This is a genomic window from Terribacillus aidingensis, from assembly GCF_900215625.1.
In the GTDB taxonomy this organism is placed as follows: Bacteria; Bacillota; Bacilli; order Bacillales; family Amphibacillaceae; genus Terribacillus; species Terribacillus aidingensis.
In genome coordinates this window covers 1-56,683 of record NZ_OBEK01000005.1, presented here as the reverse complement: position 1 = coordinate 56,683, position 56,683 = coordinate 1, and the positions used below count along the sequence as shown (strand labels likewise).

Annotated in this window: 60 protein-coding genes, 11 tRNA genes, 1 rRNA gene, 1 pseudogene and 1 other annotated feature; of the genes and pseudogenes, 58 read left to right on the top strand and 15 right to left on the bottom strand. The window is 43.7% G+C overall.

Features of this window, described 5'->3' with window-relative positions:
* Positions 1-360 precede the first annotated feature (360 nt).
* Genes CRO17_RS14680 through CRO17_RS14670 form a run of 3 tightly spaced genes read left to right on the top strand, consistent with a single transcriptional unit; the run spans position 361 to position 1,759 of the window.
* The gene (locus CRO17_RS14680) at positions 361-684 is read left to right on the top strand and encodes a PadR family transcriptional regulator (protein WP_256855841.1); all 324 of its coding nucleotides are present in this window, start codon (positions 361-363) and stop codon (positions 682-684) included.
* Positions 684-1,133, top strand: a complete 450-nt coding sequence (locus CRO17_RS14675) for a permease prefix domain 1-containing protein (RefSeq protein WP_097043233.1) — start codon at positions 684-686, stop codon at positions 1,131-1,133. The genes CRO17_RS14680 and CRO17_RS14675 overlap by 1 nt, the downstream gene beginning before the upstream one ends.
* Complete coding sequence (locus CRO17_RS14670; RefSeq protein ID WP_097043232.1) at positions 1,130-1,759, top strand: hypothetical protein; 630 nt, start codon at positions 1,130-1,132, stop codon at positions 1,757-1,759. The genes CRO17_RS14675 and CRO17_RS14670 overlap by 4 nt, the downstream gene beginning before the upstream one ends.
* 31 nt (positions 1,760-1,790) lie before the next feature.
* Here the strand turns inward: CRO17_RS14670 and CRO17_RS14665 are convergent, their stop codons facing one another.
* On the bottom strand, positions 1,791-2,561 hold the full coding sequence (locus tag CRO17_RS14665; RefSeq protein WP_097043231.1) for an SDR family NAD(P)-dependent oxidoreductase: 771 nt from the start codon (positions 2,559-2,561) through the stop codon (positions 1,791-1,793).
* A gap of 178 nt (positions 2,562-2,739) precedes the next feature.
* Here CRO17_RS14665 and CRO17_RS14660 point away from each other — a divergent pair, with 178 nt between their 5' ends.
* Positions 2,740-2,943, top strand: a complete 204-nt coding sequence (locus tag CRO17_RS14660; protein WP_097043230.1) for a hypothetical protein — start codon at positions 2,740-2,742, stop codon at positions 2,941-2,943.
* 59 nt (positions 2,944-3,002) lie between these two features.
* On the opposite strand, the gene CRO17_RS14655 is transcribed toward CRO17_RS14660, so the two are convergent.
* Positions 3,003-3,476 (bottom strand): glutathione peroxidase, encoded by a 474-nt coding sequence (locus CRO17_RS14655; protein ID WP_097043229.1) that lies wholly within the window; start codon positions 3,474-3,476, stop codon positions 3,003-3,005.
* Positions 3,477-3,582: 106 nt separating this feature from the next.
* On the opposite strand from CRO17_RS14655, the gene CRO17_RS14650 reads away from it, so the two are divergent.
* Entirely contained in the window at positions 3,583-3,951 is a 369-nt protein-coding gene (locus CRO17_RS14650; RefSeq protein WP_097043228.1) for a VOC family protein, read from the top strand.
* A gap of 24 nt (positions 3,952-3,975) precedes the next feature.
* Here CRO17_RS14650 and trhO read toward each other — a convergent pair whose 3' ends face one another.
* Together trhO and CRO17_RS14640 are read right to left on the bottom strand one after the other, a co-directional pair.
* Positions 3,976-4,935 (bottom strand): oxygen-dependent tRNA uridine(34) hydroxylase TrhO, encoded by a 960-nt coding sequence (gene trhO / locus CRO17_RS14645; RefSeq protein WP_097043227.1) that lies wholly within the window; start codon positions 4,933-4,935, stop codon positions 3,976-3,978.
* Between the two features lie 115 nt (positions 4,936-5,050).
* Positions 5,051-6,019 (bottom strand): annotated as a pseudogene (locus CRO17_RS14640) (magnesium transporter CorA family protein).
* A 453-nt stretch (positions 6,020-6,472) separates the two neighbouring features.
* Here CRO17_RS14640 and CRO17_RS14635 point away from each other — a divergent pair.
* The 4 genes from CRO17_RS14635 (at position 6,473) to CRO17_RS14620 (ending at position 8,564) form a co-directional block, all read left to right on the top strand.
* Positions 6,473-6,670 (top strand): cold shock domain-containing protein, encoded by a 198-nt coding sequence (locus CRO17_RS14635; protein ID WP_077305238.1) that lies wholly within the window; start codon positions 6,473-6,475, stop codon positions 6,668-6,670.
* Between the two features lie 86 nt (positions 6,671-6,756).
* Positions 6,757-7,062, top strand: a complete 306-nt coding sequence (locus CRO17_RS14630) for a hypothetical protein (RefSeq protein WP_097043226.1) — start codon at positions 6,757-6,759, stop codon at positions 7,060-7,062.
* Between the two features lies 1 nt (position 7,063).
* Positions 7,064-7,639 carry a xanthine phosphoribosyltransferase gene (locus CRO17_RS14625; RefSeq protein ID WP_097043225.1) on the top strand — a complete coding sequence of 192 codons (576 nt, stop codon included), beginning with the start codon at positions 7,064-7,066 and terminating at the stop codon, positions 7,637-7,639.
* A gap of 22 nt (positions 7,640-7,661) precedes the next feature.
* Positions 7,662-8,564 carry an AEC family transporter gene (locus CRO17_RS14620; RefSeq protein ID WP_097043224.1) on the top strand — a complete coding sequence of 301 codons (903 nt, stop codon included), beginning with the start codon at positions 7,662-7,664 and terminating at the stop codon, positions 8,562-8,564.
* A 28-nt stretch (positions 8,565-8,592) separates the two neighbouring features.
* On the opposite strand, the gene CRO17_RS14615 is transcribed toward CRO17_RS14620, so the two are convergent.
* Entirely contained in the window at positions 8,593-9,471 is an 879-nt protein-coding gene (locus tag CRO17_RS14615; RefSeq protein WP_179637113.1) for an NAD(P)-dependent oxidoreductase, read from the bottom strand.
* Positions 9,472-9,957: 486 nt separating this feature from the next.
* Here CRO17_RS14615 and CRO17_RS14610 point away from each other — a divergent pair, with 486 nt between their 5' ends.
* On the top strand, positions 9,958-12,174 hold the full coding sequence (locus CRO17_RS14610) for a ribonucleoside-diphosphate reductase subunit alpha (RefSeq protein ID WP_097043223.1): 2,217 nt from the start codon (positions 9,958-9,960) through the stop codon (positions 12,172-12,174).
* Positions 12,175-12,192: 18 nt separating this feature from the next.
* On the opposite strand, the gene CRO17_RS14605 is transcribed toward CRO17_RS14610, so the two are convergent.
* On the bottom strand, positions 12,193-12,858 hold the full coding sequence (locus tag CRO17_RS14605; protein ID WP_097043222.1) for a Type 1 glutamine amidotransferase-like domain-containing protein: 666 nt from the start codon (positions 12,856-12,858) through the stop codon (positions 12,193-12,195).
* A 107-nt stretch (positions 12,859-12,965) separates the two neighbouring features.
* Between CRO17_RS14605 and CRO17_RS14600 the strand changes: the two genes are divergently transcribed.
* A complete protein-coding gene (locus CRO17_RS14600; RefSeq protein WP_097043221.1) occupies positions 12,966-13,679 on the top strand; it encodes a TraR/DksA C4-type zinc finger protein in 714 nt (237 codons plus the stop codon).
* 127 nt (positions 13,680-13,806) lie between these two features.
* Positions 13,807-14,475 carry a class I SAM-dependent methyltransferase gene (locus CRO17_RS14595; protein ID WP_097043220.1) on the top strand — a complete coding sequence of 223 codons (669 nt, stop codon included), beginning with the start codon at positions 13,807-13,809 and terminating at the stop codon, positions 14,473-14,475.
* Here CRO17_RS14595 and CRO17_RS14590 read toward each other — a convergent pair.
* Together CRO17_RS14590 and CRO17_RS14585 are read right to left on the bottom strand one after the other, a co-directional pair.
* A complete protein-coding gene (locus CRO17_RS14590; protein ID WP_097043219.1) occupies positions 14,441-15,991 on the bottom strand; it encodes a glycosyltransferase family 2 protein in 1,551 nt (516 codons plus the stop codon). The genes CRO17_RS14595 and CRO17_RS14590 overlap by 35 nt on opposite strands.
* Positions 15,992-16,664: 673 nt before the next feature.
* Complete coding sequence (locus tag CRO17_RS14585) at positions 16,665-18,050, bottom strand: S1C family serine protease (protein WP_097043218.1); 1,386 nt, start codon at positions 18,048-18,050, stop codon at positions 16,665-16,667.
* Positions 18,051-18,228: 178 nt separating this feature from the next.
* Between CRO17_RS14585 and CRO17_RS14580 the strand changes: the two genes are divergently transcribed.
* From CRO17_RS14580 to CRO17_RS14565, 4 genes are all read left to right on the top strand, one after another.
* Positions 18,229-18,924 (top strand): response regulator transcription factor, encoded by a 696-nt coding sequence (locus CRO17_RS14580; RefSeq protein WP_097043217.1) that lies wholly within the window; start codon positions 18,229-18,231, stop codon positions 18,922-18,924.
* Complete coding sequence (locus tag CRO17_RS14575) at positions 18,921-20,237, top strand: sensor histidine kinase (RefSeq protein WP_097043216.1); 1,317 nt, start codon at positions 18,921-18,923, stop codon at positions 20,235-20,237. Before CRO17_RS14580 ends, CRO17_RS14575 begins: the two co-directional genes overlap by 4 nt.
* 100 nt (positions 20,238-20,337) lie before the next feature.
* On the top strand, positions 20,338-22,164 hold the full coding sequence (gene typA / locus CRO17_RS14570) for a translational GTPase TypA (RefSeq protein ID WP_097043215.1): 1,827 nt from the start codon (positions 20,338-20,340) through the stop codon (positions 22,162-22,164).
* A gap of 114 nt (positions 22,165-22,278) precedes the next feature.
* On the top strand, positions 22,279-22,581 hold the full coding sequence (locus CRO17_RS14565; protein ID WP_097043214.1) for a YkvA family protein: 303 nt from the start codon (positions 22,279-22,281) through the stop codon (positions 22,579-22,581).
* Positions 22,582-22,780: 199 nt separating this feature from the next.
* On the opposite strand, the gene CRO17_RS14560 is transcribed toward CRO17_RS14565, so the two are convergent.
* The 3 genes from CRO17_RS14560 to CRO17_RS17380 all read right to left on the bottom strand — a co-directional run bounded on the left by CRO17_RS14560 (position 22,781) and on the right by CRO17_RS17380 (position 25,032).
* A complete protein-coding gene (locus tag CRO17_RS14560; protein ID WP_097043213.1) occupies positions 22,781-24,097 on the bottom strand; it encodes an ABC transporter permease in 1,317 nt (438 codons plus the stop codon).
* Positions 24,094-24,792 carry an ABC transporter ATP-binding protein gene (locus CRO17_RS14555; RefSeq protein ID WP_097043212.1) on the bottom strand — a complete coding sequence of 233 codons (699 nt, stop codon included), beginning with the start codon at positions 24,790-24,792 and terminating at the stop codon, positions 24,094-24,096. Before CRO17_RS14555 ends, CRO17_RS14560 begins: the two co-directional genes overlap by 4 nt.
* A gap of 102 nt (positions 24,793-24,894) precedes the next feature.
* The gene (locus CRO17_RS17380; RefSeq protein ID WP_143596030.1) at positions 24,895-25,032 is read right to left on the bottom strand and encodes a YfhE family protein; all 138 of its coding nucleotides are present in this window, start codon (positions 25,030-25,032) and stop codon (positions 24,895-24,897) included.
* Positions 25,033-25,137: 105 nt separating this feature from the next.
* Positions 25,138-25,355 (top strand) — a binding site (T-box leader).
* Between the two features lie 44 nt (positions 25,356-25,399).
* Between CRO17_RS17380 and argS the strand changes: the two genes are divergently transcribed.
* Positions 25,400-27,082, top strand: a complete 1,683-nt coding sequence (gene argS, locus CRO17_RS14550; protein WP_097043211.1) for an arginine--tRNA ligase — start codon at positions 25,400-25,402, stop codon at positions 27,080-27,082.
* Here the strand turns inward: argS and CRO17_RS14545 are convergent, their stop codons facing one another.
* Entirely contained in the window at positions 27,083-27,544 is a 462-nt protein-coding gene (locus CRO17_RS14545) for a cupin domain-containing protein (protein WP_097043210.1), read from the bottom strand. It lies immediately after the preceding gene.
* A 129-nt stretch (positions 27,545-27,673) separates the two neighbouring features.
* Between CRO17_RS14545 and CRO17_RS14540 the strand changes: the two genes are divergently transcribed.
* The 6 genes from CRO17_RS14540 to abc-f all read left to right on the top strand — a co-directional run bounded on the left by CRO17_RS14540 (position 27,674) and on the right by abc-f (position 33,600).
* On the top strand, positions 27,674-28,813 hold the full coding sequence (locus CRO17_RS14540) for a CapA family protein (RefSeq protein ID WP_097043209.1): 1,140 nt from the start codon (positions 27,674-27,676) through the stop codon (positions 28,811-28,813).
* A gap of 65 nt (positions 28,814-28,878) precedes the next feature.
* Positions 28,879-29,199, top strand: coding sequence for a thioredoxin family protein (locus CRO17_RS14535; protein ID WP_097043208.1), 321 nt, complete (start codon positions 28,879-28,881; stop codon positions 29,197-29,199).
* A gap of 127 nt (positions 29,200-29,326) precedes the next feature.
* Positions 29,327-30,667 (top strand): Nramp family divalent metal transporter, encoded by a 1,341-nt coding sequence (locus CRO17_RS14530; protein WP_097043207.1) that lies wholly within the window; start codon positions 29,327-29,329, stop codon positions 30,665-30,667.
* A gap of 86 nt (positions 30,668-30,753) precedes the next feature.
* Complete coding sequence (locus tag CRO17_RS14525) at positions 30,754-31,647, top strand: diacylglycerol/lipid kinase family protein (protein WP_097043206.1); 894 nt, start codon at positions 30,754-30,756, stop codon at positions 31,645-31,647.
* Between the two features lie 63 nt (positions 31,648-31,710).
* Positions 31,711-31,818, top strand: a complete 108-nt coding sequence (locus tag CRO17_RS18085) for an RAxF-45 family protein (protein ID WP_306278107.1) — start codon at positions 31,711-31,713, stop codon at positions 31,816-31,818.
* A 159-nt stretch (positions 31,819-31,977) separates the two neighbouring features.
* Positions 31,978-33,600 carry a ribosomal protection-like ABC-F family protein gene (abc-f, locus tag CRO17_RS14520; protein ID WP_097043205.1) on the top strand — a complete coding sequence of 541 codons (1,623 nt, stop codon included), beginning with the start codon at positions 31,978-31,980 and terminating at the stop codon, positions 33,598-33,600.
* Between the two features lie 34 nt (positions 33,601-33,634).
* On the opposite strand, the gene CRO17_RS14515 is transcribed toward abc-f, so the two are convergent.
* Positions 33,635-34,522 carry an SDR family oxidoreductase gene (locus CRO17_RS14515; RefSeq protein WP_097043204.1) on the bottom strand — a complete coding sequence of 296 codons (888 nt, stop codon included), beginning with the start codon at positions 34,520-34,522 and terminating at the stop codon, positions 33,635-33,637.
* A 191-nt stretch (positions 34,523-34,713) separates the two neighbouring features.
* On the opposite strand from CRO17_RS14515, the gene CRO17_RS14510 reads away from it, so the two are divergent.
* The 7 genes from CRO17_RS14510 (at position 34,714) to CRO17_RS14480 (ending at position 40,874) form a co-directional block, all read left to right on the top strand.
* Positions 34,714-34,989, top strand: coding sequence for a glutaredoxin family protein (locus CRO17_RS14510; protein ID WP_179637109.1), 276 nt, complete (start codon positions 34,714-34,716; stop codon positions 34,987-34,989).
* A gap of 109 nt (positions 34,990-35,098) precedes the next feature.
* On the top strand, positions 35,099-35,611 hold the full coding sequence (locus CRO17_RS14505; RefSeq protein ID WP_097043202.1) for a YppG family protein: 513 nt from the start codon (positions 35,099-35,101) through the stop codon (positions 35,609-35,611).
* A 23-nt stretch (positions 35,612-35,634) separates the two neighbouring features.
* A complete protein-coding gene (locus CRO17_RS14500; protein WP_097043201.1) occupies positions 35,635-36,330 on the top strand; it encodes an alpha/beta hydrolase in 696 nt (231 codons plus the stop codon).
* Positions 36,331-36,656: 326 nt separating this feature from the next.
* The gene (gene cshA, locus CRO17_RS14495; RefSeq protein ID WP_097043200.1) at positions 36,657-38,141 is read left to right on the top strand and encodes a degradosome RNA helicase CshA; all 1,485 of its coding nucleotides are present in this window, start codon (positions 36,657-36,659) and stop codon (positions 38,139-38,141) included.
* 99 nt (positions 38,142-38,240) lie between these two features.
* Positions 38,241-38,720, top strand: coding sequence for a PH domain-containing protein (locus CRO17_RS14490; RefSeq protein WP_097043199.1), 480 nt, complete (start codon positions 38,241-38,243; stop codon positions 38,718-38,720).
* Positions 38,713-40,155 carry a PH domain-containing protein gene (locus CRO17_RS14485; RefSeq protein WP_179637107.1) on the top strand — a complete coding sequence of 481 codons (1,443 nt, stop codon included), beginning with the start codon at positions 38,713-38,715 and terminating at the stop codon, positions 40,153-40,155. Before CRO17_RS14490 ends, CRO17_RS14485 begins: the two co-directional genes overlap by 8 nt.
* A gap of 14 nt (positions 40,156-40,169) precedes the next feature.
* Positions 40,170-40,874 carry a YqeB family protein gene (locus tag CRO17_RS14480; protein ID WP_097043197.1) on the top strand — a complete coding sequence of 235 codons (705 nt, stop codon included), beginning with the start codon at positions 40,170-40,172 and terminating at the stop codon, positions 40,872-40,874.
* A 41-nt stretch (positions 40,875-40,915) separates the two neighbouring features.
* On the opposite strand, the gene CRO17_RS14475 is transcribed toward CRO17_RS14480, so the two are convergent.
* Positions 40,916-41,692 carry a rhomboid family intramembrane serine protease gene (locus tag CRO17_RS14475; protein WP_425444464.1) on the bottom strand — a complete coding sequence of 259 codons (777 nt, stop codon included), beginning with the start codon at positions 41,690-41,692 and terminating at the stop codon, positions 40,916-40,918.
* A gap of 147 nt (positions 41,693-41,839) precedes the next feature.
* Here CRO17_RS14475 and acpS point away from each other — a divergent pair, with 147 nt between their 5' ends.
* The 15 genes from acpS (at position 41,840) to CRO17_RS14400 (ending at position 54,232) form a co-directional block, all read left to right on the top strand.
* The gene (acpS, locus tag CRO17_RS14470; RefSeq protein ID WP_097043195.1) at positions 41,840-42,205 is read left to right on the top strand and encodes a holo-ACP synthase; all 366 of its coding nucleotides are present in this window, start codon (positions 41,840-41,842) and stop codon (positions 42,203-42,205) included.
* 61 nt (positions 42,206-42,266) lie between these two features.
* A complete protein-coding gene (locus CRO17_RS14465) occupies positions 42,267-43,778 on the top strand; it encodes an NAD(P)H-hydrate dehydratase (protein ID WP_097043194.1) in 1,512 nt (503 codons plus the stop codon).
* A gap of 50 nt (positions 43,779-43,828) precedes the next feature.
* The gene (locus tag CRO17_RS14460) at positions 43,829-44,845 is read left to right on the top strand and encodes a LolA family protein (RefSeq protein ID WP_097043193.1); all 1,017 of its coding nucleotides are present in this window, start codon (positions 43,829-43,831) and stop codon (positions 44,843-44,845) included.
* Between the two features lie 92 nt (positions 44,846-44,937).
* On the top strand, positions 44,938-46,110 hold the full coding sequence (alr, locus tag CRO17_RS14455; RefSeq protein WP_097043192.1) for an alanine racemase: 1,173 nt from the start codon (positions 44,938-44,940) through the stop codon (positions 46,108-46,110).
* A 156-nt stretch (positions 46,111-46,266) separates the two neighbouring features.
* Positions 46,267-46,542, top strand: a complete 276-nt coding sequence (locus CRO17_RS14450; protein ID WP_077305198.1) for an antitoxin — start codon at positions 46,267-46,269, stop codon at positions 46,540-46,542.
* 4 nt (positions 46,543-46,546) lie between these two features.
* The gene (locus CRO17_RS14445) at positions 46,547-46,897 is read left to right on the top strand and encodes a type II toxin-antitoxin system PemK/MazF family toxin (protein ID WP_077305197.1); all 351 of its coding nucleotides are present in this window, start codon (positions 46,547-46,549) and stop codon (positions 46,895-46,897) included.
* 207 nt (positions 46,898-47,104) lie between these two features.
* A complete protein-coding gene (locus tag CRO17_RS14440) occupies positions 47,105-47,977 on the top strand; it encodes an STAS domain-containing protein (protein WP_097043191.1) in 873 nt (290 codons plus the stop codon).
* Positions 47,974-48,330, top strand: a complete 357-nt coding sequence (locus tag CRO17_RS14435) for an STAS domain-containing protein (protein ID WP_038558142.1) — start codon at positions 47,974-47,976, stop codon at positions 48,328-48,330. The genes CRO17_RS14440 and CRO17_RS14435 overlap by 4 nt, the downstream gene beginning before the upstream one ends.
* Positions 48,331-48,332: 2 nt before the next feature.
* On the top strand, positions 48,333-48,734 hold the full coding sequence (locus tag CRO17_RS14430; RefSeq protein ID WP_077305194.1) for an anti-sigma regulatory factor: 402 nt from the start codon (positions 48,333-48,335) through the stop codon (positions 48,732-48,734).
* Between the two features lie 16 nt (positions 48,735-48,750).
* Positions 48,751-49,761: a PP2C family protein-serine/threonine phosphatase gene (locus tag CRO17_RS14425; RefSeq protein WP_097043190.1), complete on the top strand. Its 1,011-nt coding sequence runs from the start codon at positions 48,751-48,753 to the stop codon at positions 49,759-49,761.
* Positions 49,762-49,817: 56 nt separating this feature from the next.
* Positions 49,818-50,147 carry an anti-sigma factor antagonist gene (locus tag CRO17_RS14420; RefSeq protein ID WP_097043189.1) on the top strand — a complete coding sequence of 110 codons (330 nt, stop codon included), beginning with the start codon at positions 49,818-49,820 and terminating at the stop codon, positions 50,145-50,147.
* Between the two features lie 2 nt (positions 50,148-50,149).
* A complete protein-coding gene (gene rsbW, locus CRO17_RS14415) occupies positions 50,150-50,626 on the top strand; it encodes an anti-sigma B factor RsbW (protein ID WP_077305188.1) in 477 nt (158 codons plus the stop codon).
* A complete protein-coding gene (gene sigB / locus CRO17_RS14410; protein WP_097043188.1) occupies positions 50,598-51,389 on the top strand; it encodes an RNA polymerase sigma factor SigB in 792 nt (263 codons plus the stop codon). The genes rsbW and sigB overlap by 29 nt, the downstream gene beginning before the upstream one ends.
* On the top strand, positions 51,382-51,978 hold the full coding sequence (locus CRO17_RS14405; protein WP_342748989.1) for a SpoIIE family protein phosphatase: 597 nt from the start codon (positions 51,382-51,384) through the stop codon (positions 51,976-51,978). The genes sigB and CRO17_RS14405 overlap by 8 nt, the downstream gene beginning before the upstream one ends.
* A 91-nt stretch (positions 51,979-52,069) precedes the next feature.
* A complete protein-coding gene (locus CRO17_RS14400) occupies positions 52,070-54,232 on the top strand; it encodes a Tex family protein (RefSeq protein WP_097043187.1) in 2,163 nt (720 codons plus the stop codon).
* A 43-nt stretch (positions 54,233-54,275) separates the two neighbouring features.
* Here CRO17_RS14400 and cmpA read toward each other — a convergent pair whose 3' ends face one another.
* Positions 54,276-54,398 carry a cortex morphogenetic protein CmpA gene (cmpA, locus tag CRO17_RS14395; protein ID WP_097043186.1) on the bottom strand — a complete coding sequence of 41 codons (123 nt, stop codon included), beginning with the start codon at positions 54,396-54,398 and terminating at the stop codon, positions 54,276-54,278.
* A gap of 87 nt (positions 54,399-54,485) precedes the next feature.
* On the opposite strand from cmpA, the gene CRO17_RS14390 reads away from it, so the two are divergent.
* The 13 genes from CRO17_RS14390 to CRO17_RS14330 all read left to right on the top strand — a co-directional run.
* Entirely contained in the window at positions 54,486-54,962 is a 477-nt protein-coding gene (locus CRO17_RS14390; protein WP_425444462.1) for a SprT family protein, read from the top strand.
* A gap of 191 nt (positions 54,963-55,153) precedes the next feature.
* Positions 55,154-55,228: transfer RNA gene (locus CRO17_RS14385), tRNA-Asn, on the top strand.
* A 2-nt stretch (positions 55,229-55,230) separates the two neighbouring features.
* Positions 55,231-55,321, top strand: a tRNA-Ser gene (locus tag CRO17_RS14380).
* Positions 55,322-55,329: 8 nt separating this feature from the next.
* A tRNA-Glu gene (locus CRO17_RS14375) sits at positions 55,330-55,401 on the top strand.
* Between the two features lie 31 nt (positions 55,402-55,432).
* Positions 55,433-55,509 (top strand) — tRNA-Asp (locus CRO17_RS14370).
* Positions 55,510-55,524: 15 nt separating this feature from the next.
* Positions 55,525-55,595: transfer RNA gene (locus tag CRO17_RS14365), tRNA-Gln, on the top strand.
* Positions 55,596-55,609: 14 nt separating this feature from the next.
* Positions 55,610-55,682 (top strand) — tRNA-Lys (locus CRO17_RS14360).
* 76 nt (positions 55,683-55,758) lie between these two features.
* A tRNA-Leu gene (locus tag CRO17_RS14355) sits at positions 55,759-55,845 on the top strand.
* Between the two features lie 73 nt (positions 55,846-55,918).
* Positions 55,919-55,995, top strand: a tRNA-Arg gene (locus CRO17_RS14350).
* Between the two features lie 9 nt (positions 55,996-56,004).
* Positions 56,005-56,081: transfer RNA gene (locus CRO17_RS14345), tRNA-Pro, on the top strand.
* 35 nt (positions 56,082-56,116) lie between these two features.
* A tRNA-Gly gene (locus CRO17_RS14340) sits at positions 56,117-56,190 on the top strand.
* Between the two features lie 6 nt (positions 56,191-56,196).
* Positions 56,197-56,273 (top strand) — tRNA-Ile (locus CRO17_RS14335).
* Positions 56,274-56,374: 101 nt separating this feature from the next.
* Positions 56,375-56,683 (top strand): 16S ribosomal RNA (locus CRO17_RS14330); the annotation flags it as partial.

Below are 56,683 nucleotides of genomic sequence, written 5' to 3'. Positions count from 1 at the left end.
CGAGCTTCCAGGGTACGAAATATCAGGATCACGAAGCGGTATTTAAGACAGATAGCGGGTCTGGAGGAGGGCAATTATACGCCTTCTTTTCGAATGTTTTTGAGGATGTTCAAATGGAACCGTTATTTTGAAAAGACGAGCAAACCTTATATAGCTGATGCGTTCTCCAAGTATGGAGATAAAGTTATTCTTGTGGGAAATAAAGCAGATGTTGAAGCTTTTATTAGAAACCTTTCAGAAGCAGGCTGAGTGCCTGCTTTTTATTTGTGGAAAAAAAGTGCAATAATTACTTTGACAGGCAGAGTAATTTGTTTTATGATTACTTTATCAGGTAGAGTAATTTGAAAGAAGGGATGCCACATTCGGAGTGATACAATTCGGGGTCATCTGGATTCCATTATTCTTCGTCTGCTGATGGACGGTGATAAGTATGGATACCAGATCTCGAAAGACATAGCAGCTTGGACAGACGATGCATTCCAGATTAAAGAGGCAACACTTTATGCCGTATTTCAGCGGCTGGAGCGCCGGGAGCTTATTGAATCTTATCAAGGTGAGAAATCACATGGCGGCAAGCGGAAGTATTATACGATTACCACGCTTGGAAAGGCTTATTGGCAGGAAGCGGCGAAAGAATGGCAGGAAGCAAAGCAATTAATTGATATTTTTATGGAGGGTGTCTGATGCAGAAAATCAGAGCGTATGTAGAAGAACAATTTGCAGATTTACCAGAAACGGAGCAAATCGCAACACTGAAAGAAGAGATAATGGATTCAATGGAGGAAAAAGCAGCTGATTTCATGCTGGGTGGGAAAGCGGAAGAAGACGCAATAAATAAAGCGATTGTTGACTTTGGAAATCTGGCGGAGATCAAAAAGGAATTCCAGCTGCAGCAGGAACCGAAGCAAAAAGACGGTAAACTGAAGAAACAGAAAGAGGATATGAGTACGCTTAATCTTGGTTTTTCAATATGCGGCAGTGTTTTGATTATTGGATTGCTTATATTTGTAAATATATATTATACACCTCATGAGATATGGTTTGTTTTCCCGACATTCGCTATTCTCTGGTGGCCTGTGAGCATGGCTTTTGTTTGGATGAAAGCTAGAAGAAGAAAGGTGATGCACAGATGAAACCGTGGCGGTTGTTTATTGCCTTTATGCTCGTTAGTTTAGGGGGGTATACGGTATATATAAACATGAAGACGACCCCGCAGGAGATTTGGTACACGTATAGTTTAGGAGTTTGTCTGCTTTTAGCGCTGCAAATTCTGCTTCCAAAACAGCAAACAGTCGTTTCCTGTTTGTCGGCAATATTTGTGGGAGCTGTACTTGTCCACGAAAATTTGAAGGATACCCCAGAAGTGCTTTGGTATTTATATACAATTGGTGCCTTAGCGTTATGGCCGACATTGGTTATGTTCCGAAGATCACTAGCTAGCTTGAAAACAGCGGTTGTCATTAGCTTTGTTGTCTGCCTCTATTACGTAGGTCTGCACCAGTATTTCAATCATGAAACGCCTTGGTATGGATTCATTATCTTTGCGATGAGCTGGTGGCCGCTGTCTCTTATCGGAAAGCGGCTGAACTCCAGTTTATTCTTTTCTGTACTTGGCTTTGGTGCCCTTAGCTTGTTCTTCCTGTTCGTGAATATTGCTTATTCACCATCGGTAATCTGGGCAGTGTACCCAATCTTTGCAGCAGCGTGGTGGCCATTGGCAGCTTACTTTTACAGCTACCGGCGCCGCTATGTGAGATAAGCAAAAAAGACACCTGCGGTGTCTTTTTTGCTTATCTTGTGTACATGTTTTTCGCTATTTTGGCGAGTGTTTTGCTAGGAAGCAGCTTCATGAAGATAACAGCTGCTTGGATGTTCATAGACGGAAATACAACGCGTTTACCCTTTATGAATCCGAGGAAGCCTTCGCGTGCCACATCTTCTGGAGCATCGCGGAAAGAAGACATAATCTTGTCATTACCGGCACGTTTGAAAAACTCAGTCTGCGTAGGACCTGGACAAAGTGCGGTAACTGTGACGCCGCTCGGATCCAATTCTTCAGCCAATGCTTCTGAATACCATTGAACGTATGCCTTTGATGCATGATAGGCCGCCATGTGCGGACCGGGCAAAAAAGCAGCCATACTTGAAATGTTTAAAATCCCATTCGGCACAGTTTTGAATGGAGAGTGAATAATATCATCGATAAACAATCGAGTCAGATTCGATAACGAAACCATGTTCAAATGCAGCAGTTTCTGCTGTGTCTCAAAGCTTGTTTCCTCGAACTTGCCGCTAAGTCCAAAGCCGGCATTGTTAATCAGCACTTCGACTGTTTTTCCTTCATCACGGATTTTTTCATAAAGCTTGTAAGCGCTGTTTGGTAGAGACAAATCATGAGGAATGACAGTCACATTCGAATCATGCAATTCTGTTTGCAGGGATAGGAGTTTATCCTTCGATCTCGCTACGATAATCAAATCATAGCCTGCCTTGGCGAACCATTTGGCCAGATGGTAGCCGATTCCGCTGGACGCTCCTGTAATTAGAGCTGTTGGTTTCATTGTGTGATTCACCTCATTTGACAATCTTTTAAAGCATTTACCCTGTTGCCAGGCGTAAAAAACGTATCTGCTTCTAGTATACCCGTTGTGTTAACCGGTTACCAACGCTAAGGAAGGTTTTTACATCGTTAAAAAGGGGAAAGGGCTTACATATAGGAAAAATACGAGGAGGGTGACTATGGTAGAAAAGAACGGAGCAAAAGGTGACAAGAATAAGCACGGCTATTCCAAAGCAGAGAGTGAGAACCGGGAGAAACAACTGGAGAATAAACAGGATATGCTGACAGACGATGTGCCGGTGGATGAAGTGGAGAGAGATTTAGAGGATGATCGGCATAAACACCGCACAAAGCAGGCGTCTAACTCGGATCTAGAAGAATGAAAACCTGCACCTAGTTGGTGCGGGTTTTTTATATGTTTTTTTGTTTGCTGTGATTATGGTTAAAGCAGCTTTTCAATAGAAGGTTTCATATCAACTGGGCTTGTTTTCGGCGCAAATCGCTCAACCACATTTCCTTCTGCGTCAACTAGGAATTTTGTAAAGTTCCATTTTATTTTCTTAGAAAACAGACCGCCTGCCTCATTTGTCAGATGATTATATAGCGGGTGTGCATCTGGTCCATTCACCTTTATCTTCTCAAACATTGGAAAACTAACACCGTAATTGCGCTGACATACTTCCGCAATTTCTTCACTGCTTCCCGGTTCTTGATTCATGAATTGGTTACTCGGAAAACCGAGAATAACAAGGCCCCTGTCATGATAGTCCTTATATAACGCTTGCAGCTGTTCAAGCTGTGGTGCAAAGCCGCATTTACTCGCCGTGTTCACGATAACGAGAACCTTTCCGGCATAATCCCTTAGACTGACTTCTTTTCCATCCAAGGTAACAGCAGCATAATCGTATACTGTCATGTTATATCCTCCTCTTGTTTACACGTACAATGTAGCACATCTGAAAACGAAGTGATAACAATCCAAACTGCCAAGTGGTAGAATATAGAAAAAGGGGGTTGTTCAGATGGAGTTTTTCCTAAAGCAGCTGGATTATGTACAGCTTGCTTGCCCAAAAGGCAGTGAGGAGCAGGCGAGAGAGTTTTTTGTAGATGTGCTAGGTTTTGAAGAAATCGAAAAGCCAGCTAACTTGCGAGCGAGAGGCGGTGTATGGTTCAGCTGCAATAGCATTACGGTACACATGGGAATAGAGGAACCTTTTTCGCCAGCGCGAAAAACTCATCCGGCTTTTGAAGTAGAAGGATTATCTTCCTTGCGGCAGCATCTAGATCAACACAGTGTCGACTTTTCAGATGATGCTGATTTGCCGGGTGCAGACCGTATCTATGTGCATGACCCCTTTGGCAACAGGCTGGAATTTTTAGAATGGCATTAAAAAAAGAACCCAAGAGGGTTCTTTTTAGTTTGCTACTGTTTCGTTTTCCAATTTGGCAAGACGTTCTTCGACTTCTTCTGGTGTTAAGCCGTGTTCTTCCACGTACATGTTACGCGGGGAACGGCGGCAGCTGTCGGAGCAGCCGCGAAGATACTTGTGCTCGTTTTCTTCAGAGCAAATGATCTGGCGGTTGCAAGAAGGGTCTGCGCAATTTACATATCGTTCACAAGGCTCGTTATCAAAATAATCTCTCGCCACGATGACATGTTCTTTTTGGTTGATTGGTACAGAGATACGGCTGTCAAAAACATACATGCGGCCATCCCAAAGCTGTCCTTGTACTTCTGGATCTTTACCGTATGTGGCGATACCGCCATGCAATTGACCAACATCTTCAAAACCTTCGCGAACAAGCCAGCCGGAGAATTTCTCGCAGCGGATACCGCCTGTGCAATAGGTAAGAACGCGTTTTCCTTCTAGTATATCTTTGTTCTCGCGGACCCAGTTTGGCAAATCGCGGAATGTTTCGATTTCAGGGCGGATAGCGCCGCGGAAGTGACCGAGATCATACTCATAATCATTCCGAGCATCAAGAACAACTGTGTTCTCATCCTGCATTGCTTCGTAAAATTCCTTCGGAGATAGGTAGTTACCTGTTGTCTCGCGAGGGTCTATATCATCTTCCAGACGCAGCGTTACCAATTCAGGACGCGCACGTACATGCATTTTCTTAAAAGCATGTTCATCCGCTTCGTCAATTTTGAAGACCATATCTTCAAAACCTGGTTTCGCATGCATCATGTCCATATAAGCTTGTGTTTGTTCTACTGTTCCGGAGCAGGTACCATTCATACCTTCCTTCGCTACAAGGATACGGCCTTTTAATCCGAGTTCCTTGCAAGCCTTCAAATGTTCGCTGGCGAAAGTTTCCGGATCCTCAATATCTACATAGTTATAATACAACAATACGCGATAATCACTCATGTTATTTTCCACCTGTCATTTATATTTGCAAGATACAAATTTAGGCGATATGTCGTTATTTATACTCTTGCAATCAAATATTTTAGCACGAAAGGCTTTGCAGTACAATTGGAAATTAAAATAGCTTGTTTTTGAAATAATGCCACAGCGCAAAAGTGACCAGTACCAAGAACACGCTGACACCGGCTGTTGTCCACGGACTGTCGGAAAATGGTATGGGTAGATTCATCCCAAAGAAACCAGTTACGAATGTCAGCGGAAGCATAACTGTCGAGATGATTGTCAGCACATTTAATTTCTCGGTAGACTTGGCGCTAATAATGGAATAATACGTGTCCAAGGCGCTGTTTACCAAATCGCGAAAAGTTTCTGTTGAATCCACAATGCGCTCTAAATGATCGAGCAGGTCGGTAAAGAAAGGCACATTCTCTTCGCTGATATCGAATTTCCATTTACCATTTACGTTAAGGAAAATACGCCGCTGCGGCAGAATGACCCGTCTGATTAAGATAATCGTACGCTTTAAAGAAAGAAATTCCTCGGTTACTTCTTTTACGCCTTCGCTGTACATCTCATCTTCTATCTCTTCAATTCTAATGCCAATTCTGTCCAGAACAGGAAAATATTCATCCGTAATACCGTCGGCTAGTGCATAGAGAAGGAAGTCTGCTCCTTGGTTCATATAACGGGAAGAACGAGAACAGATTGCATCCATCTGACCGAGCCAGCGCAGCTTGTGTTTATGAATTGTTACAACATAGTTCGGCCCTAGAAATACATTCAATTCAAGCGTTGTGATTTCGTTGTCACTTTCTTCGTTGTAACGCAGGGCATGGAAGACGAAAAATTTTTATGCATCGTAGTCATCAACTTTTGCGCGCGGACTATCATGCAGACAATCTTCAATCGCAAGCGGGTGAAAATCAAATATGCTGGCAAGTTCATGCAGCTCATGAGATTGCACATCATACGCATCTATCCACAGAAGGTTATCTGGGTCCTCCAAATGGAGATTGCTGTCCTGCAAGGTAATATTTGTTTGCATGGTGTCTGTTTGGTGATGATACAGATACGTCTTAATCATGCTTCCACCCCTTTCGTTACGGTTATTCTTTCATAAGCTATAGTCAATATAAGGAAAGGGGTAAGAGCTGTCAATAAAATAGTTCTTTTTCGAAGCAAGGTATGAAAAAGGGGGCGGAGGAACAAACTGTTCTTATAAATACAAGTAAGTGTTGCAATACATCAAAAAACAGGGTCCAATGACACAGGACAGAATGCGTTGTCGTGAAAGCGATTTCTGTCATATGCAGCAGTATTGAAAGCGTTTTATTAGGGCGTATGTCTCATTCTTAACATATTTTGAAGAAAAAGTTAGAATACACTTGCAATCTTATATAAAAAACGTTACTCTTAAGAGGCAAAAGAAACGGTTGAATAATCTTTACGATCTCTTTCACAATAAGTGGTGTAGGTGTAAAGGTATAACGATTCAATACCTGTACTTTTGTACTTCTATTGTAAGGAGGTCATTTAAATGACTGGAAAAGTAAAATGGTTTAACGCAGACAAAGGTTTTGGTTTCATCGAAAGAGAAGACGGGGACGATGTTTTCGTACATTTCTCTGCTATCCAAGCTGACGGCTTCAAAACTCTTGACGAAGGTCAAGAAGTTGAATTCGAAATCGTTGAAGGCAACCGCGGCCCACAAGCTGCTAACGTAACTCGTCTGTAATATATCCTTATATAACGACGACAAAGGCGCATTCTGGATTAGTCCAGGGTGCGTCTTTTATCATTTTAAGGAGAGGTGTGCTGCAAATGAGTCAAGAAGAGCTTTCGAAAAAGATCATTGAAAGATATCAAGAGGACGAGCGAATGATGATTCGAATCTTCGCGCAATGGTGTACGAATCATGATTTGGATGCTGTGGCCTTATATGAGCAGGCCTATCCAAAACAAGGAAAAAATACAGCGCTGCAAGAAGCGTTAGACGAGATGCTGCCAAAAGAGGGGGCATCGGATATCTCGGATGAGCTGGTGCTGGAGGTATTACAATTCTTTGGGAATGATGATTTAGCATTTGTTGTCGCTACAGCTGCTGAGGAAAAAAAGGAGGCCCATTAACGTGGAATTACTTCATCAAGCAATTCGCGAAAGAGGGACCATTATTGGAGACTCCATTGTAAAGGTCGACAGCTTTTTAAACCATGAAATGGATACAGCCCTTCTTTATGAAATCGGTAAAGTGTTTTATCAGAAGTTTCAGCACCAGCCCGTGTCAAAAATTGTCACAATTGAAGCAGGCGGAATTGCCCCGGCTCTTATGGCAGGCCTTGCTTTTGGTGTTCCTGTCGTGTATGCCAAAAAGCAGAAATCCCTTACGATGAAAGGTGACGTCTATTGTGAATCTGTCTTTTCCTTCACGAAGCAAGTGTATTCAGATGTGACAATCTCAAAAGATCGACTATCACCGGATGATCATGTCTTAATTGTTGATGATTTTCTAGCAAACGGAGAAGCAGCCGCAGGGTTGATAAATATTATAAAACAAGCTGATGCATCAGTTGCCGGTATAGGAATTGTTATCGAGAAAAGTTTCCAAAAAGGGAGAGCCCGCCTGGAGGAATTAGGGATAGAAGTAGAATCTTTAGCGCGTATTGCCCGTATTGGAGATGGGAAGATTGAATTTTTGCAATCATAAATTTTTGATAGGATGATCATTTGTGGGTTACATATTGACGTTATTGCCGATTTTCGGCATTTTTTTACTTGGCTTCATTGGTCAGAAGTTATTAAAGTTTGATATCCGCAGTATTTCGAAGATGTCCGTTTATTTGCTTTCCCCGGTTTTGGCTTTCCAGACATTTTATGAAAACCGGTTAAGCAAGGATTATATGTATCTCGCCATCTTCGTCGTCGGTCTTTGTCTGGCACTGCTGCTGCTCTGTTATATCATAAGCTGGGTGCGAAGGTATGATCGTCAAGACACGTATAGCTTAATGCTGGGTGCATCATTTATGAATAATGGCAACTATGGTACGCCGCTCGTTTTATTCGTATTTGGTGCAGCCGGGTTTCATTATGCAGTTATTCTGCTTGTTTTGCAGCAGCTTGTGATGGCAACTATAGGGGTCTTTATCGCTGCCAAGGGCGGAGGGGCGAATCGTTCCCTGCGTGCGACCTTGATATCTGTTTTGAAGATACCAATCATTTATGGAGCGTTGCTCGGAATTCTTTTTCAGCTCTTGAGAGTGCCGCTTAGCGGACCGATTTCCCAAGCTGTGCAGCTCGTAGCTGATGCGGCAATACCTACCGTTATGATTGTTCTCGGTATGCAGCTGGCGAATATCTCGTTAAAAGCCTTGGAATATGAACGCCTTTCGTATGCACTAATACTTAAGCTGCTCATTTCCCCTGTTGTTGCTTACCTGTTTACATTAATCCTGCCAGTTGACGATTTGGTAAAGCAGATTATGATCCTGGTAGCCGCAATGCCTACAGCAGCTAACACGACTATATACGCGCTTGAATTTGGTGCCAAGCCTTCTTATGTATCAAGTACAACCATGGTCAGCACAGTTCTTAGTCTCGTTACGCTGCCGATATTGTTGTTTATCCTCGTATAAAAAGGCCGATGATACTCGGCCTCTTTTTTTATGCTTTCTTCGTAAATAGTTTAATTAATGCTTGGGTGCCAAGATTCTCATCACCATTTGCTGCCAGTCGTTCGTATAGGGAGAGGCTTAGTTCTAGTCCCGGTGTCATCATATCCATTTCTTTTGCAGCCTCGAGAGCCAGTTTCATGTCCTTAATGAAATGTTTCACATAGAACCCAGGATCATAATCTCCTTTAATCATTCGAGGAGCCAGGTTGCTTAAGCTGAAACTTCCAGCGGCTCCTGTTGTAATAGATCGAAGCACTTTAGACGGATCCATTCCTGCGTGCTCTGCATACGCAATTGCCTCGCAAACACCAACCATATTACTGGCGATGGTCACTTGGTTAATTAGTTTTGTATGCTGCCCGAAACCAGCAGGCCCTTGCAGGATAATATTCTCTCCCATCGTTTCGAATACAGGCAATACAGCTTGAAATGCTTCTTCGTCACCACCGGCCATGATGGCAAGCTTTCCGTTTCTGGCGCCAACATCACCGCCGGAAACTGGTGCATCCAATGCGAAAATACCTTTTTTCTTAGCTTCTGCATAAATTTCTTCGGCTAATGCTGGTTTAGAAGTGGTCATATCAATTACATATGTTCCAGGTTTTGCGTGCTGGAGGATTCCATTGTCACCAAAGTAGACTTCCTGCACATCACTAGGATAGCCAACCATTGTAATCACGACATCCGCCGATTGTGCCAGGCTAGCTGGTGTATCATGCCAGACAGCACCTGTGTCTATTAAATCCTGTGCTTTTGCTTTTGTTCTCGTATAGACGTCCAGTTCAAATCCTGCTTGCATCAAATTACGGCTCATACTCTTACCCATAACACCAATTCCGATAAAACCTACTCGTTTCATATTTTTCATATATTCCCTCCTGTCGAATGCATTTTCATCGTACCGCTAAGCGGTTTGATTGTCGAGGCGTGCAGAGTGTTTTTGGCTGAAAATCACAAACAATTTTTCGCCTGCAAAAAACCTCGAAAGACGGCAGTTTTCTTTACGAGATAGATTGTGAAATAAGTCTTGCAGATAAAGTAGAGATTGAAAGAGACAAGATTGTATGGTAAAGTCATTTGTACAACATCTTGTTAGTGTAAACATAATGCAATACTATATATAGTTTCGAAGGCGAGCAAGCCGGGTATCGACGAGAGGATGAAGAAATCGCTTCATTCGCTTGATAGACAGTGTTTTTTAACACTTTTTATTTGTCGTTTCTGATTCATGTTACTACTGTATCTAGTAGTACAGACAGAGCAGACAGTTTCCTGGTAGTTGCTCACTTTGTGCGTTTAGGGGTAAGAAAGTACTTACTAATACACCTGTATTCTTAGAGGAGGAAGTTTCAACATGTTAGATACGACACAAACAGTCAATTGGAAAGAGCATGTAGCAGCCGTGCTCAAATCACGCTTCGCAGCATCTGACGCAAAACACCTGATTCAATATGGTGAGCGGTTATCACAGCAAAAATCCTGGTCATCCGATAAGGAATGGCTGAATCAGTTAATTCTGGAAGGATTGGCGCAGCTTGATGAAGAAGAGACGCAATGGACATATATTGCAGCGAGTCTGTATTTGGAACAGCTTTATTTCGAAGCTGCTAATAATCGCGGTTACAAATTTGAAGAAAAGTACGGATCTTTCTACAGCTTAATCCAGCAATTGACTGAGATTGGTATCTATAGCACATCCCTTCTCGACACATACAGTGAAAATGATATCAACTACTTCCATAGCTTGATCGATTACAAGAAAGACGGATTGTTCACATATATTGGTCTGCGTACGCTTGCGGACCGCTACTTGGCAACAGACCATAAAGGCGGCACTTATGAACTTCCGCAGGAACGTTTCATGATTATTGCCATGACAATTATGAGCAAGGAACCAGCAGACAAGCGCAAAGAGCTTGTCACAGAGGCATATTGGGCGCTGAGCAATCTTTACATGACAGTGGCTACGCCGACTTTGTCTAACTCTGGTAAGAGCTACGGACAGCTTTCCAGCTGCTTCATCGACACAGTGGATGACAGCTTGCAAGGAATTTTCGACAGCAACACAGATATTGCCAACTTGTCTAAAAATGGCGGCGGTATTGGTGTGTATCTTGGTAAAATTCGCAGCCGCGGCAGTGCCATCAAAGGTTTTGAAGGTGCGTCTTCTGGTGTGCTACCGTGGATGAAACAGCTTAATAATACAGCAGTAAGCGTCGATCAATTAGGTCAGCGTAAAGGTGCGATTGCTACGTATCTTGATATATGGCATAAAGATATTTTCCCATTCCTGGATGCGAAATTGAATAATGGGGATGAGCGCCAGCGTACACATGACTTATTCACGGGTGTCTGTCTGCCGGATATCTTCATGGAACAGGTTCAAGGGCGCGGAAACTGGTATCTATTCGACCCGCACGAAGTTCGCCGTGTGATGGGCTTCTCTTTGGAAGACTTCTACGATGAAACTAGAGGAGAAGGATCTTTCCGCGAAAAATACTGGGCATGTGTCGAAAATCCGGACTTGCATAAGGAAGAAATTCCAGCTATCAATGTGATGAAACGTATTCTTCGCAGTCAGCTGGAAACGGGCGGTCCGTTCATGTTTTATCGTGATGAAGTAAACCGTCAGAATGCGAACAAACATGCAGGTATGATTTATTCCAGCAACCTTTGCACAGAAATTATGCAAAACCAAAGCCCAACGTTAATGACAGAACAAACGACAAAAGACGGCAAAATCATTATTACAAAAGAACCTGGTGATTTTGTTGTCTGTAACCTTTCTTCCATTTCTTTAGCGAAAGCTGTTACAGAGGATGTCTTGGAGCGTTTAGTTCCAATCCAAGTTCGGATGCTGGATAATGTTATTGATTTGAACACAATTCCTGTGCTGCAAGCGCAAATTACAAATCAGAAGTACCGTGCCATCGGTCTTGGAACCTTCGGCTGGCATCACTTGCTTGCTTTGAAACATATTGATTGGGAAAGTGATGAAGCAGTAGCTTACGCTGATGAACTGTACGAGAAAATTGCTTACTTGACGATTCAATCCAGCATGCAGATTGCCAAAGAGAAAGGTGCTTACCCGATCTTCGAAGGCTCTGACTGGGCAGATGGCAGCTACTTTGATAATAAAGGCTATACAACAGGCGAGTCTGAACTTGACTGGAAAGGTCTGCAAGAACAAGTGAAGGAAAACGGAATGCGTAACGCTTATTTGATGGCAGTCGCGCCGAACTCTTCCACAGCTTTAATTGCAGGAAGTACAGCAACAACAGACCCGATTTTCAGCAAATTCTATTCTGAAGAGAAGAAGGATTACAAGATTCCGGTAACAGCTCCGGACCTGAATGCAGAAACAGATCGTTATTACAAATCTGCTTATGAAATTGATCAGCAGTGGAGCGTGAAGCAAAATGCAGCACGCCAAAAGCATATTGACCAAGCAATTTCGTTCAATATGTACGTACCGAACTCCATTAAAGCAAAAGAACTGCTTGATTTGCATATCGCAGTTTGGGATTCTGGTATTAAGACGTCTTATTACTTGCGTTCTACATCTAACTAATACAAAAGGGACCCTATTTTACAGGGTCCCTTTTTCTATGCGTTTTACTTGTTCCGTACCAAATACCGCAGTGGGCTGCTCGTTCTCGAAATAAAGGCAGGCATCTTCATCAATGCCGTATCCGTAAGGCACTTGATTCCGCTGTAAACCAGTTATAAGATGGTTTTCATCTTGCCATTGTGAGAAATGGACGCTGTTCAGCTGGTTATGCAGCAAGCCGAGTCCTGGTCCGCTCCATGCTTGTTGATTATCCGTATCATGAGGAGAGAGAAGAACGGTGTCCGGCATCAGAAGCGCTCCTGCACTATTGCCGGCGACAGGAACACCAGCTGCATATTTGTCTTTTATAAGCTGCTTGAACGGCTGCTTTGTATAATGTGTATAGTATGTTTCAGAATGACCGCCTCCGATAAAAATGCCAGTAGCAGCTGCTAGTTGCTGCGCCGCTGCATTAGCGTCTAACGTGCCTTTCTCATTTGGAATAATAACCGAGATATTGCGCTCGAGCACACCTTGATCCAACCAGTGTTTTGTATAGTGCTGCAGAAAGTTTTCCCAACCTTCTCGGTAGACTAGCAACAGTGTGATTTTGGCATTTCTTCCGCCGGCTGCTCTGCTAAAATGGACATTCGCTTCTCTTTGAGAAGTATTTCCTCCAAGTAAGTACAGTCTTCGCTTCAGCATGCATCATCCCTCCATTTTCTTGATTATACAATAACTGCATATTTAATAGAGATATGTTTTCTGTCACATACTAACACACAGTTAAGAAAGAAACTGGAGGGAAAAACATGGTCAGACCAGAAACACTTAATGCTTGTAAAGAGATGCTGGAAAAGCGGCTGCAAGAATTAAAACAAACATTGAAGGACCACTTTGGTGTCGAAATGTCGTATAACAAGGATGCAGTAGGTGAACTGAGCAATTATGATAATCATCCAGGAGATACAGCAACGGAATTATTCGAAAGAGAGAAAGACATTGCGTTAAATGACCACTTGGAGCAAGAACAGCAGGATATAGAAGCAGCGCTGGAAAGAATGGAGAAGGGCACCTACGGCATCTGTCAAAAGTCAGGGAAGCCAATACCTGATGAACGTCTGCTTGCCATGCCGACAGCGGAAACGCTTGTAGAGTTCAAGCCGCAGCAAATGACGTTGCATGACCGGCCGGCAGAAGAAGCGGTCATTCATCCGCGTTTGGAGGATTTAGAAGGAAAAGATGACGAGGAAGACTCGGAGCATAATTTTTACGATGGAGAAGATACGCTGCAGGAATTGCAAGCATACGGCTCGTCTGAAACACCTTCTGATTTTGTTAACTCAGAGAAGGACTATGAGTATATGGCAGTGAATTCCGGTGAAGAAGTAGGCGGAGCGGAGGATATAGAAAATTTCCTAATTGCCGATATGCATGGAAAATATGATGGTGTTAACGAAGATCATGAAAACTATGAAGACTATTTGGATGATGCAGATGTAAAATCTATTTTATATGATGAATAAATAGACAGCAAAAGCCGGGCGGAAGTTGCCCGGCTTTTGCTGTCTATTAGAAAGCGGGCATACATGCTTATCCAGCGGAATACGTTGTACTAAATGTACTGTATTCTAAATTTAAAGGGGATGAAGCATGTTGACAGAAGCATGGACTTCGAGATTTTTCACACGTGAGGATCGTGCAGCGCGCGATTTTGTGCTGAAATTACCGGATGCTTGGTGGAGTCGCGGTTATGAATATAAATGGGCAGCTTCGTTCGCAGAGGCAGGGGATACTGTACTGGATGCTGCCTCGGGAATTAGTCATCCATTTAAATTTCACTTGGCGACCACCGCCCAGGCAGTCTATGCATGCGATATAGATGCAAGAATTATGGATGATCAGGCCATTCTGGAAGACATAAGCAGGGATTTTGGAAAAGAAGAAGCAACGCGATTACCAGCAGAACTGCTTCAAAAAATTCACCGCTCCGCAGCAGATCTGACCGCGTTGCCATACGAAGATGCCCTTTTTGATAAGATATTCTGTATTTCGGTAATAGAACATTTGGACGTGAGTGTACAGAAGCGTGCGTGGGAGCAATTTAGCCGTACCTTAAAGCCGGGAGGTCTAGTTATATTAACGTTCGATTATCCAACAGTTGATTTAAAAGTTTTGGAAACATTAGCCGAACTTGCCGGCTTGGAATACGCTGGCGATATTCAGACCGAACTGCCGGCAAATGCCCTGTTTGATGATCAATGGGGACGACTTTATTGTTTTCGTGCTATTTTTCGAAAGAAGAAACCTCCGTCCATCTGATTAAAGTGGGATTAGCATCTAAGATGCTTTCATATTGTGCCTCCTGACCATACACAGCATGCGGATCCTGCTGCTGATAGCGTTCATATTTTCGTTTTCGATCCATCTCGTTTGCCCAGCCAAAATGCTTTACCCGTAAATCACTAATACCATTGGGCAGATTAAAAATGTTTGCTGGAAACCGGCCGCAATGAACGGGTGTTTCCAGCCATTCATATGGAAAGGCAGGCTGATAGCGAAGCAGGAAAGGGCGATAAAAACGGTGAGCCTGCCAATAAGTATCCTCGCGGTAATGATTTTCATCCCAAAAATCGAATAGACGAAATGAATAAAGATCCAGATCGGCTTGGTTTAAGAGCCGGTCTTTTTCTGTTAAAAAGGCATTTTCCAGCACTTCGTCCGCATCTAAATTTAGAATCCAGTCAGGCTCTTCAGCAATTGTTTCCAGCCATTGCTGTTTGCGAAGTTCGATTTCATTCGAGAAGCTGGACGTGGTGTTTTCAATCAGCTTAAGCGGGACATTATAGGCTGCGCAAAGTGTTTGGCAAATCTCTCTTGTGTTATCCGTACTGTGATCATCAATGATGACTGCTTGATCCACAGCAGGTAAACAACTTTGCAAAACAGACTCCAGATAGCGTCCTGCTTCATTCTTAACAATCATGGATAAGGTAAGTGTATTATCGCGTGCTTTTGAGTTGCGTTGGGCAAAACCAGGCCAATTTTTTTCCCAATTATAAGCAGGAAGCTTTGCTAAATCTGTTTTCCGATAAAGGTGAAATGCTGGATAATGGGTATCAACAAAGAGAGAGAGGCCGAGTGCAGCAGCGCGAATACAAAAATGCCGATCTTCTCCCCAGAACGAAAGATTGGGGATTTCGCCGAAATGGACTCCTTTTTCTAAAGCATTTCTGCTGATTAATGTGCAAGCCCCTAAGCCGCCCACTTCATATACACCGGGTTCTTGCATTTGACGGAGGAAAGCTTGATGTCTTTCTGCCCGTTCTTCAACCGACAGCGATTCTCCGCGAGTATGAGCGAATTGATCATATTCATCTTTCAGCCAGACTTGCGGCAGCGCTTGTGTTCCAGGCTGCCATTGGGTCCAAAAGACACACGAGATAATTTCTTTTTCACTAGCAAGCAGCTGATTCAATGTGGCAGGGTGCAAAATAAGATCTGAGTCAACGAAAAATACATAATCATATTGCTGCTCTAATGCAAACAAGATAATTTGATTTTTCCATGCAGCTACTTTCCAGATAAGTGATTCTGTCCAATAATGTGTATGTTCATCTTTCAAGTAGGTGTCAGTTCCTTCGGATGGAAGAATGGCAGCCGTCTTTTCCTTGGCAAAATTAGCGAGCAGCATGCTTGATTCATGGTTATCGTTATCGTCTACGAAACAATAAGCAATTGACATGTCATTTGTTTGAAGGTCACGGAGAGAATCTAGGTAGGCAGACAATATGTCAGGGTCTTGCTTTACTGTAGTACCAATTAATACGTTCGTCATCGACCATGCTCCTTTATGTAATGTCTGTTTATAATGTATTGGGCGGGAGCATGATCTGTGACAGATATTGCATAGAATCAGGTTAATAATTTTTTATAAGAGGGAAGAGCTTCATCCTGTGAAGCGGCTAACGATGGGACTGCATGAAGATCGTACTATGTATAGCAAAATACTAATCCGCAATCTAATCCATTTCTAACTACTCGATGTTTCCATACAGCAGGGAGCTGCTGTTTTGTTTCTAGCAAGAAAAAGTGCCGCACCTGCAGCTCTTGTTTGTCTGGATGCAGATAAGGTTTACTGGTGATTAACCGCTCTGAAGATAGGTGTGGTAATCCAGACTCTTGCTCTATCTCCCGATGCGAAGCATTGGCAGTCTTCTCCAGGGTCTACGGTACTACCGGGGACTTGTAAACCTGCTTGAGGTATATCTTAATACATATGCACGAGCGGCTGGTAACGACCTTGTTTATATCGAATGATATATGCAAGTACTTTTCAACCACTTTATCCCACCTCCATGTTAGATATAATAAAAAGCGATCATCCAGGATGATCGCTTTTTATTGGAAAGGTGGGGCAAAGCCCAGGGCCGCTAGTATGACATTTTGGGGATATCATGTTTTTAACTTTGTAGGATACGGCCGTAATTTATTTAATCAATAAGCTGTGCTTATTGTTGTTGTTGATCGGCAGAATTAGTGACTTCTGTCGCTTGCTCTTTTGTTAGTGTAAGTTTCGCTGTTTCTTTGCTGCCATCTCGATAATAAGTCACGTTCACTTCATCACCGATTTGTTTGTCAGAATAAAGGTACGAACGCAAATCAACCATGCTAGTAATATTTTGGTCGTCAATTTTCGTGATAACATCATATTGCTCAAGTCCTGCGTCTGCAGCTGCTGAACCTTCTACTACTTGTGCAAGCACGACACCTGCTGTTACATCGTCTGGTAAGTTCAATGTTCGCTGCTTGCTAGCCTGCGGTACTTGATCCAAGCTGACAGCGCCAATACCGATATAAGGACGCTCCACTTTACCGGATGTTTCTAACTGGTTAATGAGTGGCTTTGCTGCATCAATTGGAATGGCAAAACCAATACCCTCTACTTCTTCTTGCGCAATCTTCATAGAGTTAATACCAATCACCTCGCCATTGGCATTTATTAGTGCTCCGCCACTGTTACCAGGGTTGATTGCCGCATCTGTTTGCAGTACTTCCGAGACCCAGTCTTCTGTTCCGTCATTATTAGAATCAACAGCAACAGAACGATCTAGACCGCTGATGATACCTTGGGTTACGGAACCAGCAAATTCCGATCCGAGCGGATTACCAATTGCGATAGCTTGCTGACCAACAGTTAAATCATCTGAAGTACCAAATGTAGCCACTGTATCAACATTTGTTCCATCAATTTCGAGTACAGCTAAATCACTAATTTCATCTGTGCCAAGCAATGTGGCTTTCTCTGTTTGTCCGCTAGCTAATGTTACTTCCAAGCTGGAAGCACCTTCGACAACGTGGTTGTTCGTTACAACGTACGCTTTTCCGTCTTCTTTTTTATAAATAACACCTGAGCCAGAACCTGCTTCCTGTGATTCAGAGAATAAATCTGCTTGCTGCAAGTTCTCTACGCCCACTACTGCTGCAGAAGCACTTTGAATGGCGGAAGTTAGATTTTTTGTGCTAGTTTCTGTTGCTAATGTTTTATTAGTGGATGTAGTGGTTGATATATTGTCTGTCCCCATCGTTGAAGGACTTGCTGCGTCAGAATTAAACGAAATAACATTTGTGAATACAAGGACAGCGACAATTGCAAGTACTAAAATACCACCAGCAATACCACTGATAAAACTGGTCCAGCCCTTGCCATTCTGTTTAGGCTGCTGGGGCTGTTTCACTGGCTCATCTATTTGAATGGCATGTCCGTAAGCTGGCGTTTCTTCTTTTTGTTCAGATCTTCTGTTTTCATCTGTATACGAAGGACCCTGTTCGTTATAAGCATCATACCGCGGCTCCTCTGGATATTCATCGTATTGCTTGTCGTTATCTCTATTCATATAAGACACCTCTTTCATGTTGTTTGCGTTTTTCTATACTACCTATTCTACTGCCATGCTTTGGGATTTATTTGGAGCAATTATGTAAAATATGTGGAATAGATAAATCAAAGAGAAAGGCTTTTCTTTTCGCAGATTTATGGGAAAATAACGATAGAGAAGAAAGGAGTACGAGCATTTGTTAAATCATATTATCGTTGTAGAAGACGATCCTAATATACGAAATATAGTAGAAGCGTACTTAAAAAAGGAGGGCTACCGAATCAGTGTAGCCGAGACAGCTGAACTGGCTTTGGAGCTGGCAGAAAAGGAAGTTCCGGATATGTGGATCATGGACATCATGCTGCCAGGTATGGACGGATATGCACTATGCAATAAAATACGCCAGACAAGCGAGGTACCAATCATTATCATTTCGGCAAAAGATGAAGAAATTGACAGAATCCTTGGTTTGGAACTAGGCGGCGATGATTATCTGACTAAACCTTTCAGCCCGCGCGAATTAGTTGCACGTGTGAAGAGACTTTTCAAAAGATGGAACCCGCAAACCCAGCCTGACATGCAGGCAGCAGTGAAACAGATGGATTTAGAAGCAGGCGATTTGCAGCTTCATTTAGGGGAACGCCGTGTTTACTGGCATGAAGAAGAAGTGGAAGTAACTGCAAAAGAATTTGAGATGATCGTAATTCTTGTTCAAAATCCTAACCGTGCTTTCTCGCGCGACGAGCTGCTGACACAAGTGTGGGGAGAAGATTATTTCGGCAGCGACCGTGCTGTTGATGACTTGGTAAAACGGCTTCGCAAAAAGATGGAGGGAATTCCTATTGAAACGGTATGGGGCTTTGGCTACCGGTTCAGGATGGATGAAGAATGAGGCTGAAAACACAACTAAATCTAGCTTTCACAACTTTGCTTATCATTGTGATGGGGTTCACAGCGATAACTTTGTATTCGCAATTGAAAAGTTTACTCGTGACCAATGAGACGAGACAACTGGAGGAAAGCGGACAGATTTTACTCACGACAATAAGCGGCATAGACGAAATCCCTGTTCCTGCACTTGATTCCATGCTAAATAATTTGGATCTTAGTATGTTTCTTTATGACGAACAAGCAGAGGAAGTAACCTATACCAACTTAGTAAAGTCAGATGCGGAGAGGCTTGCAGAAAACCACGATACGGCTCCTACGCGTGAAAACACCATTTGGAAGGATAAGCAAAATAGTTTTGTTGTTAAATCAATTAAGGTTGGACCAGAACAACATATGGTTATTCTTCGTCCTATCAGAGAACTGGAAGAAGTACAGCAAAGTTTCTTCCAGCGCATTCTGCTTGTCTTCTTAATCGGTGTCATGATAGCAATCTTAATCAGCACCTACTTAACACAGCGTTTAGTGCGGCCTTTAACTGAATTAAAATATCAGCTTAAAAAGATTCAGCGGCGTGAATTTGATAAGATTAAATCGGTTAAAGCGAGCGGTGAAATTAAGGAAGTAGAACAAAGCGCAATTGAGATGGCGAAGGAATTGAACCGCTACATTACGTCACAGCGCCAATTTTTCCAAAATGCCAGCCATGAATTAAAAACACCGCTCATGACGATTCAAGGCTATGCCGAGGGAATTAAAGACGGCGTCTTCACCGGCAAGGATAAGGAGCACGGATTGGAAGTTGTTGTATCCGAGATCAGTCGTTTAAAACAGCTTATAAACGAGATGATTTTGCTGGCCAAGCTGGACAGTGAAGAAGGAATTTATAAAGAGGAACGAGTAGAGATCAAAGAGCTTATCAACCAGACAATTGACCGGGCACTGCCCCTTGTAAGCGACAAAAATATTAAAATGACGTACAATAAACCTTCTGACATTGTAATTAGTGGGGATAAAGAGAAGCTGCTTCGGGCAATGATGAATATAACGTCTAATGCCATCCGCCACGCCAATAGTCAGGTTCATCTATCCGTACAGCCAAGCGGTATCAGAAGTGTGGAGATTACTATTTCAGATGATGGTCCAGGGATTTCAGATGAGTTATTGCCGAATATGTTCCAGCGTTTTGTAAAAGGGGACGGCGGTGAAACTGGACTTGGCTTGGCGATTTCCCGTGCAATCGTGGAAAGGCATAATGGTACCATTCAAGCGGGTAAATCTAAGTTAGGCGGGGCAAGCTTTACCATAATATTATAATGTAAATGTTTGCCTGTCCTATTGTACCAAGCATGAACTATGGTATAATTAACAGGTTGTAGTCGGTTAGGATTACATGAAGAAGAGGAGACATGTATACATGCAATTAAGAGAAGATATTCGCAATATCGCGATTATTGCCCACGTTGACCACGGGAAAACAACTTTGGTTGACCAGTTGCTTAAATATTCTGGTACGTTTCGTGATAACGAACACGTGGATGAGCGCGCAATGGATTCAAATGACTTGGAAAAAGAGCGCGGTATTACAATCTTGGCGAAAAACACTGCGATTAACTATAACGATACACGAATTAACATATTGGATACACCAGGACACGCCGATTTCGGCGGTGAGGTGGAGCGCGTACTGAAAATGGTAGACGGCGTTCTGCTTGTTGTTGATGCTTACGAGGGTGCAATGCCGCAGACTCGATTCGTATTGAAAAAAGCATTAGAGCAAAAGCTTACTCCGGTTGTTGTTGTAAACAAAATCGACAAACCAAGTGCGCGTCCTGAACATGTAATTGATGAAGTGCTTGATCTATTCATCGAACTTGGTGCAGATGACGATCAGCTTGAATTCCCAGTTGTGTATGCATCAGCATTGAACGGAACTTCTGGTGAAAATCCAGAAGAACTACATGAATCTATGGACCCAATTTTCAACACAATCATGGAGAGCATTCCAGCACCAATTGACAATGCGGATGAAGGCTTGCAATTCCAGGTTACTATCTTGGATTACAACGACTTCCTAGGCCGTATTGGCGTTGGTCGTATTTTCCGTGGTTCTGTTAAAGTTGGCGATCAAGTTTCCTTGATGAAGAAAGATGGCTCTGTGAAGAACTTCCGTATCACGAAGCTATTCGGTTTCATTGGCTTGAAACGTACAGAGATTACAGAAGCAAAAGCTGGTGATATTGTTGCCGTTGCGGGTCTTGAAGATATTAACGTAGGGGAAACTGTCTGCTCGGTTGATAAGCCGGAAGCACTTCCGATCCCGCGTATCGACGAACCTACATTGCAAATGACTTTCCTTGTGAACAACAGCCCGTTTGCAGGTAAAGAAGGGAAATACATCACTTCCCGTAAAATCGAAGAACGTTTGCTTACACAGCTTGAGACAGACGTAAGTCTTCGTGTAGATCCAACTGATTCTCCTGATGCCTGGACTGTATCCGGCCGCGGTGAGCTTCACTTGTCTATTTTGATTGAGAACATGCGTCGTGAAGGCTATGAATTGCAGCTATCCAAGCCGCAAGTAATCCTAAAAGAAATTGATGGCAAAATGTGTGAACCGGTAGAACGCGTACAAGCAGACGTACCGGAAGATTACACTGGAGCTGTTATGGAATCTCTAGGTTCCCGTAAAGGGGAAATGGTTGATATGATCAACCAAGGTAACGGTCAAGTGCGTCTTGAATTCCGTGTACCTTCTCGTGGTTTGATCGGTTATTCTACAGAATTCATGTCCCAAACACGCGGATTTGGTATCTTGAACCATACATTCGACGGATATGAGCCGGTTGTTGCTGGACAAGTAGGCGGCCGTTCTAAAGGTGTTCTTGTTGCACTTGAGCAAGGGAAAGCATCGACTTACGGTATTATGAAATTAGAAGACCGCGGTATCATCTTCACTGCTCCAGGTACAGATGTATACGCAGGTATGATCGTCGGAGAACACAGCCGTGACAATGACTTGACTGTTAACATCGCAGTTGAGAAACATTTGACTAACGTACGTTCTGCAAATAAAGATCAGACTTCTACGATTCGTAAGACACGTGATTTGTCTCTTGAAGAAGCGATTGAATACTTGAATGACGATGAATACTGTGAAGTAACACCAGAATCCATTCGTCTTCGTAAGAAAATCCTTAACAAGAACGAACGCGAAAAAGCATCTAAAAAGAAAAAAGCATAAATTGCTTAACGAAAAGCCCAGCGTGCAGATGCTGGGCTTTTCGTATTTCTTGAGAAAAAGCTATCTATCCCTTAAAATGGAAGCAGTCCCACTTGGACAGAAAGGAAGGATGATATGGTCAGACTATGGAGCAGGCTCCGTTTTCTGTTCAATTTCCGCAAATCGATCCCATTTCTAAAAGCATTCTTTACTGCTAAAGAAGTGGCAGCAGCGAAGAAGGTAACCGCCATTGCATTGATTGTGTTGTATTTCGTCTTTCCATTCGACTTGATACCAGATTTCCTCATCGGAATCGGAATAGTGGATGATTTGGCTGTGGCGACATTTATCCTCCAGCTTATTGTCAAGATGGCACCTGTACATTTGAAGGATGAGTATGATATTGATCGACATGATCATAAGATTATAAATACGTAAAGAGCTGGGACAATAGAGTTTTAGCTGTGTATAAAACCAAAGGACACTGCGATTATAGCAGTGTCCTTTTTTATCAGAAATGGAGATAAGAGCGCTGCTTCGGGATTAAACTCCGCTTTTCTGTCCTTCATCTTAGGTGCTTGAAACTAACACATAGCACAGTCAGAATGCTCTCGATCCGGTGCTTGCTGCAGCAAGCTCAAATTTCCCGACGCAGCGCCCGAAGGACATCGACATTTGTCGCTTGTTTAGCTGGTCTGGAGCCGGAAAGAATCGTTACGATTAAACAAATCGACACGCTAATAGCTACGAGCAAGAATGGAATAGAAGAGAGCTGCAGTGTTTCTGGGATTTCCTCTGCGAATATTTGTTCCAAAATAATTGGCACCCCGGTATTAACGGAAAAGCTGATTAAGTAAGCCACTGCTGTACCAATCAATGCGCCGGCAAGTCCGATAAACGTACTTTCCATAAGAAAGATTTGTTTGATTGTTTTTGGATTTGCTCCGATAGCTTTCATAATACCAATATCAGGTGCCCGTTCTGTTACTGCCATTGTCATCGTATTGTAAATGCCTATGGATGCGATCAAAACAGCAATCGTGCCGACGATAATCAGCCCAGCTTTGGCAACATTAAATAATACATTAATATTTTTGAGTTCTTCTAAGTTAGAGTAGGCTTGATATTCTTTTTCCTCCAAGGAAGTTAAGATACCGTCGACTGCTTCTGCATTGGAGGCATACACTTCTACTTGATTGTATAGCGGATCTCCTTGCTCCGTGTAGCTGTCTGTCATTTGTAATGCGTCATCCAATTTTCTTTTCAAAGCAGGAGTTGTTTTGACGCTATTCATATGGATATATTCATTTGCTGGTGCTGCTTCGATGCCAACAATTTTCACCGTTTCTGTAGTGGTCTTTAACTCATTAGTTTCTTCTGCAGTGGCGGATGCTTGCAGCTCGATTTCCTTGTTAAGAAGATTCTCTTGGTATTGATATTCCGTTTTAATCATACCGTCATCCGCATAGAGATCTTTTTCTTCGACATCATCCTGAACGAGCTGTTTCGCAAAATCACTGCTGATGACAATTTCATTTTCTGCTTCTGGTAATCTGCCGTTCTTTATCTCAAGACCAACTTGTTTTTCCTTTTCAAAATCTACTGCAATCGCTTCGGGCATCTCATTTGTATACCCGTCAATATGGTAAGAGGTCTCGCCTAAGTACTGTATTTCTCGTACTGTTTTAACGCCATCTATCTGCTGCAATTCAGCTATGTTTTCGCCTGTAAAGCCAATTTGAATCGCTTCATTTTTTCCATATATATCTATTTTTGTGATCGCACTGCTTTCCAGCTGATCCTTTACGATCGAATCGTGCAAACCAAAACCGACAGAAGCGAGAACAATTAAGAAACAGCTTCCCATTGCAGCTGCAAGAATTGTCATCAAAACACGAACGCGATTCTTTTTCATATTTTGGCGTACAAATTGCCATTTATCTCCGAATGTCATACCGGCATCACTCCTTTCGCTTGGAGCATCTGTCCATCCTTGATTTCCAGCTGTCGATCGGCAATAGCGGCAACCTCTTGGTCATGTGTGATTAAGAAAAAGGTAATGCCGTTTTGTTTATTTAGTTTCTGAATGAGAGCAAGGAGTTCAGCCTCCGTATCACTATCTAAACTGCCGGTTGGTTCATCCGCTAAAATTAACGGCGGATCAAGTATGAGTGCTCTGGCGATGGCTACACGTTGCTGCTGACCGCCGGATAATTCAGAAGGATAATGGTGGGGATATGCTTCGAGTTCTACCTGACGCAGCATATCGGCCACTTTTTGATTGCGTATTTGTTTGGAAGTGCCATTAAGGATTAGGGGTAATTCAATGTTCTGGGCAGCGGTCATACTCGGAATCAGCTGGAAGTTTTGAAAGATGTAACCGATGTGCTGCAAGCGAAAATCAGCCAGTCTGCCTTCATCCCAGCTAGTAATCTCTGTTCCGTTAATTGCCACTTCGCCGCTGGACGGCTTGATAAACCCGCCGATGATATGCAGCAGCGTCGACTTGCCGGAGCCGCTTTTGCCGACAAGACTGACAATCTCTCCTTTTTGTACATGAAAATTTATATGGCTGAGCACTGGGACAACTGTTTCTTTTGCCTTTTTCCCCATTGTATAGCGATGGGATACGTCCTTTATTGTTATCATTTTTCTCCTCCTGTTTTTCCTGTTATATATAACGACGGCATAAAGAGGGAAAAGTATACAAAAAAATCCTGCTGTTTTGTGAAACAGCAGGATTCGAACAGATTATCGTTTTTTCTTCTTGTGGAAGCCGCCGGCAATATCCGCTTGTTTAAACTCTTTGCGGAAAGTTACTTCACGTGCATCCGATAGACTCACACCATTCATGCGTACGGGTTGATAGTTATTATATTGTTTAGCCATGCGATCATCCTCCTTTATTGTGATACGACTAGTTTTCCCGACATCATAAAATTCTAAACAGAGGGTTGCATCTGTCGTTAAAATCGTTATAATAAGTAACAATATATATAAGCCGATAAGAAAGAGAGTACTGCAGCAGGAAACGGCAGCGAGTCCCGGGGTGGTGAAAGCGGGATGTGGAAGGCGGCAGGAACCGGACTTTCTTGGCAGCAGCCTTGAACGAACGATTAAGTAGAGGGTGCCGGGATATCAATCTCGTTAACAAGTTGAGCTGGTCTGTAAAAGACAATTAGAGTGGTACCGCGGGATAACCCGTCTCTTCCAAATGGAAGAGACGGGTTATTTTTATTTTTAGGAGGAATGAGACATGTACAAATCAATCGCAGCTGAACTAGTAGCTGAAGCACTGAACAAATCAACAGAAGAAACAACAAAAATGATTGAAAGACCGAAACAGCTGCAGCATGGAGATTATGCCTTTCCTTGTTTTGCATTAGCAAAAGAAAAAAGACAATCGCCGCAGTATATTGCGAGTGAATTAGCAGAAAGTCTTTCGAACCCCGCATTCTCTGCTATCGAGGCAATGGGAGGTTATGTGAATTTCACGCTCCACAAAGAACATGCAGGCAGCCACGTGCTGCAAACGATTCAACAACAGCAAGCGGCGTACGGAAGTTCAACGGTTGGACAGAAGGAGCTGGTGACAATTGATTTGTCGTCTCCAAACATCGCCAAGCCGTTCTCCATGGGGCATCTCCGCTCTACTGTGATTGGCAGCAGCATCGGTCTTTTGCTGGAAAAACAGGGCTATCAGGTTGTAAGGATTAACCATGTCGGCGACTGGGGAACGCAATTTGGCAAACTTATTTGTGCGTATGAGAAATGGGGAGATGAAGCGAAAGTTCGCAGGAACACAATTCCGGAGCTGCTGAAGCTGTACATTCGTTTTCATGAAGAAGCCGCGCAAAATGAGCAGCTGGACCAAGAAGGCAGAGACTGGTTCCGCAAATTGGAGCAGGGAGACGCGTATGCCAAGAAGCTTTGGCGCTGGTTCCGTGATGTGTCGATGGAAGAATTCGGCCGTGTGTATGAGCTGATGGGCGTGACGTTTGATTCAGACGCAGGAGAAGCTTTTTATAATGACAAAATGGATCGTGTTGTAAAAGAACTAGAGCAAAAAGGGCTGCTCAGTTTGTCGGAAGGCGCACAGGTAGTGGAATTAAATACATACAATCTGCCGCCCAGCTTAATCAAAAAGAAAGATGGAGCAACACTTTACGCAACGCGCGATCTGGCAGCGGCAATCTACCGCAAGGAAACGTATAACTTTTCGAGAAGTTTATACGTTGTCGGACATGAACAAAATCTGCATTTCCAGCAGCTGAAAATTGTCCTGATGAAAATGGGATATGACTGGGCGGATGGTATTACTCATATTCCATTCGGTATGGTACTGCAAGATGGCAAGAAAATGTCAACTCGTAAAGGGAAGCTGGTGCTGCTGGACAAAGTATTAGAACAGGCTATCCAGCTTGCAGACGATAATATCTCCAAAAAGAACCCAAACCTGATTCATAAAGAAGAAGTGGCAAGACAAGTAGGTGTAGGAGCAGTGCTATTTCACGACTTGAAGCAGGAACGTATCCATGATATCGACTTTTCACTTGAAGATATGCTTCGAGTCGAGGGGGAGACAGGTCCGTATGTACAATATACCCATGCCCGTGCTTGTACACTGCTTGCCAAAAGCGAGATGAATCTTACCAGTCCGGAGATTGATAAAGATACAGCAGCAGAGGCATGGCCAATCCTTTCGCAATTGCTTCAATTCCCAGAAGCTGTTACGTATGCGGCGGCTAATTATGATCCATCCCGTATTGCCAAGTATGTGATTGACCTAGCACAAGCGTTTAACAGCTATTACGGCAAAGTGCGTATCCTGGAAGAAGACGAAAAGCTGGCAGCGCGAATAGGCATCGTCACTGCCGTAAAAACTGTCTTAGCTGAAGGACTTCGTCTGCTCGGTATAGGCGCACCAAAACAAATGTAGTTAACGCCAAATGGAGTTCCCAGTAACAGGATCCTGCTGTGGCAGCGGGACATGATGAATGTCTTGTAATGCTTGTTCATATTCACCTTGTTTATCTGTCTTTGTATTAAAGGACATGCCATTTGGATAAGCGCCGATTACTTCAAAATCATCTGTTTGCTGCAGCCGTTTATGCGCCGTACCCGCTGGAAGAACAAGTACATCACCGCGTGCTAGCTGCAGCTGTTCGCCTGCGGGGCCGCCTAGCTGGACGGCAGCATATCCGCTTAAAACACCGAGTACCTCGTCGGCAGTACTATGATAATGATGATAAGGAAAAATCCCGTTTACCCAGCTGTTTTTCCAGTTAGTCGCCCGGAACACTTCTTGCATTGTATCGGTATCATGAATTGCATTCGGATGATACAGCACGGGCAGTTTGTTCGGATAGGTACCGTCTTCTTGAAAATAAAATGTTTGCATGCGAAACCTCCTTTGTTAGCAGTACCCGCGTTATCGGGGAATGTATACCAATTTCTACAAAAAATGCTGTTTTTCATTCTGTTCTGCGTATATAATACTAGTAAAATACGCACAGACAGGCGGCGAAGAATGAATAAAACAGCAATCACGATTGGATTAACGGTTCTTGTCATGTTAACGGCATGCGGCGGAGGTACACCAAAACAGGAAGCAAAAGCAGTCACAGCTGTAAAGCAGAATACAATAGAGCTGGAGGCGAAGAAGGAGCCGGTTCCAAAAACAGTTTCGGTTACAGCTATTGGAGATGTGCTGTTGCATAGCTCTATTTATTCAGAAGCGAAGGCGAAGACAGGTTATAATTTTGACCCAATGTTTCAAGATGTGAAGCCTTACTTAAAAGAGACGATACTCACGGTAGCCAATCAGGAATCCATCATGGGGGGAGAAGCGCTCGGTGTGTCCACTTATCCAACCTTTAACAGTCCAGATGAAATTGGCGATACCTTGAAGGATGTGGGTGTGGATGTTGTTACGATGGCCAATAACCATACGTTAGACCAGGGAGAAGCCGGTATTAAGCATGCTGCTGCACAATACGAAAAGATTGGTTTGGCATATACTGGTGCGTATGCAACTAAGCAGGATAGTGAAAAGCTAACAATTGAAACAACACCTGAAGGCATTTCTGTTGCGTTTCTCAGCTATACGTATGGGACGAATGGGATTCCGGTGCCGGAGGGAAAAGATTATCTCGTCAACTTAATAGATAAGCAAAAAATCAAAGACGATATAAAACGGACAAAACAAGCAGCCGACGCAACGATTGTCAGTCTTCATTTTGGGACTGAATATCAAGATGATCCTAATGAAGAGCAAAAACAACTTGCGCAATTTGTTGCAGATCAAGGTGCAACAGCAATATTAGGCAGTCACCCGCATGTTTTGCAGCCAGTACAATGGCTGACAGGAAAAGATGGCAACAAGACGCTTGCCATCTATTCGCTAGGTAACTTTATTGCGGCACAGGAGGAAACGGACCGACGTATTGGCGCAGCTTTCCAATTTGATTTAGAACAAGATGGACAAACTGTCACTGCTGCGAATCCAAGTATCCTTTTGACTTATTTAACCTTTACAGACTGGCATGACTATCGCATTGAACCGATGTACCAGCTGCCAGAAATGAAGGCGGCATATGAGACAAAGAAAAAACATATGGCAAAGCTAGTTCCTGAGCTTACATTTATAGAAGAAGCACCGGCGAGCTAACTGCTTGCTTTCGTTCTAGTGTGTACCGTATCTTTAGAAAGACATGTAAAAGGGGGAAAACGAGAATGGAACACATCAACACAAAAGTAAGATTTAATGAGGTTATTGCTAGTGAGGAGCCGATTATCGTAAAGTTTTTCGCGGACTGGTGCCCGGATTGTAAGCGTATGGACATGTTTATTGACTTAGTTCTTGCGGAATATGGTAATTATAAATGGTTTGAGCTGAATAATGATGAAGTACCTGATGTTGCTTCTGAACAGGAAGTAATGGGGATTCCAAGCATCCTTATCTTCCAAAACGGTGAAAAACTTGCGCATCTGCACAGCGCCAATGCGAAATCTCCAGAAGAAGTTATTGCTTTTCTTCAGCAGCAGCTTGGGTAAGTTTGGAGAAAGAAAGCTTTCCTGGATATCCGGGAAAGCTCTTTTTATATCGTTATGTTTTCCTTGATTAAAAATGTTTCCTTTGGTAAACTTGTGCTATTATACAACAAGAAAGAAGCGATTTTGTATGGGAAAAGAAAGGGATAAGGGCTGGCTCACTAAGACTGGTGATAAAAGTCTGGAAGAGTCCAATCATAGTGTGGCAATACCAGAGAATGGGCATTTTTTTAAAAAGCTATTTGCTTTTATGGGGCCGGGTGTGCTTGTAGCTGTCGGCTTCATTGACCCAGGCAACTGGGAGACGTCGATATCAGCGGGTTCATCCTTTGGATATACGCTGCTTGCTGTCGTGCTGCTTTCTAATTTGATTGCGATGCTCATGCAAGGTCTCGCAGCCAAGCTGGGTATAGCTACTGGACGGGATTTAGCGCAGGCAACTAGAGACGCGTTTCGCCCGAAAGCCGTGGTTGTGCTGTGGCTGCTGACGGAGCTTGCAATTATCGCTACCGATTTGGCCGAAGTACTCGGATCAGCGATAGCGCTGAATTTACTTTTCCATATACCTATTATGATCGGGATTATTATTACAGCACTGGATGTCCTGCTTCTTTTGTTATTGCAGAAAAAAGGATTCCGCTGGATGGAAGCAATCATTACGGTATTGATGGTTACGATTGCTGGCTGTTTCCTATTTGAAATGATTTTCTCACACCCTGCTTTATCTGAAGCACTAAAAGGATATATTCCTTCAACTGAAATTGTTACAAATCCATCGTTATTGTTCTTGGCACTCGGCATATTGGGAGCGACTGTCATGCCGCATAATTTATATCTGCATTCTTCGATTGTGCAGACAAGAAATTATCATGACACAGACAAAGGAAAAAAAGAAGCGGTCCGATTTGCTTATATTGATTCAACCTTTTCACTCGGTGTCGCTTTCTTCGTTAATTCAGCGATTCTTATTTTAGGTGCAGCTGCTTTCCATACGATTGGTGAGCATGTTGGCGGTATTGAGGAAGCGTATAAGCTGCTCACCCCGGTGATGGGCGCTGGTGCTGCCAGCTTCTTGTTCGGATTTGCCCTGCTCTTATCCGGTCAGTCATCAACCATTACAGGTACATTGACTGGACAGATTGTCATGGAAGGCTTCATTCGTTTTCGTATCAAACCGTGGGTGCGGCGTTTGTTTACGCGGATTATCGCAATTATTCCCGCACTGATCTTCGTTGGTATTTACGGACCGTCAAGTACCGGTGATTTGCTCGTATGGAGTCAGGTAATTCTTAGCCTGCAGCTCTCATTCGCTGTTATACCATTGGTGTTGTTCACGAGCAGCAAAAAGAAAATGGGGTCGTTCGCAAATAAGCTGCATGTAAAAATTCTGGCTTGGACGGCGACAGGGTTGATTGTCTGTCTAAATGCCTTTATGCTCGGATATATGATTGTGACAGGTCACGCCTTGTAAAGTCGGTTATCAGCCGGCTTTTTTTTCTGGCTTGAGTTTAGAGGGGAAAAGCTGCAGGGAACATAAAAGGAAAGGAGTGAAGAACGATGCAGACTTTTGGACATGCTCTTTATGTAATAAACGGAAATATGGACAAAGATCAAATGGAACGAGAACTTGGACAGACGCTTCCAAAGATTTCGCCAGCAGTAAAACAACTTGAAATCATGCAAACGAATGATCTGGAGGAGTTGATACGTTACTGCAAGCAGATGGCGGGGAAGGTTGACTTATTGATTGTTCATGGGGGTGATGGGACTATCCACGAAGTTATCAATGCGATTGCTCCTCTTTCAGTGCGTCCGAAACTGGCTATTATTCCTGGTGGTACGTGCAATGATTTCAGCCGTATGCTGGGTATTCCGCAGAATTTGAAGAAAGCAGCTCAGACGATTGCTGACGGGCAGACAGCGGCTATTGATATCGGGCAATATGAGGATACCTATTTCTTAAATTTTTGGGGAATGGGATTGATTGCTGATACTTCTAACAATATAAATGAAAATGAAAAATCTACTTGGGGAGTGCTCTCTTATTTTATGAGTACGTTACGGACAATTAATCAAGTCGAGCCCTTTGCGTATGAAATAGAAGTGAATGGAGAGAAAACTGCTGGTGAAGCTGTAATGATATTAGTGATGAATGGCCGATTCATTGGAACAAGAGAAATGGCGGGTTCAGCAATCAGGCCGGATGATGGAAAATTGCAGCTTTGTGTTGTCAAAAATTCTACACTCACAAGCTTTAAACAACTTCTCCAAATAAAGCAAGATAAAACAGATTTGACTGAACTCACCGAAGTAGAAGTACAGGACGTGGAAACTGTCCGTATTTTGTCTCCTGCTGGCAAGCCGATTGATATGGACGGAGAAATCTATGCAGATACTCCGGGGGAGATTAACATCCATCCTAGTCATCTTGAAATGATTGTTGGGGAATAGTTTGACAATTCACTCATAAACACATATACTGGAAATAACTACAGGGAGAAGGAGGGGAATCAGATGTTGCATAATATTTCGCGTGAAGCAGATCAAAATCTATTGCATCGCCGCGCGATTATTCATGGTTTCGTTGGTAACGGGATACGTATGCCCTTTTTTACCAACTGAATACTGAATAATATGCAGGATCTATTTCTCTACGACAAATAAAATAGGCGTGAAGAGAACCACACCCTGCGTGTGGTTTTTTTGTACCCTTTTTTCGATTTGCCAGAGTCAGACAGTCTTGCTGTCTGGCTTTTTTAATTAAAAAGGAGCGGATAAGCAATGTTAATAACACTAAAGTGCGTAAAGAAAATCATGGGTGGAAATCTGTTATTCGACAATCTTAACTTAGAAGTGAAACCAGGAGAAAAACTGGGTCTTGTAGGCAGGAATGGCAGCGGGAAATCGACTATTTTCAAGATACTCACAGGCTTGGAAGCTTGTGATGATGGGCAAGTGTTTATACGTAAGCAAACGAAGATAGGCTATTTAGAGCAATTACCGGAAGGAAGATACGGAACTGTTCAGCAATACTTGGCAGGTGCTTTTCATGAATTGGCAGCTTTGCAAAAGAAGATGCAAAGTCTGGAAGAGCAGATGCTAGATCCAAAAAAACTGGAAAAAGCGCTTCGTGTATACGGAGAAGTCCAGACTCTATTCGCAGAAGCAGGCGGGTATGAAATGGATGCTCAAATAGCTCGCACGGCCAATGGTTTGCATATTGGCCATTTGCTGGAAGAACCTTTTGAGAAGCTCAGCGGCGGTGAGAAAACAAAGGTAGGGTTGGCATATGTGCTTTTGCAGCAGCCGGACTTATTGCTGCTGGATGAGCCGACGAATCACCTTGATCTCGCAGCGATTGAATGGCTGGAAAAATTCCTTGCGAATTATAACGGTGCCGTTTGTGTTATCTCGCATGATCAGTATTTTCTCGATGCGACGGTTTCAAAAATTGCAAATCTTGAAGATGGAGAGGTAACAATCTATACTGGTAATTTTACCTCTTATCTGAAGCAAAAAGAAGCGAAGCTGCTGCAGGAATTTGAAGCTTATAAAGAGCAGCAGAAGAAGATTAAGAAGATGAAAGAAACAATCAAACGTCTGAAATTATGGGCTAACCAAGCTAATCCTCCGAATGAAGGACTTCATAAGCGGGCCCGAAATATGGAGCGTGCTTTGGAGCGAATGGAGAAACTCGATAGACCAAATATCGATCCAGCCAAGATGAAGCTGCAGCTGGCTGCTGATAATCGCAGCGGAGAAGATGTCATTCGGTTGGAGTCAGTTCGTAAGCGTTTCGGAACTAGAGACATATTGCGGGATATTTCGCTGCACCTCCGTTATAAAGAGCGGTTAGCAATTGTCGGCGATAATGGCAGCGGGAAATCAACACTCATTAAAATAGTCCTTGGAGATATAGCAGCGGATTGCGGAAGTGTGCATCTTGGAAGTGCAGTTCGGGCGGGTTATTTGCCGCAGCATCCATTAGAAGAAGCTGATGCTGACATGCGCATGATTGATTATTTCCGATCTGTTATTTCCGTAACGGAAGCGGATGCGCGTCATATGCTGGCAGCATTTATGTTTTACGGGTATGCAGTATTCCAGCCAATTGGGCGGCTGAGCGGGGGAGAGAGAATGCGCCTCAAGCTGGCCATTTTCATGCATGAAGGCATTAACTTACTCGTACTGGATGAACCGACAAACCATCTGGATTTAGAATCAAGAGAAGTTCTGGAGGAAGCCTTGGAACGATTTAATGGGACGGTCATTGGAATCAGTCATGATCGGCATCTGCTGAATGCTTGCTTTCCTCACACAGCATATTTGGAAGATGGTGTCTTGCACCGGCATATCGGAACGTATGAACAAACGAAGCATCATTGGAAAGCAGTAAAACAATAAAAAAGCTGCGAGCACATGCTCGCAGCTTTTTTGCTTATGCAGTCGGAATACCGCCAGTGATACTGTACACTTGAGCAGATACATAGCTTGAATCCTCAGAAGCAAGGAATACATACACACTGGAAAGCTCTGCCGGCTGTCCGGCACGTCCAATAGGAGTCTCAGGTGTCCCGCCGCCGAATTCCGGGATATTTTCTTGCGGCTGACCGCCAGAAATTTGCAATGGTGTCCAAATTGGACCGGGTGCTACGGAGTTTACACGGATTCCTTTGTCAGCAATCTGTGCTGCCAAGCCTTTTGTAAAGCCGATAATCGCTGACTTTGTAGCAGCATAATCCAATAGCATCGGAGAAGGATTAAAGCCTTCAACAGATGTCGTCGTAATAATGGAAGAACCAGCTGGCATATGCGGAATCGCTGCTTTTGACAGCCAATATAGCGGATAAACATTTGTTTCATACGTTTCTTTTATCTGCTCGGTAGGAAGATCAGCAATATCCTCGACAGCTTGCTGCTTACCAGCTACAAGAGCCAAAATATCCAAGCCGCCTAATTGCTCGTGCGCTTCTTCGACTAGTTTGTAGTTGAAATCTTCATCTTTCAGGTCGCCAGGAATTAAGACAGCTTTTCTGCCTGCTTCCTCAATTAATTGTTTTACTTCCTCTGCATCGGGCTGCTCCTCAGGAAGGTAGTTAATGGCAACATCTGCTCCTTCGCGTGCATAAGCGATCGCAGCAGCGCGGCCGATACCGGAATCTCCTCCTGTTACGAGTGCTTTACGACCGTCCAATTTACCAGAGCCTTTGTAGCTCTCTTCGCCGCAATCCGGTTTCGGATCCATTTCTTTTTGCAGCCCAGGGGCATCTTGGAATTGTTTTGGAAATGTATCATGGTAATATTGTGTTTTTGGATCTTTTGGCATGTCAAACAGCTCCTTTTTGATTAATTGCATATGCTACTGATACCACGCAGGAAAGAGTTCAAACTGTCTTCTTGCAAAGTAAAGGCTTACATAGAAAGAAAAGAAAAATATGAGCGCATGATGTTTTATTCCCTATATCACTGGGTAAAATATGGAATAGAATCAAGTTAGAGATTAAAGGAGAAATGAAAATGAAGCATCGCAAAGTGGACGTCTACATCAGTGATCATTGCAGACAATGCGATGAAGTAGTACAGCAGCTTGATGAGTGGAATATCTCCTACAATTTAAAGAATGTTACAGAATCGCCAGCTTTATTGAAAGAAATGCAGGCATATTCCATATACAGCACACCTCTCGTCCTAGTTAACGGGGAGAAAGTGCATGGTTTCCAGAGAGAAAGGCTCCAGCAAGTGCTTGGGCTTATAAATAGAATGCGGTCCACTCGGACACAAATTAGTTATTGAAGCAAAGATCAACGGACCCACGTGATTTTTGCTTTCTTTTTTTGTGACAGTTAACGCCCTGCCTTCGCCCAACATACGATGTAGAAGAATTAGGAAAGGCGTGTGGACGATGTACTATTACAATTCGGCAGCGCCGCGCTCCCGAACACAGGAACAGCAGATGAGCGATGGCCGTCAGCGTTACTATTACGAGCCGGTTTACCAGACAAATCCGGCACCGCAGTATTATAATAAAGAACAGATACAAACAAATGATGGTTTTGGTGATACTAACAGACAAACCGATCCGTATCTTTTTAACCCATATCCGCCTGAGCAATTCAGCCAATGGGGAGAACAGCAGCAAACGCCGCCCCCGCAGCAGCCAGCGGCAACACCTTATGAATATTTTAAGAAACCGCCGCTTGCGCCATATTGGCATGCGTACGCCCAGCCGACAAATGTGTATCAGCCTAAACAGCAAGCACAGCTCACAAAGGGGCTGGCATCCTATTTTCAAGATAAGAACGGACAGATGGATATTAACAAAATGATGTCTACAGTTGGGCAGATGGCGACGACAGTCCAGCAAGTTTCGCCTATTGTAAAATCATTAGGCTCTTTTTTAAATATATTGAAATAACAGGGGAAAGTGAAGATGAGCGTATGACAGGAATATTATGTATCCATGGCTTCACCGGCGGAACATATGAGGTGGAGCCGCTTACCCAGTACCTCCGCAATCAGCATACGGAATGGCAGGTGGAAATGGTTGCACTGCCAGGGCACGGTCAGACAGATGAATTGTGTCTGAAGGATGTTGGATACATGGAGTGGATTCAAGCTGCCGAAGAAGCATATGAGAGATTAGCGGAAAATTGCAAGCCTGTATATGTTATTGGATTTTCAATGGGCGGAATGATTGCGAGCCATTTAGCAGCGAAATATGGTGCAGACAAGCTTGTACTGCTATCCGCCTCGGGAAAATACCTTAACTGGAAGCTGCTTACATTAGAGGCGTTGCAGTGTATGAAAAATACATTTACAGGGGAAGCGCTAGATGACTTAAATATGCTTCGGCATGAGAAGCGGGGGAAGGTGCCGCTCCGCGCACTTTTGGAATTTAAGAAGTGTATTGATTACACCAAAAAAGCACTTCCGGATGTTTCTTGTCCGGTATTCATCGTGCAGGGAATTCAAGATAGTACGGTGCCTTACCGGACAGTTAAGTATTTGCATAAGCACTTAGGTTCAGCCAATCAAAAGCTCGTGCTGTTTGATGAATCAAAGCATTTAATTTGTCTTGGGCCGGATATTGACCAGATTTGCAGCCAAGTGGATGAATTTTTATTGAAAGCTTGAAATTTGCGTCAGGGTGTTTAATATCCTTCTCTCGGGAGAAAATAAGAATTAAGCTGAGAATGCCGGTAGACCTGCTGCTTGAAAAGCGAATATAAGTTTCCTGAACATGTGGTTACTTTAGGAAGGGCTTTATGATGAATATGCACGTCTATATACGTGTAATCATAGATATAGGTAGAATTCGGACAAATAGTGTGTTACTATAATTAAATCCAATGAATGCTTGCTTAAGGCCTCTTCCTTAGCGTGGAGAAGGCTTTTTTATTGTGTATAACTGCCGTGCTTCATCAGTGAGAACTTTTTTTATATAAAGGAGTAAATAGAAATTGACAACATTTAGTTCATTAGGTATTTCTGAACCAATCTTAAAAGCATTAGACAAAATGGGGTTTGAAGAAGCGACGCCAATTCAAGCCGAAACGATTCCTTCCGCATTAGAGGGAAAAGACGTACTAGGTCAAGCGCAGACTGGTACTGGTAAAACTGCTGCCTTCGGTATTCCGATGATCAGCAAAATCGATCGTTCTAAACGCCAAATCCAAGGCCTTGTTATTGCACCGACACGTGAGCTTGCTATCCAAGTAGGAGAAGAGCTGCACCGTCTTGGTCAATTCAAAGGTATTAAAACACTTCCAGTTTACGGCGGTCAGCACATGGATCGTCAGATTCGTGCTCTTAGAGAAGGTCCGCACATCGTTGTTGCGACACCTGGACGTCTGCTTGACCATATTCGCCGTAAAACAATTAATTTCAGCGGCGTTCATACTGCTGTATTGGATGAAGCAGATGAGATGCTGAACATGGGCTTCATCGATGACATCCGTGAAATCCTTTCTTCTATTCCAGAAGAGCGTCAGACATTGCTGTTCAGTGCAACAATGCCGAAAGAAATCCGTGATATCGGTACAAAACTGATGAAAGACCCTACAGAAGTCAAAGTAAAATCAAAAGAGATGACTGTAACAAACATTGATCAGTCTTATATCGAAGTACAAGAAAGACAAAAATTCGATACACTTTCCAACTTACTTGATATTGATGAGCCAAAATTGGCAATCATCTTCGGCAGAACGAAAAAGCGTGTTGATGAAGTAACAGAAGGTTTACAAGCTCGCGGCTTCCGCGCAGAAGGTATTCATGGCGATCTTACACAAGGCAAGCGTATGTCCGTGTTGAACAAATTTAAAAATGGCCGCGTAGAAGTGTTAGTTGCAACTGATGTAGCAGCACGTGGTCTTGATATTTCTGGCGTAACGCACGTATATAACTTTGATATTCCGCAGGATCCGGAAAGCTATGTCCACCGTATTGGACGTACAGGCCGTGCTGGTAAAGGCGGACAAGCTGTCTCCTTCATCACACCTAGAGAAGTTCCGCATCTGCACTTGATCGAAAAGACGACAAAGAGCAAGATTGCGCGTAAAACTGCACCTACAAATGATGAAGCAGCTCAAGGTCAGCAGCAAATTGCTATTGAAAAAATGATGCGTACGATTGAAAGCAAAGATTTGCAAGCTTACAACGATAAAGCAGACGAGCTGATCAATCAGTTTGGTGCACAAACAGTTGTTGCAGCTGCATTGAAAATGCTGACAAAAGAACGTCGTAATGCACCGGTACGCATTACTTCTATCGCTCCTATCAGTGTTAAAGGCAACTTCAAGGATAAGAAAAAATATCGCGGCGGCGGTTCCCGCGGCGGCGACCGACGCAATTCCGGCGGCGGTAAATCACGCAGCCGTAACTACCAAGGACAAGGCAAACGCTCTAGCGGCGGCTACCGTGGTAAACGTAATAACGAAAATAATTAATTCAAGTACAGACACCAGCTTTGGTGTCTGTTTTTTTGTTATTTTTGAAACAAATTCCCATTTTAATCGTATGATGAAATGAGGAAGAGAGGGGAGAAAATGAAAAGAGAACCACGGAACAGAATCGCTGCCAGCGTTAAAAAGGTGTGGCGGATTAATGCAGGTCTTTCCATGCTGGTGCCGGCAATTGCGGCAGGCGTGCCGACTTATTTTATGGATGATTGGTCTATTCCAACATATATTATCTATCTTGGGTGGGCATTGATTGTATTGGCCGCCGGCATCTTTATTTGGCTGCTTCCAGGTATTCGCTGGAGAAGATGGCGTTACGAAGTATTTGAACAGGAAATATACATACAGCACGGTATTTTCATTGTCACGCAAACAATCGTGCCAATGATTCGTGTGCAGCATGTTGATACGGAACAAGGCCCGGTACTGAAGGCATTTAAATTGGCAACTGTATCCATTTCGACAGCGGCAACAACACATCGGATACCCGCTTTGCTGTTAGAGGAAGCGCTAGAGCTGCGCGATCGTATTGGAACGCTGGCTCGAGTGGAGGAAGATGATGTCTGAACCAAAACGCATGCACCCAATTAGTATCGTTCTCCAGATGCTGAAGTTGATCAAAGATGCGATCATACCATTAGCAGTAGGCTTTATAGCTTTTTTTCGAAACCTTAGTGAAATGTTTTGGTGGAGTCCCTTCGCCCTTATTGGAGCAGTATTGTTAATAAGCGGACTTACTGCTTTCCTTCACTGGTATCGTTTTACGTATCGGATAGAAGCAGATGAATTACGCCTGGAATCAGGGGTTTTTGTTCGGAAAAAGCGCTACATTTCCAAACACCGGATTCAATCTGTAAATACAAGTGCCAATATTCTGCATCGACTTTTCGGGATTGTGAAACTGGAAGTGCAAACAGCAGGCGGCGGGAAAAAGGCTGAAGGTGAAATAGGTGCCCTTTCCAAAGAGGATGCTGCTGGGATTCAGCAGTTTGTAAAGCGAAAGGAACAGAGAGATACGGAAACTGATTCAATTGAGGATCTTTCTTCAGTTAAGCGTGCAGGGTATACGCTCAGTTTCCGGCGTCTATTAGCTGCTGCTGCTACGTCAGGCGGGACAGGTGTATTTTTCGGTTTTCTGTTTGCTATTACACAGCAGTTAGATAATATAGCCGACTTTAATATCTACTCTATTGCATTTGATTGGCTGCTGGAACAGAGCCTTGTGTTATCTATTCTGTTTGTTATTGGCAGCTTGGCGCTTACTTGGATGATAGCGATGGTCGGGACAGTTTTTAAATACTGTTACTTCCAAATAACCAAGCAAGGAGAAGAGTTATTCATCCGCCGTGGATTGCTGGAAAAACGAGAAATTACGATTCCGCTGCATCGTATTCAAGCGTTGAAGGTCGAAGAAAATATTTTCCGTCAGCCATTTGGCTTACTGGCAGTCAGTGCAGTGATTGCAGGAGGGGGGGCGGAATCAGATAAACACAGCTTTTCGACGATTCTTTTTCCGCTGCTGAAGCGGTCTGAACTGCAGCATTTCTTGAAAGAGATTGTACCGGGATTTGTGGTAGAGACGGCATTCCGAAAGCCTCCGAAACGAGCGCGGCTGCGTTACGCTTTCGTTCCGATACTAATCTCTATGCTCATAACTGGGGTTCTGGTATATTTCTTTAGCTGGTATGGTCTTTTTGCTATTCTGTTTATTTTACTAACAGTCTGTTTCTGTGTGTTGGATTATAAAGATGCCGGGGTGTCTTGGACAGCCGATATGCTGACGATGCGCTACCGGGAATTGTCACGTATTACGGTTCATGTGCCGCGAAAAAAAGTGCAGGCATTTCGTGAATCGCAGCATTATTTCCAATCAAAAAAGCAATTAGGAACGGTAAAGATTTCGGTTGCATCAGGCGGAGCAGCTGGCAGCAGTTTTAAAGTAAGGCATTTGGCGGAACAGGATGCGCAGGCAGCAGCTGACTGGTACTCTTTCCGCAGCTAAGGAGGAAATAGACCTTGCAGGATATTGAGTTAGGACTAACGAAAATGGAAAGAGCGGCCATACGTGTTATACCGCCTATTTTAGGGGCGATTCTAGGCTGGTATCTGCCGGTAATCGCGAAATGGATACTAAAGCTGCCTTGGCTTCCTTACGAGGATCTTGTAGAGAAGATTGCTTCTTATTCAGGGATCACAACTTCTGCTATCTTATGCATAATAGGTGCAGTTGCAGGGGTAGCTCTATCTCAATTCATTTTCTATGAAACATTAACGGTCATCATCAATAGAGAATCCGTCTTGCTTAAGATTAGAAAAACACAAGACAGCTTTCGAAAACAAGCTATTCAGTCTGTCTATTTGGATGGTAAATCACTCGTCCTAGTAGGGCTGCAAGAAAATGAGATGTACAAAGAAGCATATGATGCTAATAAAGAGAAGCTCGCGCAAGCCTTTCTTTCCATGGGCTATCCTTGGTTTTATGAGGATCCTTATTTGGCATCCTATCGCCGTTGGGAAGAGAGTGATTTACAAGTACCAGCAGCTGCACATAGCTTGCTTCGTGCTAGAAAAGGATACCTCAAGGATGACGAGGATTCAAAAGCGAGGCAGTTACAAAAGGATTTAGCGAAAATGGGGATAGCTATTAAAGATCGTAAAGGCGGTCAGTATATCCGCCTCGACAATACGCTAACCCAGAATGAGTATAATGATATAAAATAAACCGGGAGACCTGATTCTCCCGGTTTATTTCTGTCATTTCGTTAAGTCATATAGTCGTAAATCCCGATAAGCACCAAGGCTGCAATGATAATCCATAAAATGAGTTTTTTGTTTGTCCGTTTTCCGTACGGCCGCTTCTTCCAGCGATTAGGATCAAAGCCTGCGTCTCCTTCATGCTCTTTCGGGCGTTTATTTCGGTAGATGGAGAATGGCTGTGCTTTTAGGAGGAAAAGCGGTGCCAGAACAAATCCTCCTACCGCGCCTGCTAAATGAGCGGTAAGATTTATATTGGCAGAAAACAGCGACATGACGATACCAATAACGAAGATAATTACAACTAATTGTGCATTAGCTGCATCAATCAAGTGCTTGCGGAAATAAACCATGAACAAGTAAATGCCGAATAGTCCATAGATAGCACCAGACGCACCGATGTGGCTTACAAAGCTGTAAGGATCCAGTACATATGTGACCGCATTACCAATAATTCCAGTTAGTAAATAAATTAGAATGAATCTTAGTTTGCCAAGCATTTGTTCTAAGGCCGGACCAAAAATAACAAGCGAAAAACAGTTAAATAAAACATGAGAGATACTGCCTGGTGCATGCAAGAAAACGGGGCTGATAAGCCGCCAATATTCCCCGTAAGAGATGAACAAGTTTACACCAGCCCCCCACTGGTAAATGCTATTGCCTAATGGATTGGAAAATAAGCCGGTAATAACCCAAAGCAGCAAGTTGATTGCTGCAATCGAGCTAATAACAGGGTATGCATATAAATATTCTTTAAAGCTTTCCGTTCTGCGGAACAAGATCATTCCTCCTTCATAGCTTTCATAGGTTAAAGCTTAGCGTATAACAATAAAAAATGCTTGTTATAACATCTTATATCTTTTCTCCCTGCTTTTATACATATAGGGTACAATACACGGTAGAGAATCTGCACGAAGGGAGGTTGTCCGACAGTGATAAAGGGTATCGGTTTAGATATTACAGAATTAGCGCGAATTCAAAAAGCAATCCAGAGAAATGAGCGGATTCTGGACAGGATACTGACAAACCAAGAAAAAGCGCGATATCAAACACTTACGTCTCAGAAACGTAAAGCAGAATTTGCCGCAGGGCGTTTCGCTGCCAAGGAAGCGTATGCGAAAGCACGCGGAACAGGCTTAGGAAGGCTTGGTCTGCAAGATATCGAGGTTTTGCCGAACGCAGCCGGAGCTCCGGTTTTGAAGGCAGCAGATCAAGAAGCGGGAGAACACATCTTCTTATCAATTACACATTCAGAAGCGTATGCTGCAGCACAAGTAATCATCACGCAAGGCGAATAGACTTGTCTGCATATTTCTTGGACATGTCACATAAATTGTAGTGCGGGTAGGAGGGAACAGCGTGTATATTGTCACCGCAAAGGAAATGTACGAAGTAGATCGTTATGCGATGGAGGATATCGGAATTAGCGGCAGCATCTTAATGGAATCTGCCGGTCGGGCAATTGCTGAGAAAATGAAACCGCTGATCGGAACCACGGACCGGATTTTTGTCCTCTGTGGGTCTGGCAATAATGGCGGCGATGGATACGTTGTAGCTAGGACGCTCTTAAATGAAGGGTATGATGTGACGGCTGTCCAAGTCGGCCGTAATCTAACGGCAGATGCGGCGCTGTATCAGCAGTTATATAACCGGCTTGGCGGACATGTGGCGGATGTGGAGGCAGATACTTTCCTATCGTCATTAGAATCAGCTGATGTCATTATTGATGCCATGCTAGGTTTAGGTGTACGGGGTGCTTTACGCAGTCCATATACCGAGACCATTCAAGCAGTTAACAGTACAGATGCCCTTGTTTTGGCTGTTGATCTGCCTTCCGGTGTTCCAGCTGATGATGCAGCAGATTTTCGTGAAGCCATACAAGCAGATTATACCTTTATTATAGAAGCGCCAAAACCTACTGCTTTTATCCAGAAGACGGCTCCGTTTTATGGGAAGTGGGAAACGGTATCCATCGGCCTGCCAGCTGCATACTTAGGCAGACAAGCTGGTGCCCGAACGTGGACAAAAGAGGACGTGAAGCGGACATTCCCCGTTCGGCAGCCTTTCTCTCATAAAGGGACGAATGGGAAGGGGTTCCTCATTGGAGGAGGAACAGAGATGCCGGGTTCGGTCACCATGGCTAGCATGGCTGCGCTTCGGGCTGGTGCAGGTTTGCTTACTGTCGGCACGCTTCCGCAGGTGATTCCGTCTGTTTTATCTCACTTGGCAGAGGCAACATTTACTAGCCTTGCTGGAGAAAACGGTGTACTAGTGGATACGGAGAACTTGGATGTGAGCGCATACGATGCAGTAGTTGCCGGAATGGGGATGGGCAGAGGAGAAGATACAGCAGCGCTGACGAAAAGAGTGCTGGAACAAGCTGAGGTTCCTGTTCTGTTGGATGCAGACGGCTTGTATCATATCAAATCCGATTTGGAACTCCTGCGGAATAGACAAGCACCGACCATTTTAACGCCGCATCCTGGAGAAATGGCGATGCTTTTGGACGTGAAAGTGCCCCAGCTTCTTGAGCAGCCATTTGAACTGGCTAGGAAATTTGCGACTGTGTATCAGGTCTATCTCGTACTGAAGGGAACGTATACAATTGTTACCGCACCTGATGGCACGCAGCTTGTCAATACTACGGGCAACCCTGGTTTGGGAAAAGGCGGCAGCGGTGATGTTCTTTCCGGTATCCTGCTAGCCATGCTCATGCAGCATGAAGATCCTCTGGAAGCCATTGCAAACGGTGTCTATGTCCATGGAAGAGCGGCGGATGTCTTGGTAGAAGATGCACATTCGCAGCAAGATCTTTTGGCAACAGACCTGATGAAAGGGCTGGCCAAAGTCTTTCGTGACATTTCCTTATAACGGTGGCATGTTCTCTTTGTTCGCTTTATAGCTGACAAAGGAGTGTGACCATGAAGAAATTTGCTGGTATGATCGTCTTTGCTGCCTTTTTATTTTTATTGGCCGGATGCGGTGAGGCTTCTCAGGAAGATGTAGTGAAAAAGCTGGAAGAAACATCAGCTGAAATGAAAGGCTACAAAGCAGAAGCCACTATGAAGCTGAACACAGGAGAAGAACAGCAAGATTACGGAATTGATGTCTGGTATCAAAAAGATGACAATTACCGTGTCCTATTGAAAAATGGCACAGACGAACAAGGCAGCCAAGTTATTTTGCGAAATAAAGATGGTGTATTCGTGCTTACTCCGGCCATGAAAAAAAGCTTTAAATTTCAAAGCGAATGGCCTTATAACAGCAGTCAGCCTTACTTGTATCAATCACTCGTACAAGATGTGCTGAAAGACAGCAATGCGACGTTCGAAATGACAGAAGAGCACTACATTTTCCGTACGAAGACAACCTACCAGAATAATACGACGCTGCCGTATCAGGAAATTTATTTTAATAAGAAAACGTACACACCTGAATTGGTAAAAGTTTTGGATAAGGACAAAAAGCCAATGGTAGAAGTGAGCTTTGCATCGTTTAAGCTTGATCCGAAGTTTGAAGCGAAGGATTTTGAGCTGGAAAACAATATGACAAGCTCTGTATCAGGTACACCAGCATCCGCAGCGCCAGCTGAGCAGCAAGGATTGACTGTCCTTTACCCGACAGAAACGGCAGGAGCAACGCTGACAGAAGAGAAGGAAGTCAATGTAGACGGGCAGGAGCGCGTTATCCTCACTTATGAAGGGGAAAAGAACTTTACATTGATTCAAGAACCAGCAGATGTGTCTGATGCAGTGTCAGCTGCAGCGATTCCTGCATCAGGTGAGCCTTACAGTCTCGGGTTTACGGTCGGTGCTATTACTTCGTCCAGTTTGACTTGGACACAAAATGGCGTAGATTACATGCTTGCCAGTGAAGAATTGACACGAGAAGAGATTCAAGAAGTTGCCACTTCTATAAGCGGTCAAGCAATCAAATAACAAAGGAAGCAGACGACAATCGTCTGCTTTTTTATTTTCCTGTTATAATACATATAATAGACGAAGGTAAATTTTCTAGGAGATGACATGTAATGCAGATTGACCATTTTTATCGAGATTCCTGGGTAGAAATAAATCTTGATGATGTTGAATATAATATAAAGCAACTGGCAGAACATATCGGAGAAGATAAAGGAATTTATGCGGTAGTTAAAGCGAATGCATATGGACACGGGTATGTACAGATCGCACAGGCAGCGCTAAATGCAGGTGCATCAGCATTGGCAGTCGCTTTCTTGGATGAGGCGCTTCATCTGCGTCAAGCTGGAATCCAAGCCGCTATTCTCGTAATGGGAGCAACACGGCCGGAAGATGCTGCAATCGCTGCAGATCACGATATTACACTGACCTTTTATCGAAAGGATTGGCTGGAAGCAGTGCGTACGCAGCAACTGGCAAAAACGCTTCGTCTCCACATGAAGCTGGATACAGGAATGGGCAGAATCGGTTTTCGCACCTCGGAAGAAATTCGTTCCGTTGTCTCGTTACTGGAAGATCCATCTCTCCATCTAGAAGGGGTCTTCACACACTTTGCAACAGCAGACGAAGCAGATTTAGCTTACTTTGAAGGACAGCGTAGCAAGTTAGATGCATTGCTGAAAACGTTAAGGGAAGTATGGAATGATCCAATTACTATTCATACCGATAACAGTGCAGCCAGCATGCGCTTTGCTGCCGAAGAGTCGGATTATGTCCGATTTGGTATTGGTATGTATGGCCTTTATCCATCAAAGATAGTAAAGGAAGAGCATCCTATTTCACTCCGCCAAGCGTTTTCGCTGCACAGCCGGATTGTACATGTGAAACAGCTCGAAGCGCATGAAGCGGTAAGCTATGGAGCAACCTATGAAACAGACGGACCAGAATGGATCGGTACACTTCCTATAGGCTATGCAGATGGATGGATTCGTAAAATGCAAGGTTTTGAGGTGCTTGTAGATGGTAAACGAATGCCAATCGTTGGAAGGGTATGCATGGATCAATGTATGATAAAGCTCGATCAAGCGTACCCTGTTGGTACGGAAGTTGTTCTAATCGGAACGCAGCAAGGTGTATGTATCAGCATGGATGAAGCAGCAGATTGGGTTGAGACGATAAATTATGAAGTTCCATGTTTGATTGGTGCCCGGATGCCGCGCGTCTATAAACACGCCGGTCAGACTGTAGAAGTGGCAAATACACTGTATTCTGGCAGAACATTCTAATTTTCGGCAGGAAGTCAGCCTATCCCTTATACTTTTTGTTTAAAAAAGGTTTTTTTTATCAAAAAGTACCGGAGGGTCCTTTGCAAATAGCGCGCTCGGATGGTATGATGAGAGTGGATTTTTACAGAAACGACCCGAGCGAATTGGTGGAGGTGTATGGTTGTGTCCGAAGGCTTACAAGAAATCGTTGTAAAGCTGCCTAAGAAACTCCTAAATGAGGTGGATGGTTTGATGCAGAACAATAACAACAGTCTCGATCATTTCTTCTATCAAGCAACGAAATCATACGTGCAAGAAAGAAAAGATATCCGTGAAACCATGCAAAAAGGGTACATGGAAATGGCACGTATCAACTTAAATATCGCTTCAGAAGCTTTCCAAGCTGAAGAGGAGGCAGAAGTAACGTTAGAGCGCCTTGTAAGCGGGGTGTAGGCCTTTGATCGTAAAGAGAGGCGAAGTATATTTCGCCGACCTGTCCCCGGTAGTGGGATCAGAACAGGGGGGAGTGCGCCCGGTATTGGTCCTGCAGAATGACATCGGCAACCGTTTCAGCCCGACAGTCATCGTAGCGGCGATAACAGCGCAGATCCAAAAAGCCAAGCTGCCGACACATGTGGAGATTGATGCCAAGAAGTATGGTTTTGAACGGGATTCCGTCATTCTTCTGGAACAAATCCGAACAATTGACAAGCAGCGACTGACAGACAAAATCACACAGCTTGATACGCAAATGATGGAGAATATCAATCGAGCTCTCGAAATAAGTCTTGGCCTTACAGAGTTTTAGGTGCGGACCAGCCCTTACGGAAAACGTAAGGGCTTTTTTATATAATTTCAGTCATATTGGAAAATAGTATATACTAAACAGAGGCGCCATGTTGGCAAGGTGGTCTTATAGGTGTTAGATTAATAGTAGATTAAAGTGACCTTGAGCAAACGACTGCGGCTATTACAGCCTTTGACAAGGTGAACGTTACAATACGGGGGTTTCATGATGGCAAAGAAACTGAAGGAGATCTTGGTTGATAATAGTAACAACCTAGTTCATATGTGGCTCGAAGAAGTCGCAGAAAAGCAGAAGGAAGTCACAAATTCGTCTATTTCACAGGATCTTTTCGAGAATACGAATCGCGAATTCGTTAATATTATATTCGGCAGTGTGGAAAAAGAGAGCTTGACTTCTGATTTGGACAGATTTACAGAGCGTGTAATCAATCTGGGCTGGCCGCTTAGTTATTTAACAGATGGTTTACAGCTCTTTAAAAGGGTTGCGATTGAGTTTCTCATTGAGCATGAAGAGCTGGAAGTATCTGTTCCAGAAGTACTGCGAAATGTGGACGAGCTCGTCAATCCAGTCATCAATCAGCTAGTGAATGAATATTCCGGCAGCTGGGAGAATACCGTATCGCTTCAGCGAGTGGCATTGCAGGAGCTGTCAGCTCCGTTAATTCCTGTCATGGAGAATATAACCGTTATGCCGCTTATCGGAACAATCGATACGGAACGTGCTAAGTTTATTATGGAGAACTTATTAGACGGTGTTATCAAGCATCATGCCGAAGTTGTGCTGATAGATATTACCGGGGTGCCCGTCGTAGATACCATGGTGGCGCACCATATTATCCAAGCTGCAGAAGCGGTCAGATTGGTTGGTTCTACTTGTATCTTGGTAGGTATCCGGCCGGAGATCGCGCAGACAATCGTCAACTTAGGAATAGATCTTAGTAAGTTCCCGACGAAAAGTTCTTTGCGTAAAGGGTTTACTGCAGCATTAGAAATGACGAATCAGATGATCGTACAAACAAACAGCGAAGAACAGACTATAGAAGAGCTGATCGATTCGCTTGATAGGAGTGAACAATCGTGAGAATTCCAATATTGAAGCTGCACAATTACCTGCTGATCAGCATTCAGATTGATTTGGATGACCAAACTGCCATCCAATTTCAGGAAGACTTGCTCAATAAAATTCATCAGAGCGGTGCAACAGGGGTTGTCATTGATCTGACATCTGTAGATATTATTGATTCTTTCATCGCTAAAGTACTTGGCGACGTTGTGACGATGTCAGATCTAATGGGGGCAAAAGTCGTTTTGACAGGCATCCAGCCAGCTGTAGCAGTTACACTTATTGACTTAGGAATCCATTTGAATGAGGTAACAACAGCATTAGATTTAGAACAAGGATTAATTAAACTGCGCCAGGAACTGGAGGAGTGATCATGGACTTCAGAACCTGCGTAAATATACAGAAAGAATGGGACATTGTAGGCGCAAGACAGTTTGGCCGCGATTTTTCGAAAAAGCTTGGCTTTGGAATTGTTGACCAGGCTCGGATTGCGACTGCTATTTCGGAGCTTGCCCGTAATATCTACCTGTACGCCGGAAGCGGCAAGATTTGTTTTGATGAGGTAGAGAATGTCGGCTCACGCGGTATCTGCATTGTTTCCCTTGATACAGGTCCCGGTATAAAAGATATCAGTCAGGTTATGGAGGATGGTTTCTCCACGTCTGGAGGTCTGGGCGCAGGTCTTCCAGGTGTAAAACGTCTGATGGATGAATTCGATATCACATCAAAAGAAGGCGAAGGGACCGAGATCCGAGTCGTTAAATGGGTTCGCTAGAGGAGGATGATGCCAGGTGGATGCGCTAAAGCTAGATCTGTCTCACTATCGGCAATTGCTAAAGCAATATATCGATACACAAGATGAGTCTGCCTTGTACGAGGCAGAGCAAATTAGTAAACGCTCCATACAGCATAATATATCGCTGGAGGAGATCATCAACACACATATTAATGCGCTGGAAGGAATTTACCCAGATCTTCCGGAGAACATACAGCACTCGATGAGTTTTTTGCTGGAGGTTATGATTTCTTACGGTTTGGCACTGCAGGAATTCCAAGATTTGCGTGAATCACAGCTTGAGATCAAATCCGAGATTTCTGTGGCAGCTCGCATGCAAAACACATTGCTGTCGACAGTGAAGCCGGAGGTGGAGGGCTTTGACATTGGAGTTGTCAGTGTTCCGGCCAATCAGATGAACGGTGATTATCATCACTTTATTCATCATACGGACGGTACAGTCGGCATAACGGTGGCAGATGTAATTGGAAAGGGTATCCCAGCTGCGCTATGTATGTCCATGATCAAGTACGCGATGGAGAGTTTTCCTTCAGAGCATAAAAATCCGAGTGAAATATTAGAAAGTCTTAATCGAGTGGTGGAACGGAACGTCGACCCAAGTATGTTTATTACGATGTTCTATGCCCTTTTCAATCCGGCTGCCAGCACGATTTCCTATTCATCGGCCGGTCATGAGCCAGGCTTTTATTATCACGCTGCTGACGACACATTTGAGGAGATTCGAGCCAAAGGTGTCGTTCTTGGGGTGACAGATACAGCACAATATCGGCAGTATGAGAGAGAGATTCATGTTGGAGACATGATTATTCTGTTGACGGATGGTGTAACAGAGTGCCGCCAGGGTGATCGGTTTATAGAAAGTGAAGAAGTGCTTGAAGTAATTAAAAGCTTTTCCCATCTTCCGGCACAGGAACTGGTGGAGAGTGTGTACAGACATTTCGAGAAACTCCAGGATTTTCATCTTCGCGATGATTTCACATTAATTATTATCAAAAAAGATGTTTAAAAGAAGAACAAACGGGTATTACATAGGAATGGTAACTAGCCATTAGGAGGTACAGAATGAACTTAACTGTTGACGTACAAGAACAAGAAAACAAAGCAATTGTTCTTTTAGCTGGTGAAATAGATGCATATACTGCTCCTAAATTGAAAGAAACACTTTTGTCGCTTACTGAGAAACAAGGTAACAAAGTGGAAGTGAATTTGGAGCAAGTGAATTATATGGACAGTACTGGATTAGGCGTATTCGTGAGCGGATTAAAGTCGACAAAAGAGAACAACAGTGAATTGAAGCTCGTACAGCTGCAAGACCGTGTATACCGTTTGTTCGAGATTACAGGCTTAATCGATGTGATCGATGTTGACAAAACAGTACAAGGTGGCTATTAATTATGGAATCTTTCGATTTTATCGAGATTAAAGTACCGGCAAAACCAGAATATGTAGGTGTAATACGTCTGACTTCTTCAGGAGTCGCAAATCGGATGGGCTTTTCCTATGAAGATATTGAGGATCTGAAGGTAGCGATATCTGAAGCTGTAACAAACACTGTGAACCATGCTTATGAAAAAGATGAAGATGGCGAAGTTACGATTGGTTTCGGTGTTTATGAAAATCGGCTTGAAGTGATGGTTGCAGATCATGGAGGCAGCTTTAATTTAGATCAAGTGAAGCAGAACATTGGCCCTTATGAAGCCGCAGAACCCATCGAACAACTAAGGGAGGGCGGATTCGGCTTATTCCTGATTGATGCGTTGATGGACAAAGTGGAAATCAACAGTGATTCCGGAGTGATCGTCCTCATGACGAAATACCTTCATGAAAATGAGGTGGGGCTAGATGACGACCAAATCTCAACCACACAATAACCGTGAGGATGAGGTTTATACATGGATAGATCATCTGCAAAAGAATCCCACAGATGAAGAAATCCAAGAAAAAATCGTACTCACATACAAAGATCTCGTTGTATCTATAGCACGAAAATATTCAAAAAACAGTTCCATTCATGAAGATTTGGTTCAAGTCGGTATGCTCGGTTTACTTGCTGCAATCCGCCGTTATAACCCGGAATTCGGCAAGTCCTTTGAATCATTTGCTATTCCTACAATTATTGGGGAAATCAAGCGTTTCATCAGGGACAAAACATGGAGTGTCCATGTTCCGCGACGCATCAAGGAGCTTGGCCCGAAGATTCGTAAGGCAATCGATGAATTGACAACTTCTAATCAACATTCCCCGACAGTAGCAGAAATCGCTGCCTATCTGGAAGTATCTGAAGAGGATATTCTAGAGACCATGGAGATGGGGAAAAGCTATAAAGCATTGTCTGTTGATCGAAAAATAGAAGCTGACTCGGACGGAAGCACAGTAGCAATCCTTGATTTGGTAGGTTCTCAGGATAATGGCTACGAAGATATTGACCGCAGAATGCTGTTGGAAAAAGTACTGCCAATCCTTAGTGAACGGGAGCAGGAAATTCTTCGCTGCACTTATTTTGAAAACATGAGCCAAAAAGATACAGGAGAAAGACTCGGTATTTCTCAGATGCACGTGTCGCGTCTTCAGCGGAGAGCACTGCGGAAATTGCGGGAAGCTCTGCAAGCTGAAGGTGCTGACAATCTTGATTGAATCTTATCAGCATATGGATGTATCTGCATTTCAAGAGCCTAAGAAAGGCAACTATTACTGTGGGGACAGTTATTTCTACCATGAATCAGAGCATGAATTTATTTGTGTGCTGGCAGATGGGCTTGGCAGCGGGGAATTCGCTAAAGAGTCCTCGCAGGTAGTCGTCGATGTCATTCGAGACCACGTTCATAGCGGTATTGATGAATTAATTAGAAAATCAAATGAAGTGTTAATAGGAAAACGAGGCGTCGTTCTCGGTATTTTGAAAGTGGACTACCGTTCAGAAACATACTCCTTCACATCGATTGGTAACATCGGAATTATGACTGTTACAGGCGGTAAAAAGGAGCGATGTATTCCCAGCCAGGGATTCCTTGCCGGTTATCCTCGGAAATACAAAGTTTCCCGCGGACTGCTGCAGGACGACATGATATTCATCATGTTCTCTGATGGTGTTACGGATAATGAACTGACTCATCATCTTTTCAAAGAAAAGGATGTCAGAAAACTACGTGACATGTTCGCTTGTTCAAAACAGAAACCTAATAAGGACGACGTCACTTTAATAGCGATGAAATATACAGAGTAGGATCAGTACCCACATAATGGTGCTGATCCTTTTTTTTATCTATTCGGCAATTCTGCTACAATAGTTATATTAGAAGTCAGGAGGAGCAAAATTGGAAGCTACTATACAAGACAGACTCATCCAATGGGTCGAAAAAGAAACAGCAATCAAGCAATCATCTGTTAAACAAGTTATCCATCTGCTGGAAGAGGGAAATACGGTACCATTTATTGCGAGGTACCGAAAAGAACAAACAGGTGCACTTGATGAAGTAGAAATTAAAGCCATTCAAGATAAATGGGAATATGCACAGCAGCTTCATCAACGGAAGACGGAAGTAATTCGCTTAATTGAAGAGCAAGGAAAGCTGACAGACAGCCTGAAAAACGATATCAAAGCCGCTATGCAGCTGCAGCGTATTGAAGACTTATATCGTCCATACAAGCAGAAGCGCCGTACAAAGGCGACAATTGCCAAAGAAAAAGGGTTAGAGCCTCTTGCAAAAGCTTTGTATGAGCAGACAATAGAGAGCCCAGAAAAAGAAGCAGGAGAATATCTTGATTCTGAAAAAGAATTACATACGGCGGAGGATGTGCTGCAAGGTGCCAGCGACATTATGGCAGAATGGATCAGCGAGCAGCCCGCATTTCGTGACTATATTCGTGACAAAACAGAAAAGGCTGGTGTTCTGCTTACGAAAGTAAAGAAAGCAGAAGAAGATGAGAAGGGCATTTTTGAGATGTATTATGCTTATCAAGAGCCGGTGCGTCAGATGGCATCTCACCGGGTATTGGCCGTCAACCGCGGAGAGAAGGAAGGTATTTTACGAGTTACCGTTGAACCGCCTGCCGATGTCATCCTAGCATATTTGAAACGTAAAATTATCAAACAGCGAACATCATCTCCGGTTGTATCCGTTTTGCATGCAGCAATCGAGGATAGTTACAAAAGACTGATCCAGCCGTCTGTAGAACGTGAAATACGCACAATGCTCTCAGAGAAAGCAGAGGAGCAGGCAATTAAAATCTTCTCTGAAAACTTGAAAAACCTTTTGCTGCAACCTCCATTAAAGGGGCGGGTGGTGCTAGGGGTTGACCCAGCATTCCGCACAGGCTGTAAGCTGGCTGTCATTGATGAGACGGGGAAACTGCTAGAGAAAAATGTCATTTACCCAACAGCTCCGAAACATGATATAAAAGGGGCTAGCCGTGTTGTTGAAAATATGCTGGAGAAATATGATGTCCAGTTAATAGCAGTCGGGAACGGAACGGCTTCTCGTGAAACAGAACAATTTATAGCCGATGTTATCCGAGATTCAAAACGTGATGTTGCTTATATTATCGTAAATGAGGCAGGTGCAAGTGTCTATTCCGCCTCAGAATTAGCCAGAAAAGAATTTCCGGAACTGCAAGTGGAAGAGCGGAGTGCAATCTCTATAGGGCGCCGTATTCAAGATCCACTCGCAGAACTGGTTAAGATTGACCCGAAATCTATCGGAGTAGGCCAGTATCAGCATGATGTAGGACAGAAGAAGCTGAACGATTCTCTTGGCTTTGTTGTCGAAACAGCAGTTAACCAAGTCGGCGTGAACGTGAACACAGCTTCAGAATCTCTGTTGCAGTATGTATCTGGTTTTAGTAAAACAGTAGCAGCTAATGTTGTGAAGCAGCGTAATGAGGTTGGTAAGTTTACTTCCCGTAAGCAGCTGAAGTCCATACCTAGATTAGGAAGCAAGACGTATGAGCAGAGTATCGGGTTTCTTCGTGTACTAGATGGAGAAGAACCTCTGGATCGTACGCCAATCCACCCCGAGAGCTATAGTGTTACAAAACAGCTGCTTAAACGGCTGAATGCGGATGTGACGGATATTGGAAGTAAACAGCTGCAAGAGAAGCTCTCTCAGATTCTAGTAGAAGAAACTGCTGCAGAATTACAAATCGGAGAACTTACATTGCAGGATATTGTACAAGCACTCAATCAACCAGGGAGAGATCCGCGGGATGATTTGGCACAGCCATTATTAAAGCAAGATGTACTAGCAATGGAAGACTTGAAAGAAGGCATGGAACTTCAAGGTACGGTCCGTAACGTAGTTGATTTTGGTGTGTTCGTGGATATAGGGGTCAAACAAGACGGACTCGTTCATATTTCTAAGATGTCGAATAAATTTGTAAAACACCCGATGGATATTGCATCAGTAGGAGATGTCGTTACTGTTTGGGTTGATAAGGTGGATATTGACAAACAACGGATTGCTCTTACAATGGTGAAGTAACAGCAACAGGGGGAAAGCCTCTGTCCTGAGCAGGGCAGGGGCTTTATCCGTCGTTGGATTGCTGTTTTCTTTTATAGAAGAACCAGCATTGGTTCAATACTTTTAATTGATTTACGTTTTTCGTAAGGAAAGCTTGGGATAGTTGATTTTTTAACCAATTAGGCATTCTTTTACCTCCTGCAGCCCATAGATGTAGGGAAAAATGAATGTCTGCAGCATCATATGCAGAACAGCAACAGGAGGTGCACGAACATTGAGAGAAATAACGATGCAAAATCTCCAGCAAGTTGTAGAAGAGATTTCCGTTGATTGGTTCCATAAACCATTTAAAGATACAGCTAGATATAATAATCGTCTGCGAACTACCGGAGGGAGGTATTTGCCAGGTACACGAGTTATTGAGATCAATCCTAAGTATCTGGCAGAACTGGGGCAGGAAGAAACAATCGGGATAATTAAGCACGAACTATGTCATTATCATCTTCATATAGAAGGAAAGGGTTACGGGCACCGAGATCCAGAATTCCGTGAACTTCTGAAGAGAACAAAGTCTCCGCGCTTTTGCAGCATGCTGCCATCTATGAAAGAAAAGCAGCTGTACACTTATATATGTTCAAAATGCGGACACGTTTATAAACGCAAAAAGGCCGTTAACCTACGTAAATACGGATGTGGCAAGTGCGGCGGAAAGCTTAAAAAGACTGATAAAAGGGGGCTTACAGAGGCTTAATAAGAAAAAGAGTAAAAAAGTTAGCGAAAAGTGTTGACGTCTTCGTCAATACATGATAAATTTATTAAGCCGTCGACGAACGGTAACAAAATAAGACGAACAGCAACGAAAAATAAATTGCAAAAAGCAATTGACAGTTGCCGAGAGATGTTGTAAAATACATAGAGTCGTCACCAAACGATAAACATTATTCCACAGTAGCTCAGTGGTAGAGCTATCGGCTGTTAACCGATCGGTCGCAGGTTCGAATCCTGCCTGTGGAGCCAGTGGAGAAGTACTCAAGTGGCTGAAGAGGCGCCCCTGCTAAGGGTGTAGGTCGTGTAAGCGGCGCGAGGGTTCAAATCCCTCCTTCTCCGCCATCTCAAATGGCCCGTTGGTCAAGCGGTTAAGACACCGCCCTTTCACGGCGGTAACACGGGTTCGAATCCCGTACGGGTCATCGTTTTTATAACGAGTCTGTTTTAAGGCTCGGTCCGGTAGTTCAGTTGGTTAGAATGCCTGCCTGTCACGCAGGAGGTCGCGGGTTCGAGTCCCGTCCGGACCGCCATATTATTTTTATTATTGGGCTATAGCCAAGCGGTAAGGCAACGGGTTTTGGTCTCGTGATCGTTGGTTCGAATCCAGCTAGCCCAGCTTACTTTTATTGTGAGCCATTAGCTCAGTTGGTAGAGCATCTGACTTTTAATCAGAGGGTCGAAGGTTCGAGTCCTTCATGGCTCATCTGCTTAAAGTGAAGATGATCTTATAGATCTGCCGGTGCTGTGCATCATACGCAGCATTTTTCTTTTGACTTTAAGCGGTCGTGGCGGAATGGCAGACGCGCTAGGTTGAGGGCCTAGTGGGTGAATAACCCGTGGAGGTTCAAGTCCTCTCGGCCGCACCAATAAAAAGTAAAAAAAAGATGTTGACAAGCTGAAGACAGCATGATACAATATAAAAGTTGTTCTTATTAATAAGCGCCCGTAGCTCAATTGGATAGAGCGTTTGACTACGGATCAAGAGGTTAGGGGTTCGACTCCTCTCGGGCGCGCCATTATCTCTTCGGGAAGTAGCTCAGCTTGGTAGAGCACTTGGTTTGGGTCCAAGGGGTCGCAGGTTCGAATCCTGTCTTCCCGACCAGATACACCAAACTTCTCAATCTAACATTCTAATATGCGGGTGTAGTTTAGTGGTAAAACCTCAGCCTTCCAAGCTGATGTCGAGGGTTCGATTCCCTTCACCCGCTCCATATTATGGGCCTATAGCTCAGCTGGTTAGAGCGCACGCCTGATAAGCGTGAGGTCGGTGGTTCGAGTCCACTTAGGCCCACCATAATATTGATCTTTGAAAACTGAACAAAACAACCAATTACGAACTAAACGACATGGTCTTTTATAAGACCAACGTCAGCGCAAGAAGCAAAGCATCACACTTTCATGGAGAGTTTGATCTTGGCTCAGGACGAACGCTGGCGGCGTGCCTAATACATGCAAGTCGAGCGCAGGAAGCTAGATGACCCCTTCGGGGTGATTCTAGTGGAATGAGCGGCGGACGGGTGAGTAACACGTGGGCAACCTGCCTGTAAGACTGGGATAACTCCGGGAAACCGGGGCTAATACCGGATAGTATTTTCTTTCTCCTGATTGAAAATGGAAAGACGGTTTCGGCTGTCACTTACAGATGGGCCCGCGGTGCATTAGCTAGTTGGTGGGGTAATGGCCCACCAAGGCGACGATGCATAG

Bases quoted from the DNA above. Each gene is read 5' to 3' on its own strand.
- CRO17_RS14675 (WP_097043233.1), top strand. From the start codon at position 684: ATGCAGAAAATCAGAGCGTATGTAGAAGAACAATTTGCAGATTTACCA.
- CRO17_RS14670 (WP_097043232.1), top strand. From the start codon at position 1,130: ATGAAACCGTGGCGGTTGTTTATTGCCTTTATGCTCGTTAGTTTAGGG.
- CRO17_RS14665 (WP_097043231.1), bottom strand. From the start codon at position 2,561: ATGAAACCAACAGCTCTAATTACAGGAGCGTCCAGCGGAATCGGCTAC.
- CRO17_RS14660 (WP_097043230.1), top strand. From the start codon at position 2,740: ATGGTAGAAAAGAACGGAGCAAAAGGTGACAAGAATAAGCACGGCTAT.
- CRO17_RS14655 (WP_097043229.1), bottom strand. From the start codon at position 3,476: ATGACAGTATACGATTATGCTGCTGTTACCTTGGATGGAAAAGAAGTC.
- CRO17_RS14650 (WP_097043228.1), top strand. From the start codon at position 3,583: ATGGAGTTTTTCCTAAAGCAGCTGGATTATGTACAGCTTGCTTGCCCA.
- trhO (WP_097043227.1), bottom strand. From the start codon at position 4,935: ATGAGTGATTATCGCGTATTGTTGTATTATAACTATGTAGATATTGAG.
- CRO17_RS14635 (WP_077305238.1), top strand. From the start codon at position 6,473: ATGACTGGAAAAGTAAAATGGTTTAACGCAGACAAAGGTTTTGGTTTC.
- CRO17_RS14630 (WP_097043226.1), top strand. From the start codon at position 6,757: ATGAGTCAAGAAGAGCTTTCGAAAAAGATCATTGAAAGATATCAAGAG.
- CRO17_RS14615 (WP_179637113.1), bottom strand. From the start codon at position 9,471: ATGAAAAATATGAAACGAGTAGGTTTTATCGGAATTGGTGTTATGGGT.
- CRO17_RS14610 (WP_097043223.1), top strand. From the start codon at position 9,958: ATGTTAGATACGACACAAACAGTCAATTGGAAAGAGCATGTAGCAGCC.
- CRO17_RS14605 (WP_097043222.1), bottom strand. From the start codon at position 12,858: ATGCTGAAGCGAAGACTGTACTTACTTGGAGGAAATACTTCTCAAAGA.
- CRO17_RS14600 (WP_097043221.1), top strand. From the start codon at position 12,966: ATGGTCAGACCAGAAACACTTAATGCTTGTAAAGAGATGCTGGAAAAG.
- CRO17_RS14595 (WP_097043220.1), top strand. From the start codon at position 13,807: ATGTTGACAGAAGCATGGACTTCGAGATTTTTCACACGTGAGGATCGT.
- CRO17_RS14590 (WP_097043219.1), bottom strand. From the start codon at position 15,991: ATGACGAACGTATTAATTGGTACTACAGTAAAGCAAGACCCTGACATA.
- CRO17_RS14585 (WP_097043218.1), bottom strand. From the start codon at position 18,050: ATGAATAGAGATAACGACAAGCAATACGATGAATATCCAGAGGAGCCG.
- CRO17_RS14575 (WP_097043216.1), top strand. From the start codon at position 18,921: ATGAGGCTGAAAACACAACTAAATCTAGCTTTCACAACTTTGCTTATC.
- typA (WP_097043215.1), top strand. From the start codon at position 20,338: ATGCAATTAAGAGAAGATATTCGCAATATCGCGATTATTGCCCACGTT.
- CRO17_RS14565 (WP_097043214.1), top strand. From the start codon at position 22,279: ATGGTCAGACTATGGAGCAGGCTCCGTTTTCTGTTCAATTTCCGCAAA.
- CRO17_RS14560 (WP_097043213.1), bottom strand. From the start codon at position 24,097: ATGACATTCGGAGATAAATGGCAATTTGTACGCCAAAATATGAAAAAG.
- CRO17_RS14555 (WP_097043212.1), bottom strand. From the start codon at position 24,792: ATGATAACAATAAAGGACGTATCCCATCGCTATACAATGGGGAAAAAG.
- CRO17_RS17380 (WP_143596030.1), bottom strand. From the start codon at position 25,032: ATGGCTAAACAATATAATAACTATCAACCCGTACGCATGAATGGTGTG.
- argS (WP_097043211.1), top strand. From the start codon at position 25,400: ATGTACAAATCAATCGCAGCTGAACTAGTAGCTGAAGCACTGAACAAA.
- CRO17_RS14545 (WP_097043210.1), bottom strand. From the start codon at position 27,544: ATGCAAACATTTTATTTTCAAGAAGACGGTACCTATCCGAACAAACTG.
- CRO17_RS14540 (WP_097043209.1), top strand. From the start codon at position 27,674: ATGAATAAAACAGCAATCACGATTGGATTAACGGTTCTTGTCATGTTA.
- CRO17_RS14535 (WP_097043208.1), top strand. From the start codon at position 28,879: ATGGAACACATCAACACAAAAGTAAGATTTAATGAGGTTATTGCTAGT.
- CRO17_RS14530 (WP_097043207.1), top strand. From the start codon at position 29,327: ATGGGAAAAGAAAGGGATAAGGGCTGGCTCACTAAGACTGGTGATAAA.
- CRO17_RS14525 (WP_097043206.1), top strand. From the start codon at position 30,754: ATGCAGACTTTTGGACATGCTCTTTATGTAATAAACGGAAATATGGAC.
- CRO17_RS18085 (WP_306278107.1), top strand. From the start codon at position 31,711: ATGTTGCATAATATTTCGCGTGAAGCAGATCAAAATCTATTGCATCGC.
- abc-f (WP_097043205.1), top strand. From the start codon at position 31,978: ATGTTAATAACACTAAAGTGCGTAAAGAAAATCATGGGTGGAAATCTG.
- CRO17_RS14515 (WP_097043204.1), bottom strand. From the start codon at position 34,522: ATGCCAAAAGATCCAAAAACACAATATTACCATGATACATTTCCAAAA.
- CRO17_RS14510 (WP_179637109.1), top strand. From the start codon at position 34,714: ATGAAGCATCGCAAAGTGGACGTCTACATCAGTGATCATTGCAGACAA.
- CRO17_RS14505 (WP_097043202.1), top strand. From the start codon at position 35,099: ATGTACTATTACAATTCGGCAGCGCCGCGCTCCCGAACACAGGAACAG.
- CRO17_RS14500 (WP_097043201.1), top strand. From the start codon at position 35,635: ATGACAGGAATATTATGTATCCATGGCTTCACCGGCGGAACATATGAG.
- CRO17_RS14490 (WP_097043199.1), top strand. From the start codon at position 38,241: ATGAAAAGAGAACCACGGAACAGAATCGCTGCCAGCGTTAAAAAGGTG.
- CRO17_RS14485 (WP_179637107.1), top strand. From the start codon at position 38,713: ATGTCTGAACCAAAACGCATGCACCCAATTAGTATCGTTCTCCAGATG.
- CRO17_RS14475 (WP_425444464.1), bottom strand. From the start codon at position 41,692: ATGATCTTGTTCCGCAGAACGGAAAGCTTTAAAGAATATTTATATGCA.
- CRO17_RS14460 (WP_097043193.1), top strand. From the start codon at position 43,829: ATGAAGAAATTTGCTGGTATGATCGTCTTTGCTGCCTTTTTATTTTTA.
- alr (WP_097043192.1), top strand. From the start codon at position 44,938: ATGCAGATTGACCATTTTTATCGAGATTCCTGGGTAGAAATAAATCTT.
- CRO17_RS14450 (WP_077305198.1), top strand. From the start codon at position 46,267: ATGGTTGTGTCCGAAGGCTTACAAGAAATCGTTGTAAAGCTGCCTAAG.
- CRO17_RS14440 (WP_097043191.1), top strand. From the start codon at position 47,105: ATGGCAAAGAAACTGAAGGAGATCTTGGTTGATAATAGTAACAACCTA.
- CRO17_RS14430 (WP_077305194.1), top strand. From the start codon at position 48,333: ATGGACTTCAGAACCTGCGTAAATATACAGAAAGAATGGGACATTGTA.
- CRO17_RS14420 (WP_097043189.1), top strand. From the start codon at position 49,818: ATGAACTTAACTGTTGACGTACAAGAACAAGAAAACAAAGCAATTGTT.
- rsbW (WP_077305188.1), top strand. From the start codon at position 50,150: ATGGAATCTTTCGATTTTATCGAGATTAAAGTACCGGCAAAACCAGAA.
- sigB (WP_097043188.1), top strand. From the start codon at position 50,598: ATGACGACCAAATCTCAACCACACAATAACCGTGAGGATGAGGTTTAT.
- cmpA (WP_097043186.1), bottom strand. From the start codon at position 54,398: ATGCCTAATTGGTTAAAAAATCAACTATCCCAAGCTTTCCTTACGAAA.